Raw genomic sequence first — 57671 nt, forward strand, 5'->3', positions numbered from 1 at the left:
TTTCTTCTAAATAAGACAAATCAATCTTTCTTTTCGCAACATGATTATTATTTTTTACAATCACTTTTTTTATTGTTTCTAATAATTCTAATTGCTTGAAGGGTTTTGGTATATAAGCATTCATACCTATATCCAAACATTTCTCTTTTTCGCCAGGAAAAAAATGTGCTGTCATTGCAATGATAGGAATATTGGATTGCATTTCATTTCTAATATGTACCGTGGTTTGATAACCATCCATAAGAGGCATTTGCAAATCCATCAAAATCAAATCGTAGTTGTTTTTCAACAGCAAAGCAATTCCTTCTTCTCCGTTTTGAGCGATATCCATTTCAAAACCAAAGTTATTGATGACATTTCGAGCCAACTTTTGATTGATTACATTATCCTCACACATTAAAATTTTCAGTTTTCCTAAATCATCTTCTTGTTGGGATATAGTTTCTGTTTCAATTAAGTCCGTTTTTCGATATTTCATTAAAAAGAAAAATTCCGAACCTCGTCCCTCCTTACTTTTTACATGGATTTCCGAACCCTGAAGTTCAACAAGTTGTTTTACAATATTAAGACCAAGTCCTGTTCCTCCAAATCTTCGAGTAATATTATCTTCAACTTGAGTAAAACGATCAAAAATGATTTTAAGTTTGTCCTCAGGTATACCAATTCCCGAGTCTTTTACAGAAAATCGCAACGAATAATACTCATTACTTTCTTCCATTTTTTTCACTTCAATAGTAATAAAACCTTCGGCCGTAAACTTAATGGCATTCCCAATTAGATTCACTAAAATTTGATTGAGTCTTCCTTGATCACCGATTATCATTTGAGGCAAATCGGCATCGAGAAACAAATTAAACTCAATCTCCTTTGAAACTTTAATTTTCAATAAATTATAAACATGCTTAAGCGCTTTTATTAGATTAAAAGGATGCTGTTCTATAGTCAAATTACCAGTTTCAATTTTTGAAAGATCTAAAATATCATTAATTATCAAAAATAAATTTTCCCCAGCGGATTGCACGCTACTTATATAATCCCGCTGTTTTACGTCCAAATTGGTTTCCGCCAAAAGATCTGTAAATCCTATAATAGCATTTAATGGCGTCCTAATTTCGTGACTCATATTTGTTAGAAATCTTTCTTTAGCCTCAAGTGCTTTTTCGGCAATATTCTTTTGAATATCGAGCTCTGTGTTTTTTACTCGCAATTCTAGGTGTTCCATTATATGCTTTGCAAGAATAGATAAAGCATTTCTTTGATTCTCATCAAGTTTTTTAACAACATGATCCAAAGCACATAAAGTACCAATATTGAAACCATCTGGAGTTGTCAATGGAACACCAACATAAAATCTTATTTTAAATCCTCCAGTAACATTAGGATCTTCTTTAAATCGTTCGTTCAAAAAAGTATCGTTAATTTCAACTATTTCCGATTCCATTATTGTATACTGACAAAAACTAATTTCCCTAGGTACTTCTGAAACTCCGATACCTATTTCAGACTTAAACCATTGTCTTTTATCATCAATAAATGAAATATGAGCTATGGGAACTCCACAAATATAGGAGATGAGTTTAGTTGCATCATCAAAGGTACTTTCGGGTAATGTATCGAGAATACTATAACGTTGAAGTGCTTCCAAACGTTTTTGTTCGTTATCTATAAGGGGCTGTTTGATATCCATAATGTACATAAAATTCTATGTGCATAAATATAAAAAAACAAGCTTCTAGAATGAATGTTATTTTTCATTTTCTTCAAAAAATACTAATCATTTGTATTACTCTAAAAATATCGATAAAAACCGGCTTTAGTAAGCTACTATTTTTATTTACTTTTGGAATTGAAAACTAATTCAGGACTTACTTAATTGTATAAAAATTGAATGCAAGAATAAAATATGAGTTTGAAGCCGAAGCCTGGCAACACGCAGCACCCGGAGGCTGGTATTTTATTTCATTGCCTCAACATTTAGCTACCGAAATCAGAACCGCTTTGCAATCAGAAGAAGAAGGCTGGGGAAGATTAAAAGCGGTAGCCAAAACCGGAAAAACCGAATGGAAAACAGCAATTTGGTTTGATACTAAAATGAAAACTTACCTTCTTCCTTTAAAAGCCGAAATCCGTAAAAAAGAGGGAATCATTGTTGGAAAAAAACTCCAAATTACACTTTGCTTATAAACTATTTTTAAATTGCCCTCATAAATAACAAATCAAAATTATATATTCGTACTAATTTCTATCAATCTGATTTTAAATTCATTATTAAAAAAAAGGAGTCCAGAAACCAATAAACGGGGCGTAAACGAAAAGCCATACGAGTAGTACAATTTAATAATTAATTATGGGATTATTTTCGGCAATACTTGGTAACGCAGGAACTGTAAGCCAAGAGGAGTTAAAAAAAGATTATGGCAAACTACTTATTAGCAGTGAAGAAATAGAACTAGGATTCAAACTTATTCGAGATGTATTTATCTTCACCAACAAAAGACTTATTCTAATTGACAAACAAGGTGTTACAGGAAGTAAAACAGAATACAAATCAATCACTTATAAAAGCATTAGTCGCTTCAGTATTGAAACTGCTGGCACCTTTGATTTGGAAGCGGAATTGAAAATTTGGGTTTCAAGCGAACAAACGCCTAGTATTCGAAAACAATTTAATAAATCGGTTAATGTTTATGATGTACATAATGTTTTAGCAACACATGTTTTGAAATAATATTTTATAAAACGAAAGGCTGTCTAATCAAAGACAGCCTTTCGTTTTTTATAATTATAAGCGTAGAATTATCTAGAATAATTTGGAGCTTCTTTTGTTATTGTAACATTGTGAGGGTGACTTTCAGAAATTCCGCTTGAAGTTAAACGCACAAAACGTCCAGTAGCTTGTAAGGTAGCAATATCTTTTGCTCCACAATATCCCATACCAGCACGTAATCCTCCGATGAATTGTAACATACTCTCATTTAATTCCCCTTTGTAAGGAACACGACCTACAATTCCTTCTGGAACTAATTTCTTCACATCATCTTCAACATCTTGGAAATAACGGTCTTTAGAACCTGTTTGCATCGCTTCTACAGATCCCATTCCTCTATAGGATTTGAACTTTCTTCCTTCGAAAATAATTGTTTCTCCCGGAGATTCTTTAGTTCCTGCTAATAATGAACCCAACATTACGCAATCAGCACCGGCAGCAATAGCTTTAGGAATATCTCCTGTGTAGCGAATACCTCCATCAGCAATAACTGGAACACCCGAACCTTTAATAGCAGCGGCTACTTCTAATACAGCTGAGAATTGAGGAAAACCAACACCTGCCACCACACGTGTAGTACAAATTGAACCAGGTCCAATACCTACTTTTACTCCATCAGCACCATTTTCTACTAAATATTGAGCAGCTTCTGGTGTAGCAATATTTCCAACCACAACATCTAAATCTGGAAATTGTGCTTTAACCGCTTTTAAAACATCAACCACTCCTTTAGTATGTCCGTGAGCGGTATCAATAATAACAGCATCTACTCCAGCATTTACTAAAGCAGTCGCTCTTTCTACAGCATCAGCAGTAACCCCTAATGCGGCAGCTACTCGCAAACGACCGTACTTATCTTTATTAGCATTTGGTTTTTGATTCAATTTAGTAATATCTCTAAATGTAATCAAACCTACTAATTTATTATCTTGATCTACTACTGGTAATTTTTCAATTTTATGTCCTTGCAAAACTACTTCAGCTTCAGCTAATGAAGTACCTTCGGCAACGGTTACTAAGTTTTCCTTAGTCATTACCTCAACGATAGGACGTGTACTGTTTTTTTCGAAACGTAAATCACGGTTAGTCACAATTCCTTTTAATGTTTGATTTTCATCAACTACTGGAATTCCACCAATTCCGTATTCTTTCATTGCGGCTTTAGCATCAGCTACTGTAGCCGTAAGTGGTAAAGTTACTGGATCGATAATCATACCTGACTCAGCACGTTTTACTTTACGTACTTTAGCAGCTTGCTGCTCTATAGTCATGTTTTTATGTAAAACACCTATTCCTCCTTCTTGTGCCATAGCAATAGCCATAGAACTTTCGGTTACTGTATCCATAGCAGCTGATACAATAGGAACATTAAGTGTTATGTTTCTTGAGAATTTTGTTTTGATACTCACTTCGCGAGGAAGCACTTGTGAGTAATTAGGAACTAATAATACATCATCGTAAGTTAAACCTTCACCGATAATCTTTGAATTGTGTGCTATCATGTTGCAATTTCTAGTTGAATTGCGTGCAAATATAGCAAATTATTTTGATTTATTAAATTTGTATTCCAATTAAATTTTAGAGTCCAATTCGAGCTATTTGTTAATATTATTTAAGCTACAAAACATTCTTAACTCTAGTATCGACTAGGTGGTTCATTACTATCTTTAAAAATAAAATTAAACCCAAATTGAAAAGAAAGACTTTGTGATTTTGACAAATCACGATAGCCTAATAAATTATCCCCCATAAAATACATATTGAAGGCTCCCAATCTAGCAGACAACCCCAATCCAATATTGGTATAGGAATAAGAATCCAATGTATAGGTAGCTTTTAATTGTAACTTATTTGATATATTTCTTTGATAGAATCCCGTTAAAGCGGTAATAGGAAGCCTTGGTGTACTCATTATAAAAAGTTGCGCACCAACTGCATTCTTGAATGGTTTTTCTCCTGCCTCACACACGCAGTCTTCGTCCTTGCTTACCCCATATGAATATTGATAAGACGCATTTAATTTTACAGGACGCCAAGTAGTATATTTATTGTACAAAGTATCTCTTTTAATTGCCTCATTAAAATCACTATAAACACCATCTGGATCATCTGTGCTCGTAAAACTAGGATTAATCCCTTCGTATTTGTAGATACCACTATAAGTATAATTTGCAACATCTTTAGTATGTTTAACAAAACCAACATCAAGCATGCTAGCGGTAATTTGAGTATTTTTTTTAGGATAATAGGTAAAACCTAAATCAAATCCTAAGCCCATATCTCCACCAAATAGAAGTTGATTTTGTACATCCGAAGCCGTATCTCCATTATAATCGTCTTCTAAATATTTTGAAACTCCAGAAGTATTTAAAGTCAAATTAGATCGAATAATTTGTTCGTACATAGTGGTACTTGAAGGTCGAGTAAGAATATAACCCGAATTTTGGGTTGATGAAGCATTAAATCCACTGAAGTAAATTTTCCCTCTTGCTCCAACAATAAAATTATCAGCTATGTTTTTGTGATAACCTAGATGCAATACCGTAAGCACTTCTGCTTTAACACTTATATCCGATAAATCAAATGATTTTCCTATGTAATTTTGATTACCATATAATGCCAAAACGAGCGGATCCTTAGGAACATAACTCCAAAAATCAAATTCTTGATACAATCCAAAAGACAAATACCCTTTATCTTCAAGCCAATCTCCTAATTTAAAGCCTCCATTAAGTAATTCAATTTGTTCATTGATTGCAGCATGATCATTTTTGGTGGTAGTATTCAACACCTTTCGTAATTTTTGATTAAAATCGACTCCATCATTAGCAAATAAATCATAAGCTGAAAAACCACTAGACCCCACTTTAAAAGAAAACCCTGAAAGCATAGGAACCCCAAAATAATAGCTGTATTTAAAATCTGCTCCTGGGTTTAACATCATAGATTGTGGAACCGAAGTAAGATTGTACAACACTTGCTTATTCTGAGAAAAACAATTAACTACAAATAGTACCATTAAAAATATAAAAACCTTTCTCATTAGATTTCCAAATAAACTGTGGCACTAGAACGTAAAACTAAATTTCCTGTACTATTTGCATTCAAAGCAGGACCAGAACCAATTTTTATCAGAAAACCCATTTTCACCGTCTTTTTCAATAATTCTAATCTGTTATTTTCAAAAATTTCAGTACTAGTAACAATACTAGTTGTTCCTGTATAGACGGGAATATCTTTTTTTATTGTAGTTAATATTTTATTATTTTCATCGAGCAAAACAATATTTAAGGAAAAAGATCTTTTTATTGTATTGTTGATTTCGAAATGAAAATCAACTTTTCGTAAATAACTATTCAGATATTTATCTCTAAAAACATCAAAATCATATTCATCACCCGCCCAAGGAATTTCCATTCCAGTATCTGACACAAAACTTTTTGCTGGCACATCAAAATAGCTAAAATTCGCTTCATAAACAGGTGTGAGTTTTAAATCATTAACCTGATCAAAGTTCAAATCACTTGTACAAGAAAAACTACTTTCCATAAGAAGGAGTATGCAAATGATTTTATAAAAACAATACTTTTTCATTCTCTTAGAATTAATTAGCTATCTTTAACTCCTTACTTACCAAAATAGTATCTCCCAAACATGCTAAAAATAAGAATTAAACACTTTGGATGCTTCATTGTAAGCACTTTCAAAACTCAATGGATTTAAATTCAACTGTTCTTTATTAGCTGTAAAATACGATAATAATTTTTCGGTGGGCATGTTTCCTGTCAATTCATCTTTTGCCATAGGACAACCTCCAAAACCTTGAATTGCGCCATCGTATCTACGACAACCAGATTGGTATGCGGCTTCTATTTTTTCAAACCATTTATCGTATGTGGTATGCAAGTGAGCACCAAACTCAATTTGAGGATATTTAGGAATCAAATTACTAAACAAATACCGAATTGCATCAGGAGTTGAACTTCCAATAGTATCTGAAAGCGAAAGAATTTTAACTCCCATTGTTGCTAATTTTTCGGTCCATTCGCCCACAATTTCAACATTCCAAGGATCACCATACGGATTACCAAAACCCATAGATAAGTAAGCTACAACTTCTTTATTATTTTTATAGCCTATTTCCAAAATTTCTTGCATGCTCACAATCGATTCGGCGATTGTTTTGTGGGTATTACGCATTTGAAAATTTTCAGAAATAGAAAAAGGAAAACCTAAATAGTGAATGGTTTCAAATTGAGAGGCTGTTTCAGCACCTTTAGTATTAGCAATTATAGCTAATAATTTACTCTTGGTTGTTGACAAATCCAATTGTTCTAAAACAGCTGCTGTATCCTGCATTTGAGGTACTGCTTTTGGCGAAACAAAACTCCCAACATCAATCGTATCAAAGCCTACTCGCAATAAAGCCTGAATATACGAGACTTTCTTCTCAGTAGGAATAAAGCTTTTGATACCTTGCATGGCATCACGAGGGCATTCGATAATTTTAATTGGCTCCATAGCATCCAAAGATACTAAAAGTTGCAAACTGGCAAAATTTAGAAAGCACAAAAAAAAGCGCAATCCAAATACGAATTACGCTTTTATCATTTTGTATTTCAACAAGATTAATTCTTGCTCAAAATCTTTTTATTTATTGCTTTCACCAAGGCTGGACCTTCATAAATAAAGCCTGTATACAATTGCACTAAACTTGCTCCAGCTTCTAATTTTTCTATAGCATCTTCCGCCGAATGAATTCCTCCCACTCCAATGATTGGGAAAGCCTTATTACTTTTTTCAGAAAGAAAACGAATCACTTCTGTAGCGCGCTTGGTTAATGGTTTCCCTGATAAGCCGCCCACTTCGGTTTTGTTTTCTGATTGTAAACCTTCACGTGAAATAGTTGTATTGGTAGCAATTACACCTGCAATCTGAGTCTCTTTTACAATATCAATAATATCTAACAATTGCTCATCTGTCAAATCTGGAGCAATTTTTAATAAAATTGGCTTTTGTGTTGGCTTAGCCAAATTTTTATTTTGCAAGGTTTGCAACAACTGTGTCAACGGTTCTTTGTCTTGCAATTCACGAAGATTAGGCGTATTTGGCGAACTTACATTTACCACAAAATAATCCACATAATCGTATAAAGCATCAAAACAAATTTCATAATCAGAAGTAGCCTCTTCGTTAGGGGTCACCTTATTTTTACCAATGTTTCCTCCTATTAATACACCTGGATTTGATTTTAGTCGTTCCACCGCTTCCATCACACCTCCATTATTAAATCCCATTCGATTAATAATCGCCGAATCTTCTTTTAAACGAAACAAACGTTTTTTTGGATTCCCATCTTGTCCTTTAGGAGTTAAAGTCCCTATTTCGATGAACCCGAAACCAAAGTTGGATAATTCCTTATATAATTTAGCATCCTTATCAAAACCCGCCGCTAAGCCTACTGGATTTTTAAATTTCAACCCAAAAACTTCTCTTTCTAATCTTTTATCATTGACTAAATAAAGTGATTTATAGATTGATGAAAAACCAGGGATTTTAGAAGTTACACGTACTAATGCAAAGGTAAAATGATGAATTTTTTCAGGATCAAAACAAAAAAACAATGGTCGGATAAGCTGTTTGTACATAGGTTTTTAATTTGAGTGCAAAAATAGAATTATCTAATGGATAAAAAAATTATAAATAAGAACTTTAAAGAAATAGCCTCATAAACAACCTAATAAACTTACGTTAAATAAAACCCAAAAAAAACAAAAACACCTTCATACAAAAAGCTACAATACAACTACTTACGATAAAAAAATGATTTACCTACAATTTTAACAGTTCCAAAACACTTCCATTTTATACTGATTTTTCTTAATTTGTCGTTATCAAATCAATGATAACCTACTTATTAATAACTTAAAAATGAATCATTATGAGACTAAAAACATTATTTACCTTAGGTATGATTTCTAGTTTTCAATTCTTTTGGGCTCAGAATGTCACAAATGACTCCATAAAACTAGTCACTAAAACGACTACAACTACTGTCACTACAGTAAAAGACACTATCATGAAAATGAATGTGCAAGACAATTCTAAAGCTTTAAATGATGCCGAAAAAATAGCGATAAAAGAAGAAGCTAAACTTCTTAAAACAAAAATTAGAGAAGAAAAACGAGCATTAAAAGAGGCTAAAAGAGCTGAAAAAAATGAACGGAATTTTGAAAAAAAACTGAACGATTTAGTGAAAAAACAAGACAAAATTCTTTCAGAGGAGAAAGCAATCAATAAGCTGAAAGCTAAAATTGTTAATGAAGAAAAAACGCTCGCTAACGAGAAGAAAAAATTCGAAAACAAAAAGACAAGAGGAAAACTTAGCCCTACTGAAATTGAAAAAGAAAACATCAAAATCAGTAAACAGCAAATTAAAATTAACAAACTCAACGAGGACTTGATCAAAACACAAGAAAAAGTAAACAAATTGAGAGAATAATTTTTAATATAAATACCGAATTAGAATCCATCGCAAAGGCAACGATTTATGCATCAAAAGAAAGCAAAATCAATCATTGTCTTTGCGATTTTTTTATACCTTCATACTAATTTAAAAAGTACAAATATGAATTTATCAAAAAACTGGCACCAACGACACTATGATAGCCTAGAATTTGGAAGCCGTATAGCCGATTCTGTTGCCAAAGGAATGTGATCTTGGCGTTTTATCATTTTGCAAACTGTTTTTGTAATCGTTTGGATGGGACTAAATCTTATTGGCTTTTGCTATCATTGGGATGCTTATCCGTTTATTTTACTCAACCTATTATTTTCTACCCAAGCTGCCTATGCTGCTCCAATTATTATGATGGCGCAAAATCGACAAAATGAAAGAGATCGAATTCAAGCTCAGGATGATTATATTACCAATAAGGAAGCGAAACTAGAAATTGAAGCCTTAGCAGCAAAATTGAATTCGCTAGAGGTTGAAAAACTAGACAAAATAATCCAAATTTTAGAAAATATGCAATAAAGCATACTTTATTTTAGTTCAAATTAATACTACCTTTGCAAACCAATAAAAAAACACCATTATATGCAAAATATTATTGATCGCTTTATCAGCTACGTAACTGTTGATACCGAATCGGATCCTAATTCAAATACTACTCCAAGTTCAAAAAAACAATGGGATTTAGCTAATCAATTAGTAGAAGAACTAAAAGCAATAGGAATGCAAGAGGTTACAATTGATGACAAAGCTTATATCATGGCTACGCTTCCTAGTAATGTTGAAGAGGAAGTTCCTACTATTGGATTCGTTTCTCACTTTGACACTACTCCTGATTTTACTGGGGCTAATGTAAAACCGCAAATTATAGAAAATTACGATGGAAAAGATATCGTTCTAAATGCAGAACAAAACATCGTTTTATCTCCAGATTATTTCAAAGACTTGTTACAATACAAAGGACAAACGATTATTACCACTGACGGTACAACACTTTTAGGCGCTGATGACAAAGCTGGAATTACTGAAATTGTGACAGCAATGGAATACCTAATTAACCATCCTGAAATTAAACACGGAAAAATTAGAGTAGGTTTCACTCCTGATGAAGAAATCGGGAGAGGTGCTCATTTTTTTGATGTGGAAAAATTTGGTTGCGACTGGGCTTATACCATGGACGGAAGTCAAATAGGTGAATTAGAATACGAAAATTTTAATGCGGCTGGAGCCAAAATTACTTTCAAAGGAAAAAGTGTACACCCAGGTTATGCCAAAGGAAAAATGATTAACTCTATGTTAATTGCTAATGCTTTCATTAACGAATTACCCGCTGATGAAGTTCCTGAAAGAACTAAAGGTTATGAAGGTTTTTACCATATTCATAATGTTTCAGGTACAATTGAAGAAAGCACAGTATCCCTTATCATTAGAGATCACAACAAAAAGAAATTCGAAAAAAGAAAAGAAAAAATTGAAAAAATAGTACGCAAAATTAATAAAAAATATGCCAAACAATTTGGCGAAGACATTGCTGTTGCCGAAATCAAAGATCAATATTACAATATGAAGGAAAAAGTGCTTCCTGTAAAACATATCGTAGATATTGCCGAAAAAGCAATGAGAACTTTGGACATCAAACCTATTATTAAACCCATTCGTGGGGGAACAGATGGCTGCCAATTATCTTACATGGGACTACCTTGCCCAAATATCTTTGCAGGTGGACACAACTTCCATGGTAAATACGAATATGTTCCAGTAGAAAGCATGCAAAAAGCAGTTGAAGTAATTGTAAAAATTGCCGAGCTTACTGCATTACCAAACTTTGGTTTAGAACAACCTAAGGCTAAAGCAAAAAAGAACAACTAATTAATACACTAAAAGCTCCCAAATGGGAGTTTTTTTTGCTCCATGATTTTGATCGCTAAAATCTTTGGCTCACAATGATTTATTGTAAGTGAATTTTACGTAAATTTAAAAAACAAATAGTAGTGCTTTTTACTAAACCTAAATAAAACACGGCATTTAAATTTATTAAAATATCCAAAATCAGTAACTATTATGAGCGAAAACCAAGAAGAAATTGAAAAAACAATTCCGCAGGAAAATGAAACACCTAAAACAACAAGGAGGAGAACCAAAACAACTGTAAATACAGAAACCACAGAAAAACCACTTGAGGAAATCATTGCAGAAACTCCTACTGAATCTATAGAAGAGGAAGGCACTAGTCTTGAAAATGAGGTAAATCCTGAGGACAAACCCGAAGAAACCGCTGAACCTAAAAAAGAAAAAAAAGACAAGGCTAAGAAAAAGGACAAAAAGAAAAAAAAGGCTAAAAAAGCGGCCGCCAAAGCGAAAGCTAAAAAGAAAAAAGACAAGGCTAAAAAGGCCAAAAAGAAGAAAGCGAAAAAAGCAAAAATCAAAGCCAAGTTAAAAGAGAAAAAAGCTAAAGGAAAATCGAAATCAAAAAAGAAAGCTAAAAAGAAAAAATAATTACAAAACAAAAAAGTCCCTTTCGGGACTTTTTTTATAATCGTATTTTCTTGCTATTATTTTTTAGCCAATGAAGCACTCATTTCCATAGAAATTGCCGAACGCTCCATTTTTAATTTTCCTGCCATTGTTTCAAGAACAACAGTTGTTTCAGCTAATTCAGCAACTTTACCATGAAGACCACTTTTAGTGATTACTTTATCTCCTACTTTCAAGTTGTTTTCAAATTCTTTTTCTTGTTTTGCTCTTTTTTGTTGTGGTCTAATCATAAAGAAATAGATAACTACAAACATTAAAATAAACGGCAAAAACTGATTTAATTGACCCATGATATTTAATTCTTTTTAATTGATTACTATACTATTACATTAAACCGCGACCGGTTTTAATCATTTTTTTACTACTTTCTAATTCTTTAACCAAATTATCTAAAATTCCATTGATAAAAATACTACTTTTTGGAGTAGAATATTCTTTGGCTAATTCTAAATATTCATTCAAAGTCACTTTTACTGGAATGGATGGGAATTTCAAAAATTCGCAAATAGCCATTTTCAAAATAATGGTATCAACCTCAGCAATTCGATCACTATCCCAGTTGGGTGTTTTGTCTACAAACTCTTTAGCTAACTCTTTTTCGTTTAAAATCGTTTTACGAAACAAATCTCTTGCAAAATCTTTGTCCTCAATGTCCTTATACAATTTTGGCACTTTAAAATTATCATTCTCAATTGGCTTCATTGCTTTCAATTGTTTGATAATTTGCGTATTTACCATTGGGATATCATCAATCCAAGTCAATTTATCATCCTCTAAGAACTCGTATAATTTTTCATTTGGAACAATTACTTCTGTAAACAAATCTACAATTAACTGTCTATCTTCCTCAAATGAACGTTCCGGATTACTCATGTATTTTTGATAATACGAACTTTCTTTAATAGCCTGCAACAACAATGCTATATAATCCTCATGCAAATGCCATGCATTGATTTTTCTTGTTTCTAAAGCGATACTTAAAGAATTGTTTTCGGAAAGGATTTCAAAAATACTGTTCTTAATAAATTTCTCGTTAGGATTACGTTCGGCGGCAGTTGCTAAATGTTTTTGGCTTGATAGATGCAAAAATTGAGATTCTTTTTTACAAATTTCAAGCAGAGAAGAAATCATTGTAAGGTATAAATCTTGAATATTATCGATACTGTAAAAAAGGAATTTCTCTTCCTTTTCTAAGTTATCAGAGCCGTTTTGATGCATCGCATAAATGGTTTGCATAACTTTAACGCGGATGTGTCGTCTATTTACCACCTTATAAGAACTTTTAAAAAATTAGTTTGCAAAAATAAGGATTTCCTTTTTATAATAAAATTAAAATTCACCAATCAGGCTTTAATTCTTAAATAAAAAAAGTCATGGTTTTCATTTAATTTGAAAACCATGACTACTACTACCTGAATTATAACAACCTTATTAACTATTTTCTAATTTTCGTTGATCAATGCGTTTTTGTGCCACATTTACAGCTGCTTGATGCGTAGTAATTCCGTTTTGTGCTGCAAAATCAAGAATTTCTAAAGTGGTATTATAAATATTTTCAGTTCTGCTCATAATTTCTTTTTTATCATATTTAGCCAATTCTGCATAAACATTGATAATCCCTCCAGCATTAATCAAGAAATCAGGAGCATAGGTTATACCTCTTTCTTGCAAAATAGCCCCATGAATATTCTCGTCAGCCAATTGATTATTAGCCGCACCAGCAATTACTTTTGCATTAATTTTATAAACTGTATCATTGTTTATAGTGGCTCCCATAGCGCATGGTGCATATATATCCATATCAGTTGTAAATAAATCAGAACCTGTAAAAATTTGAGCTCCGTATTTAGCACCTACAGCATTCAATCTTTCATAATTGATATCGGCAATAGTAACAATTGCCTCTTCTTTTGTCAAATAATCAACTAGCGCCTCTCCTACGTGACCAATTCCTTGAACTACAATTTTTTTACCTGCCAGATTATCTGAACCAAATTGTGATTTGGCAGCTGCTTTCATTCCCATATACACACCGTAAGCAGTTACAGGTGATGGATTTCCAGCTCCACCTCTTGATTCAGAAATACCAGTTACATATGGCGTTACATCTCTTACTAAATCCATATCACTTGTTTCCATACCCACATCTTCGGCAGTAATGTATTTTCCGCTTAATGAATGAACAAACTCCCCAAATCTTCGCATTAATTCAGGTGTTTTTTGTGTTTTTGCATCGCCTATAATTACCGCTTTTCCTCCCCCAATATTCAAACCCGTAATAGCTGATTTGAAAGTCATACCACGCGACAGACGTAAAACATCATTTAAAGCATCCCATTCACTAGCGTAATTAAACATTCGAGTCCCTCCTAGAGCAGGTCCCATAACCGTGTTATGAATACCAATAATTGCTTTTAAACCTGTATCTTTGTCATTACAAAATACAACTTGTTCATGATCATTAAACGATAATTGTCCAAAAACAGGATCCATTTTTTTTAGTTCCTTTTCTGTTACGAAAGTAGCATCCATTTGTGTCAGTTTTTAAAATAATATTTATGAATTCATCAAAATAACTATTCAAAACTATATAAAAAAAACAAATAATTTATTTTTAAAACATAAAATCAAAAATTAATTTAAAAATATCAATTATTTTTAAGAATTCAAAAATCAACTAAAGACAAAAATCAACTAAAAACAATAGCAATTCTATATAGAATCTCTTAAAAAAATGAAAGAATTACTCTATTTAAATAAATACTTCATCAAATACAAATACCATTTTTTACTTGGTATTTTATTCACCATAATCGCACAAATCTTCATGCTCTTCACTCCAAAACTGATTAGCAAGTCATTCTTGGCGATTGAAAACTTTGCAAAAGACACAAATATCCCTAAAGCAGTTCTTCAGCAAGAGCTAATTTCAAATATTCTTTTAATCATTGCTACTGCAATTATTGCTGGATTTTTAACTTTTTTAATGCGTCAAACATTAATTGTAATGTCACGTCGTATCGAATTTGATTTAAAAAATGAAGTTTTTCAACAATACGAAAACCTATCTCAAAATTTCTACAAAAAAAATCGCACAGGAGATTTGATGAATCGTATTAGTGAAGATGTTTCCAAAGTAAGAATGTATGTTGGCCCTGCGGTTATGTATACTATCAACACCTTTATCCGTTTTGCCATTGTCATTATGTATATGTACAAGGTATCACCATTACTAACCTTATATACGTTACTTCCGCTGCCAATACTGTCGTATGCTATTTTTAAACTAAGTACAGAAATCAATACAAGGAGCACTACTTTTCAACAATACTTATCCAAAGTCTCTAGCTTTACTCAGGAAATCTTTTCTGGCGTACGAGTGATAAAAGCCTATTCTTTAGAAAATCAACATCAAAATAACATGCAGGCTCTCGCCCTAGAAAGCAAAAGCAAGAGTATGGATTTGGCTAAAGTACAATCACTATTTGGACCATTAATGTTAGCATTAATAGGAATTAGTAACTTGGTTGTTGTGTATGTAGGAGGTTCTATGTACATCAATGGGACTTTAAAAAGCATTGGAACGATTGCCGAATTTATTCTCTACATTAACATGCTTACCTGGCCAGTAGCCTCTCTGGGATGGGTTTCTTCTATGGTTCAAGAGGCCGAAGCTTCTCAAAAAAGAATTAACGAATTCCTAAAAATCGAACCTGAAATAAAAAACAACAATCCTAAACCTTCTACTATCGAAGGTACAATTAGCTTCGAAAATGTGAGTTATACTTATGAAGACACAAATATTACTGCACTTCAAAACATTTCGTTCACTATTCATAAAGGAGAAACACTAGCCATCCTAGGAAAAACAGGTTCGGGGAAATCTACTGTACTTTCATTAATTTCAAGAATGTATGATGTAACCGAAGGAAAAATTAAAATTGACCAAGAAGAAATTAGCAAACTCAATTTATTCGATTTGAGAAACAGCATTGGAATTGTCCCTCAGGATGCTTTTTTGTTCTCTGACAGTATTAAAAACAATATTAAATTTGGGAAAGAAGATGCCAGTATGGAAGAAGTAACCACTGCAGCTAAAAATGCGGTAGTACATGACAACATTATGGGATTTAATAAACAATACGACACCGTACTAGGTGAAAGAGGAATCACACTTTCTGGAGGACAAAAACAACGTGTTTCCATTGCAAGAGCAATCATTAAAAACCCACCCATTTTATTGTTTGACGACTGTTTATCAGCGGTTGACACTGAAACAGAAGAAGCGATTTTAAATAATCTTAGCGCCATTTGCAAAGACAAAACAACCATCATTGTGAGTCACCGTGTTTCTTCTGCTAAAAATGCCGATAAAATAATTATCCTTGAAGATGGTAAAATCATTCAACAAGGTTCTCATAACCAGCTTATAAATCAAGAAGGCTATTATGCCTCATTATATTTAAAACAACTTTCTGAAAAAGAATTACTATAAATCTTGCTTTATACATATATTTTTATCATTTTTGGTTTCAATTAACAACCATATTATTGTACAGAACGGATTATGAGAGAAAATGACATGTTAGAAAAAGAAGAAATCTTTTCTAAAGTTTTACGTGCAGGAAGAAGAACTTATTTCTTCGATGTGAGAGCTACCAAAGCTGATGATTATTATATTACCATTACAGAAAGTAAAAAATTCACAGAAGAAGACGGTTCGTTTCATTTCAAAAAACACAAAATATATTTGTACAAAGAGGACTTTACTGCCTTTACAGAAATCCTTGGAGAAATGACATCTTATGTATTAAACCACAAAGGAGAAGAAGTAATTTCAGAAAGACATCAAAAAGATTTTAAAAAGGAATACACTACAGACAAAGTAAACATTGAAGATGGTGTACCTCAAATATCTAATTTCACCGATATTGATTTTGACGATATTTAATTTAATATTCATCAAGCTTTATAAGGTTAAACATTCGTAAGTCCAAAAATCAATAGTTGATTTTTGGACTTTTTTTATTAATTAAAAAGAGAAAAAATGAACTTAACTACAATTAATTGGCAAGACATCTTGAGTAAAAACTTAATTCAGTACACCGAATTAATTATTCCTTGGTTATTGACAAGCGGTGCAAAAATTATCTTCATCGTAAGTATTGCCTTTTTACTAAACAAAATTTTAATCCGCTTTATCCAAAAAGCTATACGTATAGCAATACGACCGGATAAATACTCTTCAAAAGAAGCGGAAGAAAAAAGAGAAACAACGCTTATTCAAATATTTTCTACCACCACAAAAATTGCTATTCTATGCATTACCATATTGATGGTATTGAATGAATTTGGGATCGAAATTGGCCCTATCCTTGCAGCTGCTGGAATTGTAGGTTTAGCATTCGGTTTTGGAGGTCAATATCTCATTCGTGATATTATTTCTGGACTATTTATTATTCTGGAAAATCAATATCGCGTAGGAGATGTTGTCAATTTAGATTTGGCCAGCGGAAAAGTCGAACAAATTACGCTACGAAAAACAACCCTTAGAGATCTGGACGGTACCGTACATCATATCCCACATGGTGAAATCAAAAGGGTTTCTAACCTTTCTAATGAATTCTCCAGAATCAATATCAATATTGGAGTAGCTTACAACTGTGACATTGAAAGAGTCATTAATGTCATAAACCAAATAGGAAATGAACTTGCCAATGATCCTTTATGGAAAGAATATATAATCCAAGCACCACAATTTCTTCGAATTGATGAATTTGCCGACTCTTCCATAGTTTTAAAAATATTAGGAGAAAGTTTTCCTGATAAAAAATGGGACATTACTGGCGAACTCAGAAAAAGAATCAAAATCACTTTTGACAAAGAAGGAATTGAAATTCCATTCCCTCAATTAGTTATCCATAAAGCTGCCGAAACCTTAGAAAACAAATAACTTTTAAGCCTGAAAATAGTTTTCAGGCTTTTTTATTTACCATTGCTTTATCACACAAGCCCATTCTTTTTTGTAACTTAGTATAACAATAACCACAAAAAGAATCATCAAATGAAAACTCCTATCGTATCTGTTAGTTGGCTCAAAGACAATCTTGACAACCCCGAATTAATAATTTTAGATGCTGTCTTGGATAGTCCCCCACATGAATTACAAATCATAGGCGCTCGTACCTTTGATATAAAAAACAAATTTAGCGACACCACTATACCTTTACCAAACACTTTACCGCAACCAGAAGCTTTTACCGAAGAAGCAAGAAAACTAGGCATTAGCAAGCATAGCAAAATTGTTGTTTATGATACCAAAGGAATCTATTCCAGTCCTCGGGCATGGTATTTATTCAAAAGCATGGGACATGAAAATGTTTGGGTTTTAGATGGCGGATTTCCAGCTTGGGAAAAAGAGGGAGGCGCATTACAAAAAGTAAATCCTCAATCTTATCCTAAAGGCGATTTTGAAGCCCATTTCAAACCAGAAATGTTCAAAAATAAATTTCAAATTTTAAATAATCTCACTTCTAAAGAAGCTGTAGTGATTGATGCCCGTTCATCGGATCGATTTTATGCAGAAACGGAAGAACCTCGTGAAGGCTTACGAAGCGGACATATTCCAAATGCCGTGAACCTCCCTTTTACAAAAGTTTTAAAAGACGGACATTATTTACCTAAAGAAGAATTAAAACAAATCCTGCCACATCAGGATCAAAACTTATATTTTTCCTGCGGTTCTGGTATTACAGCCTGTATTAATCTTATTGCTTACGAATTAATCTTAAACAATTCACAAAAAGCGGTATATGATGGTTCTTGGACAGAATGGGGACTAGACCACAATTTACCAATCGAAAAATAATAAATAGTTATCCTATTCGTAAACCATTTTCAACTTTAAAATCGGGAGCTAGTAGGATAACATCGCCTTCTTGTCCAACGGCTCCCAAAACCAAACATTCGCTCATAAATTTACCTATTTACTTTTTTGGAAAATTTACAACTGCAACAATCTGTCTGCCTAAAAGCTGTTCTTTAGAATATCGTTTAGTTATTTGAGCCGATGTTTTTCGGATTCCAATGGCTTCACCAAAATCAATCGTAAGCTGAAAAGCAGGTTTTCGGGCTTCTGGAAAATCATTTACTGCGATAATTGTTCCTACATGCATCGCTACTTTTTCAAATTCAGACCAAGTCAGATTCGTTTCCATAAAAATTCTAAAGTATTATTTTTCTCCAAAATTAGTTTTTACATTTTAAACACTTTCAATTTTAGTAACTTTATACCTCAAATTAACTCATTTGCATAATGGCATGTACCCCTTCAAATATGATTGATCTAGGAACTATAGCTCCTGAATTTTATTTAAAAGATACAATATCAAACAATTTCTACTCTTTTTCTGATTTAAAAGGAGAAAAAGGAACTTTAGTATTTTTTATTTGCAATCACTGTCCTTTTGTTCATCATGTAATCGATGAGATTATAAGAATCGCCAATGATTACCGAGTACAAGGAATAGGTATTATTGCTATTTCAAGCAATGACGTAATTAATTATCCTCAAGACGGACCTGAATTAATGGCAGAATATGGTTTCCAAAACAATTTTGAATTCCCATACCTTTATGACGAAACTCAGGAAGTAGCCAAAGTGTACAACGCCGCCTGCACACCTGATTTTTATTTATTTGACAATCAAGACAAATTAGTGTATCGCGGTCAACTCGACGATAGCCGTCCCGGAAACGGAATCCCATTAAGCGGAAGCGATTTACGTGGCGCTATTGACGGCATTTTATACAATCGTATTATTAATCCCAATCAAAAACCAAGTATTGGATGTAATATTAAGTGGAAATAACAGCAAAACACAAAATCTTTAGTTAACTTTGTTCTTTCAGGAAAATTATCATTCATGATTACTATTACATTTGTTACAACATCTTCTTTTTTGTTTTCTTCTTCAGGAAAACAAAATGTTGCTGCACTTTTTCCTCATAACAAAGCCTTTATCAATTAGGCCTCCGTTCATTTTAATTTTTCTTTAGAGCGGAGGATTTCTTTTTTAATTTTATTTTTTAACTGGTCATTATTCCAGTAACTTTTTTATTTAATCTTTTTTTTAGTACTCAAAAGCAACATTTTAGCTATTGAGCACTAATAATATTTTTTATTGTAAATAATTTTAAATTTTATATTATGAAACCAATACCCACTTTAACAATTACAGACTACAACATTTTGCGTGAATTAACTAAAAATGCAAAAGACAGCACTAACATTAGAGAAATAGCGTTACTAACACAGGAATTAGACCGCGCTATCATTAATGAAGAAAACATTTTAGACGAAAATATCATCCGAATTAATTCGCATGTTGTAATTGAAGATCTTAAGACGAATAAGCAAATGAGTATCCAGATTGTAATGCCTTCACAGTCTAATCTTAAAGAAGGAAAAATTTCTATTTTAGCACCATTATGCGTTGCTGTAATTGGTTTTAAAGAAAGTGATGAAATAGAATGGCAATTACCATCCGGAATTAAAACATTAAAAGTAATTGCTGTAAATAATTCTAAAAACACCTAAATATTATTTTGAACACCTCCTGTTTTGAAGGTGTTTTTTTATGTCATAAATATTCAGTAAAAAAAAAAAAAAAATCCCATCTCGTTTTTTACAACAAGATGAGATTTCAATTTTATAATAAACTATATTAAAAAGACTATTTAACGTCCATTAATTCTACGTCAAAAATCAAAGTAGCGTTTGGTGGAATTACTCCTCCGGCTCCACGAGATCCATATCCTAAATGAGCTGGAATTACAAAACGAGCTTTATCTCCTACTTGTAACAAAGCAATACCTTCGTCCCATCCCTCAATTACATTACCTTGTCCTAATGGGAATTCGATTGGTTTTTTACGTGGGTAAGAACTATCAAAAACTTTTCCGTCCGGTAATTGTCCTGTATAGTGTACAGAAACCGTTTTTCCGTTTTCTGCTTTTTTACCCTCACCTCTTTGGATAAATTGGTAACGCAATCCGCTTTCCGTTTTTTGGAATCCTGCAGCTAATTTTTCTAAAGCTTCTTCAGCAGCCGCTTTTTCAGCCTCTAAACGTTTTTTTCTGTTTCCTTCAAAAACTCTAAACGCTTCAACAGCATTCCACTTTTGAGCTTCTTCACCTACACGGATAATTTCTAAAGTTTCCAAAACATCACCTTGAGCAACAGCATCAACAACCTCTTGTCCTTCTACAACATGTCCAAAAACAGTGTGTTTTCCATCTAACCAAGAAGTTGGCACGTGAGTAATAAAAAATTGAGAACCATTTGTTCCAGGACCAGCATTAGCCATAGAAAGCACCCCTGGTTTATCATGTTTCAAACTTGGGTGAAATTCATCATCAAATTTATATCCCGGATCTCCAGTTCCTGAACCTAAAGGACATCCTCCTTGAATCATAAAATCAGGAATTACTCTGTGAAAAGTTAATCCGTCATAATATTTTACCCCTTGAGGTTTTTTATTATTTTCTAAATTTCCCTCAGCTAAGGCTACAAAGTTACCTACCGTTCCTGGAGTTAAATCGTGGGTTAATTTTACTAAAACCGAACCTTTAGCGGTATTGAATTTAGCATATATTCCGTTTTCCATTTTTTAAAATTTTTATTGAAGCGCAAATTTACTAATTAAATTATAGAATGTATCCATGTACAAAACAGAAAATTATTTTCACTTTAAAAACAATAAAATAAATTAGAGGCTAGACATTATTTACCAAATAAAAAAACACCGCAACCACACTAGATTACTTCTGAAAAAAAACTTTGTACCTTTGCAGCATTCAAACTTAGAAATACAATCATGCGCATTGACATTATTACTGTTTTACCAGAACTATTACGCAGTCCATTTGAAGCTTCTATCATGAAAAGAGCAATAGATAAAGGCCTTGTAGAAGTTCATATTCATAATTTAAGAGATTACACCACAAACAAACAAAAAAGTGTAGACGATTATCCTTATGGTGGCGGAGCAGGAATGGTAATGACGGTCCAACCTATTGACGATTGCATCACCTATTTAAAAAGTCAAAGAACCTATGACGAAATCATTTACATGTCACCTGATGGAGAAACTTTGAATCAAAAAATGGCTAATACCATGTCAATGTATGAAAACATCATCATTCTTTGCGGACATTATAAAGGAGTTGATCAAAGAGTTCGCGACCATTTTATTACCAAAGAAATTTCAATTGGAGATTATGTACTAAGCGGCGGAGAGTTAGGAGCATTAGTTTTATCAGATGCCTTAATCCGATTAATTCCAGGTGTTTTAAGCGATGAAACCTCAGCACTTACAGATAGTTTTCAGGATAATTTATTATCAGGACCTATCTATACCAGACCTGCTGATTACAAAGGCTGGAAAGTCCCAGAAGTATTAACCAGTGGAAACTTTGCCAAAATTGACAAATGGAGAGAAGATATGGCTTACGAGCACACTAAAAATAGAAGACCGGATTTATTAGAATAAATTTCCTTTAAAATTCTACTATTTTAAATTCCAAATTCCAATTGATTAAGCAGTTGAAAAACGGCATTTGGGATATGATTTTATTTAGAGTTTAATTTTTTTATTGGAATTTGTAATTTCTTTTATTGGAATTTAATTTTTTTAACTACTTTTGCAGCCACATTTGATTAACCTCTGGCGATACCCGTGAATGTTAGTCCGATATTAATCCAAAATTAGCATTAAAATGGCAAATTTAGTAGATTTCGTTAATAGCGAATTTGTTGCAAAAAAAGATTTCCCTGATTTCGGAGCTGGAGATACAATCACAGTTTACTACGAAATTAAAGAGGGTGAAAAAACAAGAACTCAGTTCTTTAAAGGAGTTGTAATCCAAAGAAGAGGTACTGGAAGTACTGAAACTTTTACAATTCGTAAAATGTCTGGAGCAGTAGGTGTTGAGCGTATCTTCCCTATCAACTTACCAGCTTTACAAAAAATTGAAATCAATAAGAAAGGTGCTGTACGTAGAGCTAGAATTTTCTACTTCAGAGAGCTTACTGGTAAAAAAGCAAAAATCAAAGACAAAAGAAGATAATCTTTTATCTCTTTATCATAAAAGTCCCGATAATAATCGGGACTTTTTTTTGCTATAACAATCCCATAACAAACAACAAAACTATCCGAACATTCTTTAAAAAAATAACATTTTACAACAATGTCGTTAGTATTCCCATAATTCACTCAAAACTATAACAAAGCAGAGGGTATTTTAGTCTGATTTCCATATCTTTGCACCGCTTTATTCAAAGCAAACAATACATTTCACATTCTTTCACAGAGAATTACGATTATAAAACAAAAAAAATGACACAAAAATCAAAGATTGTTTACACATTAACTGACGAAGCACCTTTGTTAGCTACTTATTCGTTTTTACCAATTGTACAAGCTTTTACAGCTACAGCAGGCATCGAAATTGAAACTGAAGACATTTCAGTTGCAGCTCGTATCCTTGCTAATTTCCCTGAGTTTTTAACTGAGGAGCAAAGAGTAAAAGATTCATTAACGGAATTAGGAAAATTAGCTACTGCTCCAGAAGCAAACATTATTAAATTACCAAACGTTTCTGCATCTGTTCCTCAATTAAAAGGAGCTATTGCTGAATTACAGGCTCATGGCTATAACGTTCCTGACTACCCAGAAACACCACAAAATGACGCTGAAGCAGCTATTAAAGCTAAATACGCAAAAGTATTAGGTTCTGCAGTAAACCCAGTTTTACGTGAAGGAAACTCTGATCGTAGAGCTCCGAAAGCGGTTAAAAATTATGCAAAAGCGAATCCACACTCAATGGGCGCTTGGTCTGCTGAATCAAAAACAGCAGTAGCTTCTATGGAAGGTGGAGATTTTTACGGAAGTGAGCAATCACTTACTGTAGCTGATGCAACTGATGTAAAAATCGAATTTGTTGGACAAGACGGCACAACAACTGTACTTAAAGCTAGTACTCCATTGAAAGCTGGTGAAATTATCGATAGCTCAGTAATGCACTTAAACGCTTTAAAATCTTTTGTTGCTAAAACAATTGCTGAAGCAAAAGAACAAGGCGTTTTACTTTCTGTTCACTTAAAAGCTACTATGATGAAGGTTTCTGACCCAATCATCTTTGGAGCCATCGTTGAAGTTTACTTTAAAGACGTATTCGAAAAATACGCTACTTTATTTGCAGAACTTGGCGTAAACACTAAAAATGGTTTAGGTGATGTTTATGCAAAAATTGCAGGTCACCCACAACAAGCAGAAGTTGAAGCTGCCATCAATCAAGCAATTGAAAACGGACCAGCTCTTGCAATGGTAAATTCAGACAAAGGAATTACTAACCTTCACGTTCCTTCAGATGTAATCGTTGACGCTTCTATGCCAGCAATGATTCGTACTTCTGGTCAAATGTGGAACAAAGAAGGAAAACTACATGATACTATTGCAATCATTCCAGACCGTTCTTACGCTGGAGTATATACAGCCACAATCGATTTTTGTAAAAAACACGGTGCTTTTGATCCAACAACAATGGGATCTGTTCCAAACGTAGGTTTGATGGCTCAAAAAGCAGAAGAATACGGATCTCATGATAAAACATTCCAAATGTCGGCTAACGGAGTTGTTCGTGTAGTAGATGTTAACGGAAACGTATTGATGGAACAAGCCGTTGAAGCTAATGACATTTTCAGAATGTGTCAGGCAAAAGATGCTCCTATTCAAGACTGGGTAAAACTAGCTGTAAATAGAGCTCGTTTATCGAACACTCCTGCTGTTTTCTGGTTAGACGAAAACAGAGCACACGACAGACAATTAATCGAAAAAGTAAACACATACCTAAAAGATCACGACACAACAGGATTGGATATTCGTATTTTAAACCCAGTTGCTGCAACTGAGTTTACTCTAGAGAGAATCATCAAAGGTTTAGATACTATCTCTGTAACTGGAAACGTATTACGTGATTACTTAACAGATTTATTCCCAATCTTAGAGGTTGGAACTTCTGCTAAAATGCTATCTATCGTTCCATTAATGAACGGAGGAGGATTGTTTGAAACAGGTGCAGGTGGTTCAGCTCCAAAACACGTTGAGCAATTCATTACTGAAGGTTATTTACGTTGGGATTCATTAGGAGAATTTTTAGCTCTAGGCGCTTCATTAGAGCACTTAGGACAAACTTTAAATAATGAAAAAGCAATCGTTCTTTCTGAAACTTTAGATCAAGCTAACGATGCTTTCTTGAAAAACGATAAATCTCCAGCTAGAAAAGTAGGTCAAATTGACAACCGTGGTTCTCACTTCTACTTAGCTTTATACTGGGCTCAAGCTTTAGCTGCTCAAGATAAAGATGCTGAACTGAAAGCTATTTTTACTCCAATTGCGAAAGAATTGACTGAAAACGAAGCCGCAATTGATGCTGAATTAATTGGTGCTCAAGGTAAAGCTCAGGAAATTGGTGGTTACTACCAACCAAATCCTGCTTTAGTAAGCAAAGCAATGCGTCCAAGCACTACTTTCAATACAATTTTAGATAAAATTTCTGTATTAGCTTAATTTTATTTATTCATAAACAAACTAAAGACAACTCGAAAGGGTTGTCTTTTTTTTATTTAAAACATTAAAAAACACCGCTTTTAGACAAAAATCTAATATCTAAATTAACCCTCAATATTAATCAATAATTAACAGTTTTCCTCTTGTCTTTTCTAGTATAATGATTGAAATTTGTAATTCAAACTTCAAAAAATGATTACAAAAAAAATTAGTTTTCTATTTTCAGCACTATTGATTTGTTTCCACTTTTTTGGGCAAAACGATACAGAATCGGTTAAGCAAAAAATCACCCTAAGCGGTATTATCACAGATTCTAAAAACAACGAAACCTTAATTGGTGTCTCTATTTATTTTCCAGAGTTAAAAATTGGAACCACAACCAATGAATATGGTTTTTATTCTATAAGTGTTCCTTCGGGAACTCAAAAAATCAACATCAGTTACATTGGTTATCAAAACATTACAAAAGACATCATTATTACAAAAAGCAACAAGTTAAATTGGGCACTTACTGAAAATAGCGAGCAACTTGAAGAAGTAGTCATAACCAACAATCAAGGCAGAGCTAATATTAGAACACCCGAAATGAGTGTGAACAAACTCTCTATTTCCTCAATCAAAAAAATGCCAGTTGTTCTTGGCGAAGTTGATGTAATCAAATCCATTTTACTTTTACCAGGAGTAACAAATGCTGGTGAAGGCGCTTCAGGATTTAATGTTCGCGGTGGCGGTGCAGACCAGAATTTAATTCTACTTGACGAAGCTACAATTTATAATTCTTCGCATGTTTTTGGTTTTTTCTCGGTCTTCAATCCCGATGCTATCAAGGATCTAAAATTATATAAAGGAGGAATTCCAGCTCGCTTTGGAGGAAGAGCTTCTTCCGTTTTGGATATTTATCAAAAAGATGGAAATAGTAAAGATTTCCACGTGAATGGTGGAATTGGTTTAATTTCAAGCCGTATACTTGCCGAAGGTCCAATCGTTAAAGACAAAGGCTCTTTCTTAATTGGAGGAAGATCATCTTATGCCCATTTATTCTTAAAACTTTCGGAAGATCAAAAAAACAACTCGGCTTACTTTTATGATTTAAATACCAAATTAAATTATAAAATAAACGACAACAACAACCTTTATTTATCGGGTTATTTTGGTCGTGATGTTTTTGCCATTAATAAAAGTTTCAGCAACACTTACGGTAACACCACGCTCAATTTGCGATGGAATCATCTGTATTCTGATAAATTATTTTCAAATCTTTCCCTTATTTACAGCGATTACTACTATGGTTTGGATTTAGATTTCGTAGGCTTTAACTGGAAATCTGGAATTAAAAACTACAACATCAAATACGATTTTAAAAACTATATTTCGGATGACTTTAAATTAAATTATGGGACAAACGGAATTTACTATGAATTTAATCCTGGAACAATTAAACCTTCTAGCCCAGAATCAGGAATTAATGCGGACCAATTAGACAAAAAATACGCCTTTGAACCCGCCGTATATATTGAAGCCGAAAATAAATTAAACAATAAATTCAGTGTTGCTTATGGTTTACGTTATAGCTTGTTTTATCGTTTAGGAAATTCGACTATTAATTTATACGAGAACAACAATCCTGTAGTTTTTAATCCTGATTTTCAAATTTATGAAAAAGCGACACCTACAGGCAGTAAATTCTATGGTAAAAACAAAACCATCCAAAGTTACAATTACCTAGAGCCTCGTATGGCAATTTCCTATCAAATCAACGATAATGAAGCTGTAAAAACCAGTTACAATCGTATGGTTCAATATTTACAATTAGTATCTAACACTTCCTCTCCCACTCCATTGGATGTTTGGATGCCAAGTGATGACTACATCAAACCACAAATTGCTGATCAAGTAGCTATAGGTTACTTTAAAAACATTAAAAATGGCGATTATTCGATAGAAATTGAAAGTTTTTATAAAAAAATTCAAAACCGCCTTGACTATATTGACGGTGCCATTTTAATTGCTAATAAGGCTATCGAACAAGTCGTTCTCAATGGAAAAATGCGCTCCTATGGATTGGAATTGATGCTTAAGAAAAATGAAGGGCGATTAAATGGATGGCTTTCCTATACCCTATCTCGATCAGAACAACAAACCCCTGGAAGAACTCCCGAAGAAATAGGGATTAATTACGGCAAATGGTATAGTTCGGCCTACGACAAAACACACAATTTAGCCATTACTACCGCATATCACTTGAATGAAAAATGGGATTTTGGAGCTAATTTCATCTTACAATCTGGGCAACCTGCAACTTACCCAGATGGCAAATACAACTATGCAGGTGTAGATGTACCAAATTATGGTTTCCGAAATAGAAATCGTTTACCTGCCTATCATCACTTGGACATTTCAGCGACCTTAACACCTTATAAAAACAAAAACAGAAACTGGAAAGGCGAATGGGTTTTTAGTATTTACAATTTATACAATCGCCAGAATGCGGCATCAATGACGTTTAGACAAAACACAGATACCGGCATTAACGAAGCCGTTAAAACATCCATTTTTGGAATAGTACCTGCGGTTAGTTATAATTTTAAATTCTAATTTCTAAAAAATCAACAAATGAAAAAGATATTATTTCCATTATTAATTCTTGTAAGCGCTATTCTAAGTAGTTGCGAAGAAGTTGTCGATTTAAAATTAGACACCGCAGCACCCCGATTAGTTATCGAAGCAACCATTGTATGGGCAAAAGGGACTACCGGAAATACCCAAAAAATAAAATTAACCACCACTACAGGATATTATGACACTGAAATTCCAGTGGTAAGTGGAGCCCAAATTTCCATAAAAAACAGCACAAACACTACTTTTAATTTTGTTGAAATTCCAAATACAGGAGAGTATTCCTGTTCGAATTTTGTTCCAAAAATTGGAGATACATATACCCTTACTATTGTTTACAAAGGTGAAACCTATACAGGAACAGAAATTTTTCAGTCCTTAACACCTATAACTCGCGTTGAACAAAATAACGAAGGCGGAATTACAGGAAAAGATATTGAGGTTAAAGCCTACTTTAACGACCCGGAAAACGTAAATAATTACTATTTATATCGTTATAAATACACTAATGAAGCAACCATAAGCTACAGTGTCGATGAAGACATCTACTTTCAGGGTAATGAATTTTTCAGTAATTCAAGTAATGACGATTTAAAAACTGGGGATGTCGTAGAATTGCTACACATGGGGATATCTAAACAATATTACAATTACATGAATATCTTAATTGGCAATACTGGAACCAATTCAGGTGGTCCATTCCAAACCCCACCGACCACTGTTAGAGGAAATATCAAAAATATAAGTAATCCTAATAATTTCCCTCTGGGTTATTTTACTTTGGGAGAAACAGACGCTAGAACCTATACTATTCAATGATTTGAAAAAGAAAAATTTAATCTGTAGATAAATTCTTCTTGTTAAATTAACTCTAAAAAAATAAATAGGAACGCAAAACTATAACTATCTTTGCTTTCTAAAATTAGCCATATTAAATCCTAAATCCTTTGTCATCACATCATATAGTTCGCGACGATCAAGAACCTGCTCTAATTATTGCCAATGGTGCGGCCTGTAACCCTGAATTATTAGGTCAGTTATTGGAATGGTCTCCACTTGTAATCGTGCTCGACTCTGCTATGGAACGTGTCATGGAACTCGATATCAAAGTAGATGTTTTACTAGGCGATTTTGACAGAGATTTCGATCCAAACTACTATAAAGAAAAGCAATATCCTATAGAAATAGTCCACACACCTGACCAAGATAAAACCGACTTGGAAAAAGCTTTCGATTATTTGTACGAAAGAAATATTCCTGCGGTTAATGTAGTTTGGGCAACTGGAAAAAGGGCTGATCATACTATAACTAACCTAACCAATATTGTCCGTTACAGAGAAAAACTAAAAATTGTAATTCTTGACGATCATTCAAAAGTTTTTCTTTTACCTCGAAGATTTGAAAAATGGTATACTGCAAATACTCCGATTTCGTTAATTCCGATAGGCCATGTTACAGGTATACATTCCGAAAATTTATTCTACCCTCTCAAAGATGATAGCCTCACTATAGGTTATCGCACTGGAAGCAGTAATCATGTTGCTCAAGATGGTTTGGTCATTATTGAACATCAAGAAGGCGATTTACTTCTGATGGAATGCATGGATTAATTGTATATATAATATTCCCAAAAGTGATCCTGAATATCGAAATCGATTCAATTTTTATTTTTTTTCAAAATTCTACTCAAAAACCCTTATCAAATTCAAAATCAAAGAACTAAGTATTAGTCATTACCAAATTAAAAGCTTAATTTTGCGCAAAATTTAAGCGCTCCTAAAATGACTGCAATTACTGAAAAATCAAACTTACATCCACGCAATTTACACCGTTCTCGTTATGATTTCAAGCAACTTATTCCGGTTTGCCCAGAATTAAAAAACTATGTTTTTACTAATGAGTATCAAATTGAAAGTATTGATTTCAGCAATCCTAGTGCCGTAAAATGCTTAAATAAAGCACTGTTAATAAGTCATTACAACATTAAAGACTGGGACATTCCTAAAAATTATCTTTGTCCTCCTATTCCCGGCAGAGCCGATTACATCCATTACATTGCTGATTTGCTTGCAGAAAGTAATAATGGTGAAATACCAACAGGTATGGAAATCGAGGGTTTGGATATTGGCACTGGAGCAAACTGTATCTACCCAATCATCGGGAATTCGGTCTATGAATGGAGTTTTGTAGGAACCGATATTGACGAAAAAGCATTAGAAAACTGCGCAAAAATTATCGAAGCCAATCCCCATTTAATAGATGCCATTAGTTTGCAATTGCAACTCGAACCGCGTTATATTTTTAAAAATATCATTACTCCCGAAGATCGATTTGCATTCACGATATGCAATCCACCTTTTCACAAATCGGCAGAAGAAGCAAACGAAGGAAGCCTAAGAAAAGTAAGTAATTTAAAAGGTCAAAAACAGACTAAAGCCGTTTTGAACTTTGGCGGACAAAATCATGAATTATGGTGTGAAGGTGGTGAGTTAGGGTTTGTTACACAAATGATTTTTGAAAGTGCCCGTTACCCAATGCAATGCTTGTGGTTTACTACACTGGTATCCAAACAATCCCATTTGAAAAGTTTATATAAAACACTAAACAAAGTCAATGCGGCTCAAATACGAACTATAGATATGGCTCAAGGCCAAAAAACCAGTCGTATTCTTGCTTGGTCTTTCCTGACTGAAAACCAACAACAAGATTGGGAATTTGAAATAAAGCAACCGAGATTTTAAGATTATTTTTCTTAGGTCATACAAAAAACATATATTAGCTACAATATTTTTTTACTAATAAAATATTTCTAAGAATTTCAAATCAATCCTATGACAATCAAAGAAGCATTAATTACTGTTTTAGATAATTATAATGGCACATTAACTTATCTTGAAGTTCTAGATAAAATAAACGAAAAAAAATATATTGATTGGACAAATGCAAAAACTCCCGCTGATACTGTTTCTGCTCAACTTGGACGATTCATAAGACATAATGACACTCGTATCAAAAGGATAAAAGGTAAAAAAGGATATGAATACTATTCTTCTAAATATGAAAAACAAATTAATGTTTCTCATATTTTAAATTCTGATAGTTCAATTCAAAATATACAAATTAAAACTTCCAAAACTTATCAAGAAAGACATCTTCATAAATTACTAAGTAGCTATTTAAATAGCCAAAACATTTACTGTAAAACTATTTTTCATGAAAAATCGTCTAATAGTAAAGATGATTATCAAAAATGGATTCATCCAGATATGATTGGAATTAGCTTTCTAAATCTTCAAAACAAAGCTAGTAATGCTTTAATGAAAATTATTAATAAAGATGATGCCTTTGACTTAATTTCATATGAAATTAAAAAAGAAATTAAATCTGACTATGAATTAAAGAAATGTTATTTTCAAGCTGTATCAAATTCAAGTTGGGCTAATTACGGATATTTAGTTGCTTTTGAAATTAGCAAGAATTTAATATCTGAAATGGAAAGATTAAGCCAGTCATTTGGAATAGGCATAATAGAATTAAAAGCAAATCCATATGAAAGCAAAATTCTCTTTATTTCAAAATACAAAGAACTTGATTTCAAAACTATCGATAAATTGTGTGAAATAAATCCTGATTTTGAAAAATTCATTTCTCAAACAGAAATAACATTAAATGCTCCTGAAAAATATTTAAAAGCTACGCGAAAAGAATTTATTGACTTTTGTGATTCATTTTTTGAAAAAGATTCGGAAATAGAAAATTATTGTAAAGACAACAATATTCCTTTTGAAGAAGAAAAAATAGAATAACTCAATTTCGATTCAAAAACTTCTATCCTTCTAAAAGTAAATCAATTTTTAAGCAAAGCCAAAAAATGGCAATATTAAATAACTATCTCAAGTAAAATAATTTAGGACCACAAATTTCTAATTTTTTAAAAGCTTGAATACTTTTGAAACTAAATCTAATTACGTACATTGCCGATAAACTTTGTACCTTTGCAACTTCCAACTTTGCAACAAAAAACAAATGAAATTCCAAGTCGTATCGGATTACCAACCAAAAGGAGATCAACCTCTAGCAATCGAAAAATTAGCACAAGGCATCGTTGATGGTGAACAATTTCAAACGCTACTAGGAGTTACAGGTTCTGGTAAAACGTTTACGGTGGCTAATGTGATTCAGGAAGTACAACGCCCTACCTTAGTTTTGGCACACAACAAAACCTTAGCAGCTCAATTGTATTCGGAATTCAAGCAGTTTTTCCCTAATAATGCAGTAGAATATTTTGTTTCTTATTACGATTATTACCAGCCGGAAGCTTTTATTCCTGTTACAGGAGTCTATATTGAGAAAGACTTATCTATCAATGAAGAGTTAGAAAAAATGCGATTGAGCACTACTTCTTCCCTACTTTCAGGACGAAGAGACATTATTGTGGTTGCTTCTGTTTCTTGTTTATATGGTATTGGAAACCCAGTAGAATTTCAAAAAAATGTGATCGCTATCGAAAGAGATCAAGAAATCTCTCGAACTAAATTATTACACTCTTTAGTGCAGAGTTTGTACTCTAGAACGGAAGCCGACTTTAATCCTGGAAATTTCAGAATTAAAGGCGATACTGTGGAAGTTTTCCCTAGTTATGCCGATGACGCCTATCGCATTCACTTTTTTGGCGATGAAATTGAAGAAATCGAAAGTTTTGATATTAAAACTTCTAAAGTCATAGAACGATTTGATAAGTTGACGATTTATCCTGCCAATATGTTTGTGACTTCGCCCGATGTATTGCAAAATGCGATTTGGCAAATCCAACAAGATTTAGTCAAACAAGTCGATTATTTCAAGGAAATAGGCAAGCATCTCGAAGCAAAACGATTGGAAGAACGTACCAATTTCGATTTAGAAATGATTCGGGAATTAGGTTATTGTTCTGGTATCGAAAACTATTCGCGCTACCTTGATGGCCGTGAAGCAGGAACGCGTCCTTTCTGTTTATTGGATTATTTCCCAAAAGATTATTTAATGGTTGTTGACGAGAGTCACGTAACACTTTCACAAGTTCACGCCATGTACGGAGGCGACAGAAGCCGCAAAGAAAACTTAGTTGAGTACGGTTTTAGACTTCCTGCAGCCATGGACAACCGACCATTAAAATTTGAGGAATTTGAAGCCATGCAAAACCAAGTCATTTATGTCTCAGCAACTCCAGCGGATTATGAATTACAAAAATCAGGTGGTGTGGTCGTTGAACAAGTCATTCGTCCAACAGGTTTAGTTGATCCTGTTATCGAAATACGTCCTAGTTTGAATCAAATTGATGATTTAATTGAGGAAATCCAACAACGTTGCGAATTAGACGAACGTGTTTTAGTTACTACTTTAACTAAAAGAATGGCAGAAGAATTAGCAAAATACTTAGCAAAAGTAAGCATTCGTTGTCGTTACATTCACTCAGATGTAGATACTTTAGAGCGTATTGAAATCATGCAAGATTTGCGAAAAGGTCTATTTGATGTATTGATTGGAGTAAACTTGTTACGTGAAGGTTTAGATTTACCGGAAGTTTCTCTTGTTGCTATTTTAGATGCTGATAAAGAAGGTTTTTTGCGTTCGCATCGTTCCTTAACACAAACTATTGGTCGTGCCGCCAGAAACTTAAACGGTAAAGCCATTATGTATGCCGATAAAATTACCGAGAGTATGCAAAAAACAATCGACGAGACCAATTATCGAAGAACAAAACAAATCAATTTTAACACGGCTAACAATATTGTCCCTCAAGCTTTAAATAAAAAAATTGATAGTGCTTTTACCAAAAGCCCTTCAATTGAATATGAAATGGGACAAACAATAAATTCAGCAGCGGAAGCAGTTACAGAATATTTATCGAAAGAGGAAATTGAAAAACGCATTCGCGAAAAGCGTAAAGCAATGGAAAAGGCCGCAAAAGAACTTGACTTTATCCAAGCCGCTAAATTGAGAGACGAAGTTAAAAAATTACAAGAACAACTGCCTTAATATTCATAATCTGCGTAAAACATATTCCACAAAACATCGTCAGGAATAACAGAATTAGGCATGTTTTTCACTTTTTTGACTAGAATTTTGATCGCTTCAATATCTAGTCCCATACTTATTGCTATATGAATAATTAATTCTGGATCTTGTTTGTGCAAAATACCATCATTCTGAAAAAAGAGCAATAATTGATAAAATTGTTTAATTCTTGTAAGTTTCAAATTATCCGATAAAACAGGTAATTCTTCTCCAAAAAGGTCTAAAAAAACTCCTTTCTCGAAATTTAATTCATTAGCAATTAAAAATAAAAAATCATAGCTTTTTTTACTCAGTTGACCATCGATTGTCGCATAAGCAATCATTTCTAAAAGCAATTTCTTTTTTTCTACGCTAGTACTCATATCATAAATAATTTTAGCTAAAATATCATTTTTTATGATAAAAAACCAATCAAATACTCAAAATCAACGGTTTTGATTTAAAAATCGCATTTTAAAACCACTTAAAAAAGGACAAAAATCATCATTTTTTGCTATTCGTCGATAGTAAACCACATTGTAAAAACCCTCTTTTTAAACTATTTGTTTTTCCGACTATACTTTTTTATCATTTAAGCAAAATGTGGTTCAAAAAATCAGAATTTAAAAATTCTTCATATCGGGCAAAAATTATTCGTTTTTAAAGCTTAATTTTATAATAAAACCAGACTATTATGGAATTGATTATTAGAGAATACGAGCTACAACTAAAGCACACATTCACAATCTCTAGAGAATCAATAGATACCCAACCCTCTTTAATAGTACAATTAAAAAGTGGTGGATTCTCAGGATATGGCGAAGCAACTTCAAATCCTTATTACAATATCACTGTACCCATGATGAAACAGGATTTAGAAGCAGTACAAATACTCATCGAATCAACAATTGATGAAACACCTGAAGATTTCTGGGCAAAAATGTATCCACAGCTTAAACATAATATGTTTGCTCTTTGTGCATTAGATATGGCTTACAACGATTTGTATGCACGTCAACAAGGAAAAAAACTACATGAACTTTGGCACTATAATATCGAAAGAAACCCTTTGACTAACTATACCATTGGGATTGATACGATAGACAAGATGGTGTCCAAAATGAAAGAACTGCCTTGGCCTATCTATAAAATCAAATTAGGAACGAGTAATGATATCGAAATTGTCAAAGCTTTAAGAGCACATACTAATGCTGTTTTTAGAATTGATGCAAATTGTGGCTGGGGAATTGAAGAAACGCTAAACAACGCCATCGAACTAAAAAAATTAGGCGTTGAATTCCTAGAACAACCCTTAAAAGCGGATGATTGGGCAGGTCATGAATTCATTTACAAACATTCGGTGCTTCCTATAATTGCAGATGAAAGCTGTATTGTAGAACAAGATGTTGCCAAATGCTACAACCATTTTCATGGCATCAACATCAAACTAGTAAAATGTGGCGGATTAACTCCAGCACGCAGAATGATTGAACAAGCCAAAAGACTAGGATTAAAAACGATGGTCGGCTGCATGACGGAATCATCAGTTGGAATTTCAGCGATAGCCCATTTATTACCTCAATTGGATTACGTAGATATGGATGGGGCTTTACTTTTATCGGAAGATATTGCCAAAGGAGTAAAAATAGCTCATGGAAAAATTGATTATTCAGAATTGAATGGAACCGGTGTTGTTTTAAAATAACTAAAATGACAGTAGAGGAATTCCCAAATCGAATTATAAAAATCGACAACGAAAAATACATATACTTTGGCGGGACAGCTTATTTAGGCTTACCGCCAAATAAAAAATTCCAAAAAATAGTAGCCAAAAACATTAAGCGTTGGGGAACAGCTTATGGAAGTTCTCGAAATGCCAATATAAAACTTTCGGCTTATGAGAAAGGTGAAACTTTTTTAGCTGAATTTATTCAATCACAAGCCGCTCTTACTGTCTCTTCAGGTATGTTAGCAGCACAATTGGTTTTGAAACATTTGGAATTTGAAAACTTTCTTTTTTATCATTTTCCAAATAATCATAAAGCAATTTCACACAATAATAGTTCTCCTTTTTTCATAAATGGAAAAATCAACCCGAGAATATTAGATAATACAACAGAAAAAATAGCCATCCTCACAGACGCTGTTCCTTCTAATTCAGTTAATGCAGTTGATCTTAGCGTTTTAGAGCAAATCCCAAATCATAAAGAAATTGCCTTAGTAATTGACGAATCCCATTCTTTAGGAATAGTAGGTAAAGATGGTTGTGGTTTGTATTCTTCAATACAATATAGCAATATCCAACATAAGATATTAGTATCTTCATTAGGTAAAGCCTTAGGTGTATCAGGGGGTGTTGTTGCTGGAAGTAGTGTTTTTATTGAAAAACTAAAAAACAATGATATTTTTGTGTCAAGTGCAGGAATGAATCCTGCGTTTGTAAATACAATTGCCGAAGCAAAAAAAATAATCAAGAAACAACAAAAAAAACTTCTAGAAAATCTAACCTATTTAGGTTCAAAACTGGCGACTAACAAAAAGATTCTCTTTGAACAAAATTATCCTGTTATTTACCCCAAGATTGAAAATATAAATACAATCCTAGTAGCAAAAAAAATAATCATTACAAATTTCAAATATAATTCTGATAACGAATATCTGAATAGAATCATTATAACTGCGAATCACAAAAAAAAGGATTTAAATAAAATAATTAAAATCCTCAATGAATATCAAAATGAGCAGACTAGCTAACATGATAATAATGTACCTTTGTAAAAAATAAAACAAAATGACAAACAACGATATTTTTAAAAAATTACGTGTTGCCCTAATGCTTCGCGATGATCAAATAGTTGAAATTTTAGAATTGGTAGATTTTAGAATTTCTAAATCCGAATTGGGTGCTTTTTTTCGTGATGAAAAACATCCTAACTATGTAGAATGTGGCGATCAAGTTTTACGTAATTTTTTAAATGGCCTTGTAATTCACTTAAGAGGCACTAAGGAAAACCCTAAAAACCCTAAGGAAGTTTTAGCTAAACATAAGTCCGAAATCCCTGCCAAAGCTAAAGAATCAGCTACTGGCGAACCTAAACAAGCTAAAACAGCTTTTAAGAAAAAAACGAGTTTTAAAAAAACAACTCCAAAAATTCAAGTGGTAGAAAAAGTAAAATTCAATAACGGAAAAAACAAAAAATCCTAAACTAGATAGCTAATTGAGATTTCTATTAAAACATAAATCCCGAGTACATACTCGGGATTTATTGGTTTAATTCATTCATCTTATTTTGTAAATTTTACTAGGAAAACAAGTCCTTTTCCTGTTTCTAAATCATCTGCTGAAATCTTTTTGTAGTTCAAGGTATTCTTGATAAAATAGTTAAGATCGCTATTTGTTGTATTTGTACTCATAACTACAATTTCACGATTTTCATTAAGTGCAATTCTCACTTTAACCAAAACTTCTTCTCCTAAACCGTCAAAACTTGGATAAGTATTTAACATCTTACTTATTTCTTTGTAAGTGTCATCATAATCGTTTGTTCCTTTAGTAGGATTCTCTTTTGCAAATGCTGTTGTTAAAAATAAAGTAGCAACAACTGATAATAATAATTTTTTCATGATTTCTAAATTTTAAATTAAACTTAAGTGTTTTTAGATTTCATTACAAAATTATTAAAAAATCTCAACCAAACACTTAAATTATTATCAATACTGCAAGTTTTGAGAGTTGCAAAAAATTACCAATTAAAAAATGAAACTATAATAAAAAAAAATACTTTAATTTTCATTATTCATATAAAAAATAGAAATAACCTCAATAAAAAACACCAAAACACATCAAAATGAAGCGTATTTTGAATTATATTCAACAAAAAAAGCAATAAAAAAAGTCTCAAATCGACAATTTTATCGAAATGAGACTTTTTTACGATTATAATTCTATTAAAAACTACTTCATAAATTTGACTAAAAATACCAGTCCGTTTCCAGAAGCCAACTCATTCGCTTCTAATTTTTGATAATTTAAAGTAGTTTTAATATAAGTATTCAAAAAATCATCATCTGTACTTGTACTCATTACTACAATTTCATGATTTTCATTAATAACAATTCTAACTTTAACTACTGTATCCTCACCTATACCATCCAGCTGAGTATACGCATTTAACAGTTTTGATAATTCTTTATACGTCTCTACGTAATTACTTTTTGTATTTGGAGTATCAGTAGCAGCAAATGCTGAACTCATAAATAACGCTACTACAACAGATAAAAATAATTTTTTCATAATCTTTTTGTTTTAATTACAGTTCAAAATTAGTACTGATTTTTAATCAAAAAACACAAAAACAATTACTTAACCCAATGATAAAAAACACAATCAATTACCTATTATAAGTAATAAAAATATTCTTTTCAAAAATTTCACAGCTTACAATAAAAGGAAACCAAAAATTAAATAAACACACAATAAACTTAAAAACTATAAAAAAACCTCAATAATTTACTCATTAATAATAGATTAACATAAGTATAGATAATCCGAAATTGATTTGTGAAAATAAAAAAAGCCCGTCTCAAATAAAGACGGGCCATAGTATATAACTAAGCTTTTTAACTAAGAAAGTGCAGCTTGTACTTGATCAGCAGCTTCTTGGAACTGAACAGCCGATAAAATTGGCATACCTGAATTATCAATTAATTCTTTTGCAATTTCAGCGTTAGTTCCTTGCAAACGAACAATGATTGGCACATTAATAGCATCACCCATGTTTTTGTATGCATCAACAACTCCTTGAGCAACACGGTCACAACGAACGATTCCACCAAAGATATTGATTAAGATTGCTTTTACGTTTGGATCTTTCAAAATAATACGGAAAGCTGTTTCAACACGTTTAGCATCAGCAGTTCCTCCTACATCAAGGAAGTTAGCTGGCTCAAAACCTGCATATTTAATCAAATCCATAGTTGCCATAGCAAGACCTGCACCGTTTACCATACATCCTACAGTACCATCAAGATCCACATAGTTCAATCCTACTTCTTTAGCTTCTACTTCAATTGGATTTTCTTCACGTACATCACGCATGTCTGCATACACTTTTTGTCTGAACAATGCGTTATCGTCAATATTTACTTTAGCATCAACAGCTAAAATTTTATTATCAGATGTTTTTAAAACTGGATTGATTTCAAACATAGAAGCATCTGAACCAATATAAGCTTTATATAAAGCATCGATAAATTTCACCATTTCTTTGAATGCATTACCTGTAACACCTAAGTTAAATGCAATTCTTCTAGCTTGAAAACCTTGTAAACCAACAGCTGGGTCAATTTCTTCAGTAAAGATTAAGTGCGGAGTATGCTCAGCAACTTCCTCAATATCCATTCCACCTTCAGTAGAATACATAATCATATTACGTCCTGTAGCTCTGTTTAACAATACAGACACATAAAATTCTGAAGTTTCAGATTCTCCTGGATAGTAAACATCCTCTGCAATTAAAACTTTGTGAACTGTTTTACCTTCTGCAGATGTTTGAGGAGTAACTAATTGCATTCCGATGATTTCTTCTGCAATTCCTTCTACTTTGTCAATACCTTTAGCCAGTTTAACACCTCCACCTTTACCACGACCACCTGCGTGAATTTGTGCTTTAACTACGTACCAGCTCGTTCCTGTTTCGGTAGTTAATTGTTTTGCAGCAGCAACTGCTTCTACTGGACTATTTGCAACGATTCCGCGTTGAACGCGAACGCCATAGCTAGCTAAAATCTCTTTTCCTTGATATTCGTGTATGTTCATAATATAGAATTTGTCTGAATCTGATTTTATTTCAGAAAATAAGTCCGACAAAAGTAGAAAAAACGAACTTAAATGAGAAATCTTTTTATCGATTTAAAATATCTTATTGAGAAAGTTAAAAAAAAACGTCTTTTGCTTCTATATTTCTACCAAAAAAATGATTTCATAGCAAAAAAGAGAACAAACAAGCATTTTTACACAAAATTTCTCAATTTTGTTTTTAAAAAAATCAGAAATAATTGTCAATATATAAGGTCAAAATACAGTGAATATTAATAATTTGTTAATACTTAGCCTAAATAATGCAATTATTATTATAATTAATACATTTTTCTATTATTCCTGTAAAAGTAAGCTCGAATAGTCCAAATCAATGGATTATATTTAATGAAATATCTATTTTTGTAAAAAAAATTATCAAGCATGAAAGTTAAAGAACAAGGCCTTTATTTGCCAGAATTCGAGCATGAAAACTGTGGAGCTGGTTTTATCTGCAACCTTAAAGGTGAGAAAACAAATCAAATTATTCACGACGCATTAGAGATTCTAGTAAAGCTAGAACACCGTGGAGGTGTAAGTGCTGACGGGAAAACGGGAGATGGAGCTGGACTTTTAATTGACATTCCTCATGAATATTTCAATAGAGTTTGTGATTTCAAATTACCTGCCCCTAGAGAGTATGCTGTCGGGATGGTATTTTTACCAAAAATCAAAAATCAATACGTTTTTTGTAAAGACATATTTGAAAAAGAAATCAAAGCACAAGGACTTTCTGTTTTAGGATGGAGAGAAGTTCCTGTTGATTCTAGTCAATTAGGAGAAATTGCTTTAGCTTCTGAACCTACAATTGAACAATTGTTCGTAGGTAAAAATGAAGCCATTGATGAAGCAACCTTCAAAGCTAAATTGTACGCCGCTCGTAAGATTACAGAACACACTATTGCCAATTCTAAAATATCGCAAAGTTCTTATTTTTATGTTCCTAGTTTATCAACTACTACCTTAATATATAAAGGTATCATTATGCCTGAAGATATCGGGCCATATTATACGGACTTACAACAAACGGACTTAGTAACTCGTTTAGCTTTAGTTCACCAACGTTTCTCTACAAATACAATGCCTACATGGGAGTTAGCTCAGCCATTTAGATACATGTGTCAAAACGGTGAGATCAACACTTTGAGAGGAAACGTAAGTAGAATGCGTGTTCGCGAAGAAATCATGAAAAGTGATGTCTTTGGTCCACAAATAGAGAAATTATTCCCTATTATCTTACCTGGAAAATCGGATTCAGCTTCTATGGATATGGTTGTTGAATTACTTACACATACGGGACGTTCATTGCCTGAAGTTATGATGATGATGATTCCTGAAGCATGGGAGAAACACAAAACCATGTCTGAGGAAAGAAAAGCTTTCTACGAATACAATGCTTGCATCATGGAACCATGGGATGGACCTGCATCTGTACCATTCTCTGACGGTGATTATGTAGGAGCTTTATTAGACCGTAATGGTTTAAGACCTTCTCGTTATACAGTTACAAAGAGCGGAAAATTAATCATGGCATCTGAAATTGGTGTAGTAAACGTTGATCCAGAAGACGTAGAAAGCCATGGAAGATTAGAGCCAGGAAAAATGTTCTTAGTAGACATGAACGAAGGACGCATCGTAAATGATGAAGAAATCAAAAACAAAATCGTTTCTGAAAGACCATACCAAGAATGGTTAAAACAATACCGTTTACACCTAAGAGACGTACCTACTACAACTAAGGCTTGCCCAATCGAAACTATCGATTTAAAAACTAGAGAGCGTTTATTTAATTATACATTAGAGGACATTCAAGATGTTATCACTCCAATGGCTCAATCTGGAAAAGAAGCATTAGGCTCCATGGGTACTGATACTCCTCTTGCTGTATTATCAGATAGACCACAATTAATACCTAACTATTTCAAACAATTATTCGCACAGGTTACTAACCCTCCATTAGATGGTATCCGTGAGGAAATTGTAACTGATATCAGCTTAGCATTGGGTCAGGACAGAAATATTTTTGATATTTCTAGTAAACAATGTAGAAAATTAAGAATTCAAAACCCGGTTATTTCTAACGATGATTTAGAAAAAATCAGAAATATTGATATCGATCATTTCAAAGCAGAAACTATTGAAATCTTATACAAAAAAGATAAAGGTTTAAATGGTTTAGAAAATGCTTTAGAAGATATCATCATTCAAATTACTAAAGCAGTAGACAGAGGAACTAATATTATTATCTTATCAGACAGAGGGGTTAATAAAGATTTTGCTCCAATTCCTGCATTATTAGCTTGTTCTTATGTTCACCACCAAATGAACCGTTTACGTAAGCGTTCTTATTTTGATATCATTATCGAATCTGCAGAACCACGTGAACCGCACCACTTCGCTACTTTATTCGGTTACGGAGCAAGTGCAATTAACCCATATATGGTGAACGAAATCATTCGTGTTCAAGTACAAGAAGGATTTATCACTGGAATCAGCGAGCAGAAAGCAGTTGACAACTTCAACAAAGCAATTGGTTCTGGTTTATTAAAAATCATGAACAAAATTGGAATCTCTACATTACACTCATACAGAGGTTCTCAAATTTTCGAAATTGTTGGTTTCAACTCTAAATTTGTTGAAAAATACTTCCCATACACTGCTTCAAGAATTGAAGGTATCGGACTGTATGAAATTGAAAAAGAAATCAACGAAAGATATTTATACGCTTATCCAGATGTATTAATCCCTAACCGTTTAGGATTAAACATTGGTGGAGAATACAGATGGAGAAGAAACGGAGAAAGACACTTATTCAACCCAACTACTATCGCTAAATTACAGCAAGCAGTACGTTTAAGTGATCAAGCTAGTTATGATGTGTATGCTAAAACAGTAAACGATCAGGCTAAAAATTTAATGACAATTCGTGGTCTTTTTGAATTTGACAACTTAGACCCAATTCCATTAGACGAAGTAGAACCATGGACAGCTATCGTAAAACGTTTCAAAACTGGTGCGATGTCTTACGGATCTATCTCTAGAGAAGCACACGAGAACTTAGCTATCGCAATGAACCGTATTGGAGGAAAATCCAATTCAGGTGAAGGTGGTGAGGACAGAACTCGTTTCCAACCAGACATTAATGGTGACAGTCGTAACTCGGCTATCAAACAAGTAGCTTCTGGACGTTTTGGAGTAACTTCTCACTACTTATCAAGTGCAAAAGAGATTCAAATTAAAATGGCTCAAGGTGCTAAACCTGGAGAAGGTGGTCAATTACCTGGTGAAAAAGTATTACCATGGATTGCATCGGCTCGTAACTCAACTCCTTTCGTAGGATTGATTTCACCTCCACCGCACCACGATATTTATTCCATTGAAGATTTAGCACAATTAATCTTCGACTTGAAAAATGCTAATAGAGAAGCACGTATCAACGTAAAATTAGTTTCTGAAGTTGGTGTTGGAACAATTGCAGCGGGTGTTGCAAAAGCAAAAGCAGATGTTGTATTAATCGCTGGTTATGATGGTGGAACTGGAGCTTCTCCATTAACATCATTAAAACACGCAGGTCTTCCTTGGGAACTTGGATTGGCTGAAGCACAACAAACTTTAGTATTAAACAACTTAAGAAGCCGTATTGTTGTAGAATGTGACGGTCAGTTAAAAACGGGACGTGACGTAGCTATCGCCGCTTTATTAGGTGCTGAAGAATTTGGTTTCGCTACTGCTCCACTAGTTGCTTCTGGATGTATTATGATGCGTAAATGTCACTTGAATACTTGCCCTGTAGGTATTGCTACTCAAGATAAAGAATTACGTAAAAACTTTAAAGGAACTCCTGAACACGTAATTAACTTCTTCTACTATGTAGCAGAAGAATTAAGAGGTATCATGGCTTCATTAGGTTTCAGAACAATGGAAGAAATGATTGGGCAAACACACAAAATCAATTCTAACAAAGCTATCACACACTACAAAGCCAGAGGTTTAGATTTATCATCAATCTTACATCGTCCAGCTGCGTATAAAAACATGGTAGTTCGTAATACTGAAAAACAAGATCATGGTCTAGACAACGTATTGGATTTCCAAATATTAAGAGATTCTCACCGTGCTTTATACAGAAAAGAAAAAATGACTCTAGATTATCCCATCAAGAACACAGATCGTTCTGTAGGTGCTATTGTTAGTAACGAAATTTCTAAAATCTACGGACACTTAGGTCTGCCAGAAGACACTTTAAACATTAATTTCACTGGTTCAGCAGGACAAAGTTTAGGAGCATTTAGCGCACACGGATTAACTTTTACTGTAGAAGGAAACACCAATGACTATTTAGGTAAAGGTTTATCTGGAGCTAAATTAATCATCAAGAAACCAGCAAAAGCTACTTTTGTTGCTTCAGAAAACATTATCGTAGGTAACGTTTGTTTATTTGGAGCTATTGAAGGAGAAGCATTCATCAACGGTATTGCAGGAGAGCGTTTTGCAGTACGTAACTCAGGAGCTGTAGCAGTTGTTGAGGGTGTGGGTGACCACGGTTGTGAGTACATGACTGGAGGAAAAGTAGTTGTTCTGGGTAAAACTGGAAGAAACTTTGCTGCAGGTATGAGTGGTGGTATCGCTTATATCTATGATCCTCAAAACAAATTCAAAAACGGATTGTGTAACACTGAAACAATCGAGTTTGAAACAGTTGAAGGAAAAGAAGCTGATGAATTAAAACACTTAATTGAAAGACACGTTCAGTACACTGACAGTACTAAAGGAGCTGAATTATTAAGTGACTGGAACACTAGCTTAGAGAATTTTGTAAAAGTAATGCCTACAGAATACAAAAAAGCGTTAAAACGCTTAGAAACTGAGGAACAAATGGTAGAAGAATTAACAGCATAATACAATGGGAAAAGTAACAGGTTTTAAAGAATTCGAAAGACAAGATGAATCATACACAGCAGTAGAAGAGCGTGTTGGACATTATAAAGAATTTACAGTTCCTTTGAGTGAAGCTGAAATTACAAAACAAGGATCTCGTTGTATGGATTGTGGTATTCCATTTTGTCACAGTGGATGTCCATTAGGGAATTTAATCCCTGATTTCAACCACATGGTTCACCAAGGTGAATGGCAAAAAGCTTCTTGGATATTACATTCAACAAATAACTTCCCTGAATTTACAGGGCGTTTATGTCCAGCACCATGTGAAAAAGCATGTGTACTAGGAATTATCAATGATCCTATTTCTATTGAAAACATAGAAAAAAATATTGTGGAGCGTGCATTCCAAGAAGGTTGGATTAAACCACAACCACCAAAAACAAGAACTGGTAAAACGGTTGCTGTTGTAGGTTCTGGTCCTGCAGGTTTAGCAGCTGCACAACAATTAAACAGAGCAGGTCATACTGTAACTGTTTTTGAAAGAGACAATGCTATTGGAGGATTATTACGTTATGGAATTCCTAATTTCAAATTAGAAAAAGAAATTATCGACAGACGTATAGCTATTCTTGAAGCAGAAGGTATCACTTTCAAAGTAAACACTAATGTAGGTGTTAACTACTCTATTGAAGACTTAAAAGCATTTGATGCTATCGTACTTTGTGGTGGAGCAACTGAAAGAAGAGGCTTACCTACTCCTGGTGCTGATGCTGACGGTGTAGTTCAAGCAATGGATTTCTTAACACAACAAACAAAAGTGGTTTGGGGTGAAAAAATCGAAAACCAAGTTTTAGCAACTGGTAAAGATGTTATCGTAATCGGTGGTGGAGATACAGGTTCTGACTGTGTGGGAACATCAAACCGTCAAGGTGCAAAATCAGTTACAAACTTTGAGATTATGCCAAAACCACCTGTTGGAAGAAGTGAGTCTACACCATGGCCATTCTGGCCTTTACAGTTAAAAACATCAACTTCTCACAAAGAAGGATGTAATAGAAACTGGTTAATTAATACTAAAGAATTCATCAAAGATGCTAATGGTAAATTAACGGCTCTTAAAACTGTAAATGTTGAATGGAAAATGGTTCCTGGACAACGTCCAGAATTAATCGAGATTGAAGGATCTGAACAAATCTGGCCATGTGACTTAGCTTTATTAGCTTTAGGATTTACAGGACCAGAGAAAAATTTAGCAGAACAATTAGGTCTTGAAACTGATTTTAGAAGTAACTATAAAGCAAACAATTACCAAACTAATGTTCCAAATATATTTACTGCAGGAGATATGAGAAGAGGACAATCATTAATCGTTTGGGCAATCTCTGAAGGTCGTGAGGCAGCAAGAGAAGTTGATTTGTTTTTAATGGGAACTACAAACCTTCCTACAAAAGAAGGTGGAGATTTACCTCCATTGTAGTATATCTATAAAGTATATAAAAGGCTATCTGAGAGCAATTTCAGATAGCCTTTTTGCTTTTATAGTTTCTTGAAAATATATTATGTGATAAAAATACATAAAAAAATCACTTAAGGTTATTTATGTAACTTATTGTTAGAATTTGTTAGAAATAATTATATCTATTGTAGTATCAATAAAGAATAATAAATTTGTACAAAATTCACACCAATGCAATCTAAAGACTTACTTCAATTAGCAGAACAATTTGGCACACCACTATATGTATACGATGCCGAAAAAATAAAATCACAATATAACAGACTAACTAAAGCTTTTTCTAAAGTAGAAAAACTACGCATTAACTATGCAATGAAAGCCCTGTCTAATATATCTATCCTACAACTATTAAAAGATATGGGGTCTGGACTAGACACAGTTTCAATTCAAGAAGTACAATTAGGACTTCATGCAGGATATGCACCAGATAGAATTTTCTATACACCAAATGGTGTTTCCTTAGAAGAAATTGAAGAGGTACATGCTTTAGGAGTTCAAATCAATATTGACAACCTATCTATTTTGGAACAATTTGGTGCAAAACATCCAACGGTTCCAGTTTGTATTCGTATCAACCCACACGTTATGGCTGGAGGAAACGAAAACATTTCAGTAGGTCATATCGATAGTAAATTTGGTATTTCCGTACACCAATTGCCTCACTTAGTTCGTATTGTTGAAAATACTAAAATGAACATTGTAGGTATCCACATGCACACAGGTTCTGATATTTTGGACATAGAAGTATTCTTGTATGCTGCTGAAATCTTATTTGACGCTGCTAGAAACTTCAAAAATCTGGAATTTTTAGACTTTGGAAGTGGATTTAAAGTACCTTACAAAAAAGATGATATTGAAACTGACATTGAAGAATTAGGTAAAAAGTTATCAAAAAGATTTAATGCTTTCTGCGACGAATATGGTAAAGAATTGACATTAATTTTTGAACCAGGTAAATTCTTGGTGAGTGAAGCCGGTTTCTTCTTAGCAAAAGTTAATGTGGTAAAACAAACCACTTCGACTGTTTTTGCAGGAATCGATTCTGGATTCAATCATTTAATTCGTCCTATGTTTTATGGTTCACAACACCATATCGAAAACATTTCAAATCCGAAAGGGAAAGAGCGTTTTTACTCTATCGTTGGGTACATCTGTGAAACGGATACGTTTGCAAGCAACCGTAGAATTCAAGAAATTGCAGAAGGAGATATTCTATGCTTTAGAAATGCTGGTGCTTACTGCTATTCTATGTCTTCGAACTATAATTCAAGATACAAACCAGCAGAAGTATTATGGATTAACGGAGAAGGGCATTTAATTAGAGCTCACGAAACTTTCGAAGATTTATTAAAAAATCAAATTCCATTACCTGCTACAGTAACACTATAGTAGAATACAATGATAAAAAAAGGGACTTTAAACAGTCCCTTTTTTAGTATTATTTAGTTTCCAAAACCTCTGTCAAAACCTCAGCTTCTGTTCCGTTAGGAAAATCAATTCTAATTTTCTGAGCGATCGTAGGAGCAATCTGTGTAATAACTTTTCGATCAAAAGATTCCCCTTTTTTGATATTCCATCCGTAAAATAATAAAGGCACATGTGTATCATAATTAAATGGCGTTCCGTGAGAAGTTCCTTTTCCTTCATGTGCACTATAACCTGCTTTTTCTAAAAGAACTAAATCTCCGTTTTGTTTAGGATCATAACCTCTAAAAATAGCGTTCAAATAAAAATCAGCACTATTTGCCAACAAAATTTCTTCCTCTGAATAGACACGTTTTATATGAGAAAAACTCATTACATACTCTTTAAAAGTCTTTTTAACAATGTCTAAATCCAAGTTGCTTTCTTTAATTTTCTTTTTATCAAAAAACAAATTATAGTTAGAATAGTCTAACACAAAATCCGTCCCAAAATTAGCTTTCGAAAAATCACGCAACTTATTTACAAACAATGAATAATCAACAGGTTCTATAGGATACTTACTATCCTTTAAAAAATGTTGATTCTCAGCAGCAGCATGATCTGAAGTTAAAAACAATAAATAATTCCCCTTACCTACTTTTTTATCCAAGAACTCTAAAAAATGAGCGATGGTCTCGTCTAATCGCAAATAAGTATCCTGAACCTCTCTAGAACGAGGCCCTGTCAAATGTCCTATATAATCTGTTGATGAAAAACTAAGCGTTAAAAAATCCGTAACTTCATCAGCCCCTAAATCTTCATTAATGATAGTTTCTTTCGCAAAATCAGCTATGAAATCATTCCCATACGGTGTTGTCTTTATGACTTTAGCTCCAAATTTTGCATACATAGATTTTAAATCATAGGGAAAAACAGGCTTTTTACTACCAAACAACAAACCCTCATAATCATTATCATCCGCTAAACTTTCATTATAAACAGATTCTGATTTCAACAAAGTCCAATCTTTACTTAAATAGGTTTCATAATTTTTCTTTGTATTAAAATCGTCTACCCATTTTGGCAATTCTTTCCCATAAAAAGTGCTTGAAATAAAATTTCCCGAATCACTCAACCAAAAAGCCCAATTAGCAAAATGTCCTGCTGGAAGTATCGAACCACGATCTTTTACGCTTACACCTATTACTTTTCCTTTAAAATTAGTTGCTAAACGTAACTCATCTGTTACAGTTGAAGTTTCTAAATTAACAGGAGACATTTTTCCTTCTTCTACTTTCCCCTTCCCCAATATACTAACCGATGCATCATCAGTGCAATATTTATCTTTTGCTGTCGACTTATCAAACCAAGTATTACCTACAATTCCATGTACTGCTGGTGTAGTCCCTGTATAAATAGAAGCATGTCCAGGACCAGTATAAGTAGGCATATAATTGTATTGTGTGTTATGAAAAACATAACCTTCACCCATTAGCTTTCGGAATCCATTTGCTGAAAAGTCATCAGCGTAACGATATAAATATTCCATTTTCATTTGATCAACCACAACCCCCACAACTAACTTTGGTCTTTGTTGGGCGTAAGAATTAAAAATTGCTATAGAAGCAAAAAGTAAGGTTATTTTTTTCATGATTAAATTATGTTTTCGGACAAAAATACAAATTAAATAGCGAGCTTAAGATTATCAAAAAGTTATATATACTTGACTCAAACTATCCAGAAATATGAATCTACACCATTTTATAAACCATAATATCCTATTTTTGTACTATGCCTTTTAATCATTCCAATGAAAATACAATGAACGTTAAATCCTATTTCTTTTTACAAAGCATTACTAAAAAATACAGCATTTCGGTAATACTTTTTATTTTATTCATTGTTAATTCATACGCAAGAAAAGGAAAATGGACTAGTAAAACTACGGGAACTACTATTGAATACAAAACTTCTGAATCGAACCAACCCATTAAAGATTATGCAGGTAATTATCTAACGGTTGTTTATCTAGAAAATTTGTCTTTTAAAAAAATTGGTAGTTATAGTAACAAGAAAAATGTAAATTGGTTACTCTCCCAAGGGTACAGAGTTATTGAATTGGATTATAAAAAAAACAAAAATGCCAAAGCATTAAAAATAAATAAAGACATCATAGCTATCAATGATTCTATTGCTGCAGGCAATTTTTGTGGTTTAAAAAACTGCTCCTTATACAAATCTTATATTTTGTTTGAAGGTTACCGCATTGCTAGAAATCTAAGTTATTTTGTTGATAACCCAAAAATATACAATACCCCAGAAGAATACATTGTAGGCGATTCATTGCACATGGACATTATATATCCTGCTAAGCCTAAAATCAAAATCCCTACCCTTCTCTCTTTCTCGTATAGCAATAGTTATGCATTTTATGATAATAAAAAAGGGAAACTTACAGATGCCTATAAAGATCAAAGACTAAATCTTTCCTATTCACTTGCTGGTTTTAACGATTCCTTTTTAGAAGGCGCTCCTGCAAATGGAATGGCATGGGCAATAGCCGATCATCCAAAATATTGCCAATGGGGCAAAGGAAAACCAGAAAATGGTCCAAATGACGCCTACAAATCTTTTCAAACCAATCCTGATGCTGCCCAAAAAGTAAAATCAGCGATTAGAACCTTACGTGCTTTTGGAGCAAATGTTGGGCTTTCAGATAAAATAGGTCTTTTTGGATTTTCCAGAGGTTCAACAGCTGGTTCGTTAGCTATTGGCGATAAAAAAATTAAAGAAATAGAGAACGCAGGTTTTAATAATACTATTTCTGATGACATACAAGCAGCTGCTTTAGGTCCTGGCGTATTTGATTACACCCTAATTTACAACACCCTCGATGATGGAGATAAAAATTTAGAACAAAGATGCCCTTTGGTTTGGGGACCTTTAGAACAAAATCGAAAACTTTGGGAAACCATGGGGGCTTCTTTTTTGGTGGAAAAAACTGCTGCGCCTACGCTATTCTTCTATAATACGGATGATGATCGCTATTATGAAGATCAAATCAACCATTTTAAAAACAAATTAGACAAATTAGGAGTTACAACAACCACACTTATCAATTATGGCAAAGGACATGCTATTCCGCAAACAGAGACAAGTCTAAATACGCTTTATAGCTTCTTTAAAAATCACCTTAATCCTCCAAAATTGGATAAATAGAATCACAACAATCAAGATTTGAATTGACAAAAATCAAATGTGATATCTAGTAAGAAAATTTAGTTTCATTACTCATCTTGTCTTTTTTGGTTCCTGAAACCCTCTAAAAAACTAAAAAACAATACTTTAAAAACAAAACAGAGTTGACTAACTGAACACCAAAATGTATTTATAAACTTGCTTTAAAAAAATACCAACAACTTATAAAACTTTTGTTAATTTTTATTTTTATTTATTCTAAATAATTCTTGCGTAAACCATTTTTTGATTTTACATTTGCACTGTTATTTTAAATAAATCCAAATAAAGAACAAAATGAAAAGAATTTTACTGCCCACAATAGCATTATTATTTTCAATATCTAATCAAGCTCAAGAGATTGCTTCCGCTTTAAATTATAATACATCTGAAGTTACTGCAGATCCTCTTGACACCATCAAGAACAAAAAAGGACAAATCCTTAGAGAAGTTACCGTAACCGGAAACAAACCTCAAAAACCAGTTTCTGTTTCTAGAGCAGGAATAAAACCAATGGATTTACCACAAAGTGTTCAGGTTATCGATAATGAAATTATCACGCAACAACAAGCTATTCGTTTAAGTGATGTTATCAAAAATGCAAACGGTGTTTATGTAGGTTCTGCTCGTGGTGGCGCTCAAGAATCATTTTGGTCTAGAGGTTACGATATGACTGCCAACAATATGTTCAAAAATGGTTTCCGTTATAACGGTGGTTCAATTCCTGAAGTTTCATCATTAGAAAGAGTAGAATTTTTAAAAGGAGGTTCTGCCTTATTATTTGGAAATGTAGCTCCTGGAGGAATAATGAATTTAGTTACCAAAACTCCAAAATTTGAAAAAGGAGGAGAAATCAATATGCAGACAGGAAGTTATGATTACTACAAACCTTCTGTAGATTTTTACGGCCCTCTAAATAAATATATTGCCTATCGTTTTAATGGTTCGTATGAAAATGCAAAAAGCTTTAGAGATTATGTAAAAAACGAGCGTATATACTTTAACCCTTCGTTTTTATTCAATATTAGTGAAAAAACAAATATTACGGTTCAGGGAGATTACTTAAATGCTGATTGGACTCCCGATTTTGGAACAGGAATTATAGGAAAAGAAATCCTTAATTTACCACGTAGTGCTTATTATGGAGCACTTTGGTCAACTGGAAACACAAAAACGGCTAGTGCTTCAGCCTTACTTAATCATGATTTCAATAAAAACTGGAAATTAAGCTTTAATAGTTCATTTCAAAACTACAAAAGAACCCAAACCTCAACTTCTCAATTATCTAACTTAGACACTTACGCTACTCGCGGTGATTGGAAAAGAGGGTTGACTAGAAATCAAAACGAAGAAAAAATATTTGGAAATCAATTAAGTTTACAAGGATTTTTTAAAACTTGGGATATTAAACACCAAATTTTCACAGGTGTTGACTGGGAAAATTCATTAGCAACAAATTATACTTTCGGATTTTTCACAACCCCAACATCTGCTACTGCTGTTACAACAGAAAACACTTCAATAAATCTTTTTAATTACGACCCAAGCACACAAAGTAATGTAGTTCCCTATCCTTCAAGGGCAACAAAAATTGCTTATACAGACTCTCGTCGTTTCGGAGCTTACTTTCAAGACTTAATTTCATTAAATGATTATGTAAAAGTTTTAGCTGGTCTTCGTTGGTCTTGGATCGAATCAGAAACAACAAACTATTCTGAAACAGTTAATAAAACTCAAAACTCACTAACTACTTCTGTTTATGATGCAAAACCTACAATTGATCCTAAACGTTTAGACAATGCATTTTCACCAAAAGCAGGATTAGTAATCCAACCGACAAAAGACATCAGTATATTTGGAAGTTACTCTAACTCATTTACACCAAATACATCAGGAGTAACTGTTGATGGTAAAAACATAAAACCCTCAATAATTGACCAATTTGAAACAGGAATTAAAACCGATTTTTGGAGAGGTATATTAAGCACAAACGTAACTTTATATATCATTAAAAATAATAATTTAGTACAAACAGCTCCTTTTGAAGCTGATGGCGTGACTCCTAACAACAACACAAACATCAAAGTTATGAGTGGAGAAACGAAAAGTAAAGGAGTTGAAGTGGATGTAACTGCAAGACCATTAGATGGATTTAAAATCAATGCAGGTTATAGCTATAATGACATGAGATTTGGAGATATCCCGGTTGCACTTAACAACTCAATCAAAGGAGATCGAGTAGCCAGAACCCCTACTACTACGGCTAATTTAAGTTTCTTCTATACTGTGCCCGCAGGAAAATTTAAAGGAATTTCAGTAGGTGCAATTGGAAATTACATAGGAGACAGAATTGCTGGTTGGAACAATCGTTATATTGAAGACACGAATAATCCTGGAACTCTAATTGTCCAAGATAGAGAAGTGCCTGTTGGAGGTTATACTACAGTTGATGCTTCTGTAGGCTATGAGTGGAAAAAATTCTCTATCTTATGTAAATTATCTAATATTACAAACGAATTGAATTACACTGTACACGAAAATTACAGTGCTAACCCAATTGCTCCTCGTCAAGTAATGACTAGTATCAAATACAAATTCTAAAAGTATCAATTGATATTTTTTTTTTAAAGCTCCTTTTTAGGAGCTTTTTTTATTTAAAAGATGAATAATATGACTAAATTTAGGCAAATTGAAAACCAACTGTTAAATCATGAAAAAAATAACCAAAGAAGATATCAGTCAGGAAGTATTTGACTTATATGACGATTATGCACACAACAAAATTGAACGTCGACAATTTATAGAAAAACTTTCTGTTTTTGCAGTTGGCACACTTACGCTACCTTCGCTATTAAGTTTTATTACTCCTGATTATGTAAATTCAATTACCGTTCAACCTGAAGACCCAAGAATCATCTCCGACTATATCACCTATGATTCTCCCAAAGGAGGTGGAAAAATCAAAGGTTTACTTTCCAAACCGAGCAAAATCCGTAAAAAAATCCCAGGTGTTATTGTAGTGCATGAAAACCGTGGTCTAAATCCGTATATTGAGGATGTTGGTCGTCGATTAGCTGTGGATGGATTTATCAGTTTAGCTCCAGACGCTTTAACTCCACTTGGAGGTTACCCAGGCAACGACGATGCAGGTCGCGAACTTCAGAAAAAAAGAGACCGTTATGAAATGCTAGAAGATTTTATTGCTGCCTACTATTCCTTAAAAAATAATCCAGATTGTAATGGACATATAGGTGTTGTTGGATTTTGTTTTGGAGGATGGATAGCTAATCTAATGGCTGTAAAAATACCAACTTTAGGAGCTGCTGTCCCTTTTTATGGTGGACAACCTACCGCCGAGGAAGCCGAACAAATCAAAACGCCTTTATTATTACAATATGCAGGATTAGATACTCGAGTAAATGAGGGATGGTCAGCATTTGAAGCTATTTTAAAGAAAAACAATGTTCCAAACACCGCTCACATTTATCCAAATGTAAATCATGGTTTTCATAACAACACCACACCACGTTATGATGAAAAAACAGCCACATTAGCCTGGACTAGAACTATCGATTTTTTTAAAGAGAAATTAAAATAAAAAGAATAGGCAAATTTTATTTTTTTTACCGCAAATTCGAAATTAAGTTATTCAAATTTGTGGTATTTTTTAAAAAATTCAATCCAATAGGAAACTCAATTTTTCTCGTAAAATAAATCATTTTCGCAGATTTAAAAAATAAATTTACTTTCAAATCATTTAGTAGTACCTTTGCAGCTCAAATTATTAAAATGAGATTACACAGAAACTTAGTATATACTACCATTGATTCTCTAAATGCGATATTTAACGAAGGAGAATATGCCGATAAAGTAGTAGCAAGAGCACTAAAAAAAGACAAACGTTGGGGAAGTTCCGATAGAAAATTTGTTGCAGAAACTATCTACGAAATTGTTCGTTGGAAAAGACTATATGCCGAGATTGCCGAAGTTAAAGAACCTTTTGACAGAGACAATCTTTGGAGAATGTTTGCTGTTTGGGCAGTTTTAAGAGGTTACCCAATTCCTGATTGGCGTCAACTAGAAGGCACACCTGAAAGAAAAATTAAAGGGCGTTTTGACGAATTATCAAAAAACCGAGTTTTCAAAGAATCTATTCCAGACTGGATGGATGAGATAGGAGTTAAAGAATTAGGCGAAAAAGTGTGGGCAAAAGAAATTGCAGCTCAAAATCAACCCGCCAAAGTAATTCTTAGAACCAATACTCTAAAAACTACTAAAGAAAAACTAAGAGCCATTTTAATGGACTTAGACATTGAAACCGAATATCTAGATGACCAAGCAGATGCTTTGGTTTTAAAAGAACGTGCGAATGTTTTTTTAACAGATGCTTTTAAAGAAGGTTTGTTTGAAGTTCAGGATGCCAGTTCACAATTAGTTGCTCCATTCCTAGATGTAAAACCTGGAATGCGCGTTGTTGATACTTGTGCTGGTGCTGGTGGAAAAACCTTGCACATTGCTTCATTAATGGAAAATAAAGGCCAATTGATTGCAATGGATTTATATGAAAGTAAATTAAAACAATTAAAACTAAGAGCTAAAAGAAACGGCGTTTTCAATGTTGAGTACCGAATCATTGATACCACCAAAGTAATTAAAAAATTACACGAAAAAGCAGACCGTGTATTGATTGATGCTCCTTGTAGTGGTTTAGGTGTTTTGAAAAGAAATCCAGATGCCAAATGGAAATTGCAACCTGAGTTTATTGACAACATCCGTAAAGTTCAGGCAGAAGTTTTGGAAAACTATTCTAAAATTGTAAAACCAGGAGGAAAATTAGTTTACGCTACCTGTTCAGTACTTCCATCAGAAAATCAAGAACAAGTAGAACGTTTCTTAAAAACGGATATTGGAAAACAATTTACTTTTATCAAAGATCACAAAATATTAGCTTCGGAATCTGGTTTTGATGGATTCTATATGGCTTTGTTGGAGAGAAAGATATAGTTTTCAGCAGAAGGCAGAAGGCAATAAAAAAGGGATTTTCAGTTTGAAAATCCCTTTTTTTATCTTTATTTTAAAATTCCGAAATCTAAATTCTAAAATCTGCATTCTAAGAATTAGTCGTTCATAGAAATTAAAAACTCCTCGTTGTTTCTTGTTTTCTTGAATCTATCATTGATAAATTCCATTGCTTCAACTGGATTCATATCAGAAAGGTATTTTCTCATAATCCACATTCTTTGTAGTGTGTCTTTATCCAATAATAAATCATCTCTACGAGTACTTGATGAAGTCAAATCGATAGCTGGGAAAATACGTTTATTAGCAATTTTTCTATCCAATTGCAATTCCATGTTACCAGTTCCTTTGAACTCTTCGAAAATAACCTCATCCATTTTCGAACCTGTTTCTGTCAACGCAGTAGCAATAATACTTAACGAACCTCCTTTTTCAACATTACGAGCCGCTCCAAAGAAACGTTTTGGTTTTTGCAATGCATTAGCATCTACCCCACCACTTAATACTTTACCAGAAGCTGGCTGTACTGTATTATAAGCTCTTGCTAAACGCGTAATCGAGTCCAATAAGATTACTACATCATGACCACATTCTACCAATCGTTTAGATTTTTCAAGTACAATATTCGCAATTTTTACGTGTTCTTGTGGTTCTCTGTCAAAAGTGGAAGCAATTACTTCTCCACGTACCGAACGTTGCATATCTGTAACCTCCTCAGGACGCTCATCAATCAATAAAACAATTAGGTATACTTCAGGATGATTAGCCGCAATAGCATTTGCTATCTCTTTCAACAACATGGTTTTACCAGTTTTAGGTTGCGCCACAATCATACCACGTTGTCCTTTCCCTATTGGAGAAAACAAATCAATAATACGGGTTGAAATGGTACTTTGTCTTTCGGCTAATTTGAATTTTTCAGAAGGGAAAATTGGAGTTAAATGCTCGAATGAAATTCTGTCTCTAACCACTTGTGGATCATGTCCGTTGATTTTTAATACACGAACTAACGGGAAAAACTTCTCACCTTCTTTTGGAGGTCGTACCACTCCTTTTACGGTATCTCCAGTTTTTAATCCAAATAATCTAATTTGTGAAGTAGACAAATAAATATCATCGGGAGAAGCTAAATAATTATAATCGGAAGAACGTAAAAATCCGTAACCGTCAGGCATCATTTCCAGTACGCCTTCACTTTCGATGATTCCATCAAATTCAAAGTCAGCGTCTCTAAAATTATTGTTCTTTTTATTTTTAAAATTCTGATTTGGATTTGGATTAGAATTCTGGTTTTGGTTCTGGTTTTGGTTAGAATTCTGATTCTGTTTATTCTGGTTAGGATTAATTTTCTTTTGTGGTGCTGGAGCAGAAACCTCTGCATTTGCAACTACTTGAACAGCATCATCTGTTGAAGTTGATTCTGCAACAACAGGCGTTTCCGTTGAAACTTCTTTGTTTTCTTTATTCTTTTTTAAAGCAATTTTCTTTTCATAATTGGCTTTATTAAACTTTACAACCTTGGTTTTGCCTGTACTTTCACCTCCATTATTTTTTTCTTCTGCTTTTGTTTCTTGTACAATTTCGTTTTCGGTTGTTTCTATAGGAAAATCAAGTTTTCCTTCATTTATTTCTACTACGGCTGCTTCTGGCGCTACAGCA

The 57671-nt window shown here is 33.3% G+C and carries 47 protein-coding genes and 1 pseudogene (2 of these 48 cut by a window edge); 31 read left to right on the forward strand and 17 right to left on the reverse strand.

From position 1 onward, the window contains the following. Window positions 1–1687: the 5' portion of a GAF domain-containing hybrid sensor histidine kinase/response regulator gene (locus tag ACFPTQ_RS13425; protein WP_379778038.1), read on the reverse strand. 299 nt of this gene lie to the left of the window's left edge; the window shows 1687 of its 1986 coding nt (coding positions 1–1687); the start codon lies at window positions 1685–1687; its stop codon lies beyond the left edge, outside the window. 197 nt (window positions 1688–1884) lie between these two features. On the opposite strand from ACFPTQ_RS13425, the gene ACFPTQ_RS13430 reads away from it, so the two are divergent. After that, window positions 1885–2184: a DUF1905 domain-containing protein gene (locus ACFPTQ_RS13430; RefSeq protein WP_379778039.1), complete on the forward strand. Its 300-nt coding sequence runs from the start codon at window positions 1885–1887 to the stop codon at window positions 2182–2184. A 163-nt stretch (window positions 2185–2347) separates the two neighbouring features. Further along, window positions 2348–2728, forward strand: a complete 381-nt coding sequence (locus ACFPTQ_RS13435; RefSeq protein WP_379778040.1) for a PH domain-containing protein — start codon at window positions 2348–2350, stop codon at window positions 2726–2728. Between the two features lie 68 nt (window positions 2729–2796). Here ACFPTQ_RS13435 and guaB read toward each other — a convergent pair whose 3' ends face one another. From guaB to ACFPTQ_RS13460, 5 genes are all read right to left on the reverse strand, one after another. Next, a complete protein-coding gene (guaB, locus tag ACFPTQ_RS13440; protein ID WP_278036149.1) occupies window positions 2797–4269 on the reverse strand; it encodes an IMP dehydrogenase in 1473 nt (490 codons plus the stop codon). Between the two features lie 134 nt (window positions 4270–4403). Beyond that, a complete protein-coding gene (locus tag ACFPTQ_RS13445; protein WP_379778042.1) occupies window positions 4404–5810 on the reverse strand; it encodes a DUF5723 family protein in 1407 nt (468 codons plus the stop codon). Continuing rightward, window positions 5810–6361 (reverse strand): hypothetical protein, encoded by a 552-nt coding sequence (locus tag ACFPTQ_RS13450; RefSeq protein WP_379778044.1) that lies wholly within the window; start codon window positions 6359–6361, stop codon window positions 5810–5812. Before ACFPTQ_RS13450 ends, ACFPTQ_RS13445 begins: the two co-directional genes overlap by 1 nt. Before the next feature lie 63 nt (window positions 6362–6424). Next, on the reverse strand, window positions 6425–7288 hold the full coding sequence (locus tag ACFPTQ_RS13455) for a hydroxymethylglutaryl-CoA lyase (RefSeq protein WP_379778274.1): 864 nt from the start codon (window positions 7286–7288) through the stop codon (window positions 6425–6427). A gap of 107 nt (window positions 7289–7395) precedes the next feature. Beyond that, window positions 7396–8415, reverse strand: a complete 1020-nt coding sequence (locus ACFPTQ_RS13460; RefSeq protein WP_379778045.1) for a quinone-dependent dihydroorotate dehydrogenase — start codon at window positions 8413–8415, stop codon at window positions 7396–7398. Between the two features lie 293 nt (window positions 8416–8708). Between ACFPTQ_RS13460 and ACFPTQ_RS13465 the strand changes: the two genes are divergently transcribed. The 4 genes from ACFPTQ_RS13465 to ACFPTQ_RS13480 all read left to right on the forward strand — a co-directional run bounded on the left by ACFPTQ_RS13465 (window position 8709) and on the right by ACFPTQ_RS13480 (window position 11777). After that, window positions 8709–9269 carry a hypothetical protein gene (locus tag ACFPTQ_RS13465; RefSeq protein WP_379778047.1) on the forward strand — a complete coding sequence of 187 codons (561 nt, stop codon included), beginning with the start codon at window positions 8709–8711 and terminating at the stop codon, window positions 9267–9269. A gap of 228 nt (window positions 9270–9497) precedes the next feature. Then, window positions 9498–9803 carry a DUF1003 domain-containing protein gene (locus ACFPTQ_RS13470; protein ID WP_379778276.1) on the forward strand — a complete coding sequence of 102 codons (306 nt, stop codon included), beginning with the start codon at window positions 9498–9500 and terminating at the stop codon, window positions 9801–9803. A gap of 63 nt (window positions 9804–9866) precedes the next feature. After that, on the forward strand, window positions 9867–11150 hold the full coding sequence (gene pepT / locus ACFPTQ_RS13475) for a peptidase T (protein WP_379778048.1): 1284 nt from the start codon (window positions 9867–9869) through the stop codon (window positions 11148–11150). Between the two features lie 192 nt (window positions 11151–11342). Next, a complete protein-coding gene (locus ACFPTQ_RS13480; RefSeq protein ID WP_379778050.1) occupies window positions 11343–11777 on the forward strand; it encodes a hypothetical protein in 435 nt (144 codons plus the stop codon). A gap of 56 nt (window positions 11778–11833) precedes the next feature. On the opposite strand, the gene yajC is transcribed toward ACFPTQ_RS13480, so the two are convergent. From yajC to ACFPTQ_RS13495, 3 genes are all read right to left on the reverse strand, one after another. Further along, entirely contained in the window at window positions 11834–12106 is a 273-nt protein-coding gene (gene yajC / locus ACFPTQ_RS13485) for a preprotein translocase subunit YajC (RefSeq protein WP_278036156.1), read from the reverse strand. Window positions 12107–12140: 34 nt separating this feature from the next. Beyond that, entirely contained in the window at window positions 12141–13052 is a 912-nt protein-coding gene (nusB, locus tag ACFPTQ_RS13490; protein ID WP_379778052.1) for a transcription antitermination factor NusB, read from the reverse strand. A 195-nt stretch (window positions 13053–13247) separates the two neighbouring features. After that, window positions 13248–14348 carry a Glu/Leu/Phe/Val family dehydrogenase gene (locus tag ACFPTQ_RS13495; RefSeq protein WP_379778053.1) on the reverse strand — a complete coding sequence of 367 codons (1101 nt, stop codon included), beginning with the start codon at window positions 14346–14348 and terminating at the stop codon, window positions 13248–13250. Window positions 14349–14550: 202 nt separating this feature from the next. Between ACFPTQ_RS13495 and ACFPTQ_RS13500 the strand changes: the two genes are divergently transcribed. The 4 genes from ACFPTQ_RS13500 (at window position 14551) to ACFPTQ_RS13515 (ending at window position 18684) form a co-directional block, all read left to right on the forward strand. Further along, window positions 14551–16311 carry an ABC transporter ATP-binding protein gene (locus tag ACFPTQ_RS13500; protein ID WP_379778055.1) on the forward strand — a complete coding sequence of 587 codons (1761 nt, stop codon included), beginning with the start codon at window positions 14551–14553 and terminating at the stop codon, window positions 16309–16311. Between the two features lie 72 nt (window positions 16312–16383). Further along, a complete protein-coding gene (locus ACFPTQ_RS13505) occupies window positions 16384–16767 on the forward strand; it encodes a PUR family DNA/RNA-binding protein (protein ID WP_379778057.1) in 384 nt (127 codons plus the stop codon). Between the two features lie 96 nt (window positions 16768–16863). Next, window positions 16864–17769, forward strand: coding sequence for a mechanosensitive ion channel family protein (locus tag ACFPTQ_RS13510; protein WP_379778059.1), 906 nt, complete (start codon window positions 16864–16866; stop codon window positions 17767–17769). A 111-nt stretch (window positions 17770–17880) separates the two neighbouring features. Further along, window positions 17881–18684: a sulfurtransferase gene (locus tag ACFPTQ_RS13515; RefSeq protein ID WP_379778061.1), complete on the forward strand. Its 804-nt coding sequence runs from the start codon at window positions 17881–17883 to the stop codon at window positions 18682–18684. A 7-nt stretch (window positions 18685–18691) separates the two neighbouring features. Here ACFPTQ_RS13515 and ACFPTQ_RS13520 read toward each other — a convergent pair. Next, window positions 18692–19033, reverse strand: a pseudogene (locus ACFPTQ_RS13520) (tRNA-binding protein). 98 nt (window positions 19034–19131) lie between these two features. On the opposite strand from ACFPTQ_RS13520, the gene ACFPTQ_RS13525 reads away from it, so the two are divergent. Both ACFPTQ_RS13525 and ACFPTQ_RS13530 read left to right on the forward strand, forming a co-directional pair. Continuing rightward, window positions 19132–19686 carry a thioredoxin family protein gene (locus ACFPTQ_RS13525; RefSeq protein WP_379778063.1) on the forward strand — a complete coding sequence of 185 codons (555 nt, stop codon included), beginning with the start codon at window positions 19132–19134 and terminating at the stop codon, window positions 19684–19686. Window positions 19687–20024: 338 nt separating this feature from the next. Next, window positions 20025–20414 carry a GreA/GreB family elongation factor gene (locus tag ACFPTQ_RS13530; protein WP_379778065.1) on the forward strand — a complete coding sequence of 130 codons (390 nt, stop codon included), beginning with the start codon at window positions 20025–20027 and terminating at the stop codon, window positions 20412–20414. Between the two features lie 136 nt (window positions 20415–20550). Here ACFPTQ_RS13530 and ACFPTQ_RS13535 read toward each other — a convergent pair whose 3' ends face one another. Next, entirely contained in the window at window positions 20551–21483 is a 933-nt protein-coding gene (locus ACFPTQ_RS13535) for a peptidylprolyl isomerase (protein ID WP_379778067.1), read from the reverse strand. A 210-nt stretch (window positions 21484–21693) separates the two neighbouring features. On the opposite strand from ACFPTQ_RS13535, the gene trmD reads away from it, so the two are divergent. The 9 genes from trmD to uvrB all read left to right on the forward strand — a co-directional run bounded on the left by trmD (window position 21694) and on the right by uvrB (window position 34080). After that, the gene (gene trmD, locus ACFPTQ_RS13540; RefSeq protein ID WP_278036165.1) at window positions 21694–22368 is read left to right on the forward strand and encodes a tRNA (guanosine(37)-N1)-methyltransferase TrmD; all 675 of its coding nucleotides are present in this window, start codon (window positions 21694–21696) and stop codon (window positions 22366–22368) included. Between the two features lie 226 nt (window positions 22369–22594). Then, the gene (gene rplS, locus ACFPTQ_RS13545) at window positions 22595–22945 is read left to right on the forward strand and encodes a 50S ribosomal protein L19 (protein ID WP_278036166.1); all 351 of its coding nucleotides are present in this window, start codon (window positions 22595–22597) and stop codon (window positions 22943–22945) included. A gap of 269 nt (window positions 22946–23214) precedes the next feature. Next, on the forward strand, window positions 23215–25446 hold the full coding sequence (locus tag ACFPTQ_RS13550; RefSeq protein ID WP_379778070.1) for an NADP-dependent isocitrate dehydrogenase: 2232 nt from the start codon (window positions 23215–23217) through the stop codon (window positions 25444–25446). A 192-nt stretch (window positions 25447–25638) separates the two neighbouring features. Then, entirely contained in the window at window positions 25639–28041 is a 2403-nt protein-coding gene (locus tag ACFPTQ_RS13555; protein WP_379778072.1) for a TonB-dependent receptor, read from the forward strand. Between the two features lie 18 nt (window positions 28042–28059). Continuing rightward, the gene (locus ACFPTQ_RS13560; RefSeq protein ID WP_379778074.1) at window positions 28060–28881 is read left to right on the forward strand and encodes a DUF4249 domain-containing protein; all 822 of its coding nucleotides are present in this window, start codon (window positions 28060–28062) and stop codon (window positions 28879–28881) included. Between the two features lie 128 nt (window positions 28882–29009). After that, complete coding sequence (locus ACFPTQ_RS13565; protein ID WP_278036170.1) at window positions 29010–29672, forward strand: thiamine diphosphokinase; 663 nt, start codon at window positions 29010–29012, stop codon at window positions 29670–29672. Between the two features lie 171 nt (window positions 29673–29843). Further along, the gene (gene rlmF / locus ACFPTQ_RS13570) at window positions 29844–30803 is read left to right on the forward strand and encodes a 23S rRNA (adenine(1618)-N(6))-methyltransferase RlmF (protein ID WP_379778076.1); all 960 of its coding nucleotides are present in this window, start codon (window positions 29844–29846) and stop codon (window positions 30801–30803) included. Window positions 30804–30893: 90 nt separating this feature from the next. Continuing rightward, complete coding sequence (locus tag ACFPTQ_RS13575) at window positions 30894–31868, forward strand: HTH domain-containing protein (RefSeq protein WP_379778078.1); 975 nt, start codon at window positions 30894–30896, stop codon at window positions 31866–31868. A 220-nt stretch (window positions 31869–32088) separates the two neighbouring features. Further along, complete coding sequence (gene uvrB / locus ACFPTQ_RS13580) at window positions 32089–34080, forward strand: excinuclease ABC subunit UvrB (protein ID WP_379778080.1); 1992 nt, start codon at window positions 32089–32091, stop codon at window positions 34078–34080. Here the strand turns inward: uvrB and ACFPTQ_RS13585 are convergent. After that, window positions 34077–34481, reverse strand: coding sequence for an excinuclease ABC subunit B (locus ACFPTQ_RS13585; protein WP_379778081.1), 405 nt, complete (start codon window positions 34479–34481; stop codon window positions 34077–34079). The genes uvrB and ACFPTQ_RS13585 overlap by 4 nt on opposite strands. A 311-nt stretch (window positions 34482–34792) precedes the next feature. Here ACFPTQ_RS13585 and ACFPTQ_RS13590 point away from each other — a divergent pair, with 311 nt between their 5' ends. From ACFPTQ_RS13590 to ACFPTQ_RS13600, 3 genes are read left to right on the forward strand one after another with little or no spacing between them, the layout of a single operon-like run. Continuing rightward, entirely contained in the window at window positions 34793–35803 is a 1011-nt protein-coding gene (locus ACFPTQ_RS13590) for a dipeptide epimerase (RefSeq protein ID WP_379778083.1), read from the forward strand. 5 nt (window positions 35804–35808) lie between these two features. After that, complete coding sequence (locus ACFPTQ_RS13595; RefSeq protein ID WP_379778085.1) at window positions 35809–36852, forward strand: aminotransferase class I/II-fold pyridoxal phosphate-dependent enzyme; 1044 nt, start codon at window positions 35809–35811, stop codon at window positions 36850–36852. A gap of 37 nt (window positions 36853–36889) precedes the next feature. Further along, entirely contained in the window at window positions 36890–37303 is a 414-nt protein-coding gene (locus ACFPTQ_RS13600) for a DUF1456 family protein (protein WP_379778086.1), read from the forward strand. 80 nt (window positions 37304–37383) lie between these two features. On the opposite strand, the gene ACFPTQ_RS13605 is transcribed toward ACFPTQ_RS13600, so the two are convergent. From ACFPTQ_RS13605 to sucC, 3 genes are all read right to left on the reverse strand, one after another. Then, window positions 37384–37722 (reverse strand): hypothetical protein, encoded by a 339-nt coding sequence (locus tag ACFPTQ_RS13605; RefSeq protein ID WP_379778088.1) that lies wholly within the window; start codon window positions 37720–37722, stop codon window positions 37384–37386. 331 nt (window positions 37723–38053) lie between these two features. After that, window positions 38054–38353, reverse strand: a complete 300-nt coding sequence (locus tag ACFPTQ_RS13610; RefSeq protein ID WP_379778090.1) for a hypothetical protein — start codon at window positions 38351–38353, stop codon at window positions 38054–38056. 369 nt (window positions 38354–38722) lie between these two features. Then, window positions 38723–39916, reverse strand: coding sequence for an ADP-forming succinate--CoA ligase subunit beta (sucC, locus tag ACFPTQ_RS13615; RefSeq protein WP_379778092.1), 1194 nt, complete (start codon window positions 39914–39916; stop codon window positions 38723–38725). A 423-nt stretch (window positions 39917–40339) separates the two neighbouring features. Between sucC and gltB the strand changes: the two genes are divergently transcribed. From gltB to lysA, 3 genes are all read left to right on the forward strand, one after another. Then, on the forward strand, window positions 40340–44854 hold the full coding sequence (gene gltB, locus ACFPTQ_RS13620; RefSeq protein WP_379778093.1) for a glutamate synthase large subunit: 4515 nt from the start codon (window positions 40340–40342) through the stop codon (window positions 44852–44854). Window positions 44855–44858: 4 nt separating this feature from the next. Continuing rightward, complete coding sequence (locus ACFPTQ_RS13625) at window positions 44859–46313, forward strand: glutamate synthase subunit beta (protein ID WP_379778095.1); 1455 nt, start codon at window positions 44859–44861, stop codon at window positions 46311–46313. Window positions 46314–46523: 210 nt separating this feature from the next. After that, window positions 46524–47741, forward strand: coding sequence for a diaminopimelate decarboxylase (lysA, locus tag ACFPTQ_RS13630; RefSeq protein WP_278036182.1), 1218 nt, complete (start codon window positions 46524–46526; stop codon window positions 47739–47741). Window positions 47742–47790: 49 nt separating this feature from the next. On the opposite strand, the gene pafA is transcribed toward lysA, so the two are convergent. Then, entirely contained in the window at window positions 47791–49407 is a 1617-nt protein-coding gene (gene pafA / locus ACFPTQ_RS13635) for an alkaline phosphatase PafA (RefSeq protein ID WP_379778097.1), read from the reverse strand. 140 nt (window positions 49408–49547) lie between these two features. Here pafA and ACFPTQ_RS13640 point away from each other — a divergent pair, with 140 nt between their 5' ends. From ACFPTQ_RS13640 to ACFPTQ_RS13655, 4 genes are all read left to right on the forward strand, one after another. Then, window positions 49548–50975 carry an alpha/beta hydrolase family protein gene (locus ACFPTQ_RS13640; RefSeq protein WP_379778099.1) on the forward strand — a complete coding sequence of 476 codons (1428 nt, stop codon included), beginning with the start codon at window positions 49548–49550 and terminating at the stop codon, window positions 50973–50975. Between the two features lie 315 nt (window positions 50976–51290). Then, the gene (locus tag ACFPTQ_RS13645) at window positions 51291–53594 is read left to right on the forward strand and encodes a TonB-dependent siderophore receptor (RefSeq protein ID WP_379778101.1); all 2304 of its coding nucleotides are present in this window, start codon (window positions 51291–51293) and stop codon (window positions 53592–53594) included. A 109-nt stretch (window positions 53595–53703) separates the two neighbouring features. Beyond that, the gene (locus ACFPTQ_RS13650; protein WP_379778103.1) at window positions 53704–54591 is read left to right on the forward strand and encodes a dienelactone hydrolase family protein; all 888 of its coding nucleotides are present in this window, start codon (window positions 53704–53706) and stop codon (window positions 54589–54591) included. A gap of 191 nt (window positions 54592–54782) precedes the next feature. Next, the gene (locus ACFPTQ_RS13655; RefSeq protein WP_379778105.1) at window positions 54783–55997 is read left to right on the forward strand and encodes an RsmB/NOP family class I SAM-dependent RNA methyltransferase; all 1215 of its coding nucleotides are present in this window, start codon (window positions 54783–54785) and stop codon (window positions 55995–55997) included. A 113-nt stretch (window positions 55998–56110) separates the two neighbouring features. Here ACFPTQ_RS13655 and rho read toward each other — a convergent pair whose 3' ends face one another. Continuing rightward, on the reverse strand, window positions 56111–57671 hold the 3' portion of the coding sequence (gene rho, locus ACFPTQ_RS13660; protein WP_379778107.1) for a transcription termination factor Rho. 254 nt of this gene lie beyond the right edge of the window; 1561 of the gene's 1815 nt are visible here — the last part of the coding sequence; its start codon lies off the right edge, out of view; it ends in the stop codon at window positions 56111–56113.

Source organism: Flavobacterium sp. GCM10022190, from assembly GCF_042656445.1.
In the GTDB taxonomy this organism is placed as follows: domain Bacteria; phylum Bacteroidota; class Bacteroidia; order Flavobacteriales; family Flavobacteriaceae; genus Flavobacterium; species Flavobacterium nitratireducens.

What these genes read in the sequence shown, in the direction of transcription:
- ACFPTQ_RS13435 (WP_379778040.1), top strand. Translation starts at nt 2,348, where the DNA reads ATGGGATTATTTTCGGCAATACTTGGTAACGCAGGAACTGTAAGCCAA.
- guaB (WP_278036149.1), bottom strand. Translation starts at nt 4,269, where the DNA reads ATGATAGCACACAATTCAAAGATTATCGGTGAAGGTTTAACTTACGAT.
- ACFPTQ_RS13445 (WP_379778042.1), bottom strand. Translation starts at nt 5,810, where the DNA reads ATGAGAAAGGTTTTTATATTTTTAATGGTACTATTTGTAGTTAATTGT.
- ACFPTQ_RS13450 (WP_379778044.1), bottom strand. Translation starts at nt 6,361, where the DNA reads ATGAAAAAGTATTGTTTTTATAAAATCATTTGCATACTCCTTCTTATG.
- ACFPTQ_RS13455 (WP_379778274.1), bottom strand. Translation starts at nt 7,288, where the DNA reads ATGGAGCCAATTAAAATTATCGAATGCCCTCGTGATGCCATGCAAGGT.
- ACFPTQ_RS13460 (WP_379778045.1), bottom strand. Translation starts at nt 8,415, where the DNA reads ATGTACAAACAGCTTATCCGACCATTGTTTTTTTGTTTTGATCCTGAA.
- ACFPTQ_RS13465 (WP_379778047.1), top strand. Translation starts at nt 8,709, where the DNA reads ATGAGACTAAAAACATTATTTACCTTAGGTATGATTTCTAGTTTTCAA.
- pepT (WP_379778048.1), top strand. Translation starts at nt 9,867, where the DNA reads ATGCAAAATATTATTGATCGCTTTATCAGCTACGTAACTGTTGATACC.
- ACFPTQ_RS13480 (WP_379778050.1), top strand. Translation starts at nt 11,343, where the DNA reads ATGAGCGAAAACCAAGAAGAAATTGAAAAAACAATTCCGCAGGAAAAT.
- yajC (WP_278036156.1), bottom strand. Translation starts at nt 12,106, where the DNA reads ATGGGTCAATTAAATCAGTTTTTGCCGTTTATTTTAATGTTTGTAGTT.
- nusB (WP_379778052.1), bottom strand. Translation starts at nt 13,052, where the DNA reads ATGCAAACCATTTATGCGATGCATCAAAACGGCTCTGATAACTTAGAA.
- ACFPTQ_RS13495 (WP_379778053.1), bottom strand. Translation starts at nt 14,348, where the DNA reads ATGGATGCTACTTTCGTAACAGAAAAGGAACTAAAAAAAATGGATCCT.
- ACFPTQ_RS13500 (WP_379778055.1), top strand. Translation starts at nt 14,551, where the DNA reads ATGAAAGAATTACTCTATTTAAATAAATACTTCATCAAATACAAATAC.
- ACFPTQ_RS13505 (WP_379778057.1), top strand. Translation starts at nt 16,384, where the DNA reads ATGAGAGAAAATGACATGTTAGAAAAAGAAGAAATCTTTTCTAAAGTT.
- ACFPTQ_RS13510 (WP_379778059.1), top strand. Translation starts at nt 16,864, where the DNA reads ATGAACTTAACTACAATTAATTGGCAAGACATCTTGAGTAAAAACTTA.
- ACFPTQ_RS13515 (WP_379778061.1), top strand. Translation starts at nt 17,881, where the DNA reads ATGAAAACTCCTATCGTATCTGTTAGTTGGCTCAAAGACAATCTTGAC.
- ACFPTQ_RS13525 (WP_379778063.1), top strand. Translation starts at nt 19,132, where the DNA reads ATGGCATGTACCCCTTCAAATATGATTGATCTAGGAACTATAGCTCCT.
- ACFPTQ_RS13530 (WP_379778065.1), top strand. Translation starts at nt 20,025, where the DNA reads ATGAAACCAATACCCACTTTAACAATTACAGACTACAACATTTTGCGT.
- ACFPTQ_RS13535 (WP_379778067.1), bottom strand. Translation starts at nt 21,483, where the DNA reads ATGGAAAACGGAATATATGCTAAATTCAATACCGCTAAAGGTTCGGTT.
- trmD (WP_278036165.1), top strand. Translation starts at nt 21,694, where the DNA reads ATGCGCATTGACATTATTACTGTTTTACCAGAACTATTACGCAGTCCA.
- rplS (WP_278036166.1), top strand. Translation starts at nt 22,595, where the DNA reads ATGGCAAATTTAGTAGATTTCGTTAATAGCGAATTTGTTGCAAAAAAA.
- ACFPTQ_RS13550 (WP_379778070.1), top strand. Translation starts at nt 23,215, where the DNA reads ATGACACAAAAATCAAAGATTGTTTACACATTAACTGACGAAGCACCT.
- ACFPTQ_RS13555 (WP_379778072.1), top strand. Translation starts at nt 25,639, where the DNA reads ATGATTACAAAAAAAATTAGTTTTCTATTTTCAGCACTATTGATTTGT.
- ACFPTQ_RS13560 (WP_379778074.1), top strand. Translation starts at nt 28,060, where the DNA reads ATGAAAAAGATATTATTTCCATTATTAATTCTTGTAAGCGCTATTCTA.
- rlmF (WP_379778076.1), top strand. Translation starts at nt 29,844, where the DNA reads ATGACTGCAATTACTGAAAAATCAAACTTACATCCACGCAATTTACAC.
- ACFPTQ_RS13575 (WP_379778078.1), top strand. Translation starts at nt 30,894, where the DNA reads ATGACAATCAAAGAAGCATTAATTACTGTTTTAGATAATTATAATGGC.
- uvrB (WP_379778080.1), top strand. Translation starts at nt 32,089, where the DNA reads ATGAAATTCCAAGTCGTATCGGATTACCAACCAAAAGGAGATCAACCT.
- ACFPTQ_RS13585 (WP_379778081.1), bottom strand. Translation starts at nt 34,481, where the DNA reads ATGAGTACTAGCGTAGAAAAAAAGAAATTGCTTTTAGAAATGATTGCT.
- ACFPTQ_RS13590 (WP_379778083.1), top strand. Translation starts at nt 34,793, where the DNA reads ATGGAATTGATTATTAGAGAATACGAGCTACAACTAAAGCACACATTC.
- ACFPTQ_RS13595 (WP_379778085.1), top strand. Translation starts at nt 35,809, where the DNA reads ATGACAGTAGAGGAATTCCCAAATCGAATTATAAAAATCGACAACGAA.
- ACFPTQ_RS13600 (WP_379778086.1), top strand. Translation starts at nt 36,890, where the DNA reads ATGACAAACAACGATATTTTTAAAAAATTACGTGTTGCCCTAATGCTT.
- ACFPTQ_RS13605 (WP_379778088.1), bottom strand. Translation starts at nt 37,722, where the DNA reads ATGAAAAAATTATTATTATCAGTTGTTGCTACTTTATTTTTAACAACA.
- ACFPTQ_RS13610 (WP_379778090.1), bottom strand. Translation starts at nt 38,353, where the DNA reads ATGAGTTCAGCATTTGCTGCTACTGATACTCCAAATACAAAAAGTAAT.
- sucC (WP_379778092.1), bottom strand. Translation starts at nt 39,916, where the DNA reads ATGAACATACACGAATATCAAGGAAAAGAGATTTTAGCTAGCTATGGC.
- gltB (WP_379778093.1), top strand. Translation starts at nt 40,340, where the DNA reads ATGAAAGTTAAAGAACAAGGCCTTTATTTGCCAGAATTCGAGCATGAA.
- ACFPTQ_RS13625 (WP_379778095.1), top strand. Translation starts at nt 44,859, where the DNA reads ATGGGAAAAGTAACAGGTTTTAAAGAATTCGAAAGACAAGATGAATCA.
- lysA (WP_278036182.1), top strand. Translation starts at nt 46,524, where the DNA reads ATGCAATCTAAAGACTTACTTCAATTAGCAGAACAATTTGGCACACCA.
- pafA (WP_379778097.1), bottom strand. Translation starts at nt 49,407, where the DNA reads ATGAAAAAAATAACCTTACTTTTTGCTTCTATAGCAATTTTTAATTCT.
- ACFPTQ_RS13640 (WP_379778099.1), top strand. Translation starts at nt 49,548, where the DNA reads ATGCCTTTTAATCATTCCAATGAAAATACAATGAACGTTAAATCCTAT.
- ACFPTQ_RS13645 (WP_379778101.1), top strand. Translation starts at nt 51,291, where the DNA reads ATGAAAAGAATTTTACTGCCCACAATAGCATTATTATTTTCAATATCT.
- ACFPTQ_RS13650 (WP_379778103.1), top strand. Translation starts at nt 53,704, where the DNA reads ATGAAAAAAATAACCAAAGAAGATATCAGTCAGGAAGTATTTGACTTA.
- ACFPTQ_RS13655 (WP_379778105.1), top strand. Translation starts at nt 54,783, where the DNA reads ATGAGATTACACAGAAACTTAGTATATACTACCATTGATTCTCTAAAT.